Here is a 57671-nt window from a genome sequence, read left to right as displayed (position 1 = left end):
AGCGTACCGAGCATGAACAAACTCAGGCGTGTCAGTTTCATACCGATCAGCGTTTTTCGTACACCAGTACCCCACGTTCGTTATCCTGCGTATAGAACAGCCGCAGCCGGTTTTGGCTGGTCAGTTCGTAACGCGTAACCGCCTGAAGGCGATTGAAATAGGTCAGCTCGAACGCCAGCGCTTCGGGCGGTCCGGCGCGTTTGGTGCTGGAAACGGGACCTATCGTTATGTCGGCAGCAGCGGGGTCTTTGTACGTCAGAGTTGTCGTATACAGGTTGACTGACGACTCGCCCGACAGCCGGAATGCCTTGTCGGGTTCCCGTTCCCAGGTTTGCATGCCGCGCTCGATCAGGAGCGTTACCGGATAGTCGGCCTCAAGCAGCGTCCAGTTGCCGGTCAGCTGTTCCGCGTTGGCGGGGACTACGGTGTCTGTGTTGCGCTCACAGCCCGAAAATGACATGGTCAGAGCTGCGAGGCATACCAATACCAGCGCTTTCATGGCTATTGTGTTTTGTCAAACTCCAGCACGCCCGGCTGCGGAGTACCGAAGTACAGCCGGAGCCGGTTGGTGCTGGTGATGTCGAAACGAACTACGGACTTCAGGTTCTTGAAATACACGTCTTCAAACTGCATGGCATCGGTCGACCCCGCCATCTCGGTAGTACTCAGCCGCGTAACGATCATCATCCCGTCCAGCGCAGCCGACATCCGGCCCGAGTAGGTATTCACCGCCGACTTACCGCTCGTCAGAAAGGGCGTCACGTCGTCGGGTGGGTTGGCTGTATCGAGCGCCAGCTGTAACGTTACCGGATAGGGCGACGCCGGTTCGCGGAGTTGCCAGGTGCCTACCAGTTGGGCCACGTTCTCGGGCAGTACGTGTTCACCCCGTTGGCAGGCGCCGATCAGCAGCCAGGTTAACGACAGAAGGAGAAGCGATTTCATGCGGTATGCCCCCGGTTAGGGAGCCGTTTGGGTCGGGTCGGCTATTTTGCCGACGAAGAGTACGGTGCCGCTCGTTTTCTCGTGAATGACGAATACGAACGGCCGGTCGCAAAGATACGACAGGGGCGCAGACGTGACTGAGATGCCACCGGTCGTGACGGCTGCAGCTTCCGTGCCTTTTTCATCAACTGCCACAAACGTATTCTGTTTAACAAAGCTCAGCAGCAGCCCGCCGTTGGCGTTTATCTTCGTAAAGTCGGCCCGATCCGTAAAGGCGGTTGGCATACCCATCGCCGTCAAGACATCGTTCAGCTTGATTTCGTAGCTGAGGGTGAACTTGGGCAGGCCAATGTCGATAGTGCCGCTGGTCAGTTCGCTCTGGAGGCTGGTCCAGCTGGCGCCGTTCAGCGACTGAATCAGGGCATCGGCGGAGGTGTTCTGGCTGGGTAGCAAAACCGTCATGGCGTAATTGCCGGCGCCGTAGGGCAGCTCAAACGCCGTATAGGTTGGTTTGAAGGCCCGGCGCAGGGTGGTGTTAAGCCGCATCATCCGAACGGTACGCTGACCGCCCGATGTCAGCGTAAAGGGCGCATCGATGGTCTGGTCCGGCTTGAACTCCGTTTTCCAGTCGCCTTTGAAGTACAGCGCATTCATCAGAAACAGCACATCCTGATCCGAAATCTGGTCGATCACCTTCGGAATCCGGCCGTTGGTTTTCTGACTGGCCCAGCCGTTGATCTTGCCTACGGTAGCCGGACTGGTAAAGTCCTCGGCCTGTATCTCAGCCCTGAACGACTGCTTCAGCAGATTCTGGAACGAGGGTTCGACGGGAAACGTATTTCGGCTCCAGACCGAGTTGGCCAGCGCCAGCGTCACCCTAGGGTCAACGGTAGGCAGGTTTTCGATCAGGTTCTGGTAGGTAGCGTTGGCCTCGCTGAGCGTCTGCGCATCGAGGTTCAGCGTTTTCTGGATCTCCTGAGCCGTTTGTCCGTTGGCACCGTTCAGGATCATACCCAGGGCCATATGCAGGCTCAGGGGCGATACGAACGTATTCGTGGCGGCTCCTTCTTTCTGGCTTATGCGTTTGGCAAAATCGAAGGCAAAGCGGTTTGTTTGATCCGCAAAGGCGGCCGGTACTTTCAGCTGGCCCGTCTGATTCTGGGTATCGGGGGCCAGCGTTGAATCGGTACAGCCAATCCCCAGCAGCACAAAGCCAGCCATGGCCAGGGCAAGTGTTGAGAATGAGGTCGTTTTCATAGCTAACAGGGGTCAGGGGCAGGCATCCGATTGGGTACTGATCAACCCGATACCGGCCAGGTTCACACTTACGGACAGTCGCTGAAAGCCTCGCGTTGCTGCCGGAGGGCGTTGACCAGCGGCTCGAACCCCGGAATAGTCTTGCCAAACGGAAAGGTAACGCGATGGCGACTGTCGTTTTGTTGCAGCTCGATGTATTCGGCCCCACCGTCGGCACAATCGGGGCAGCCGATCACGTTCGGCTGTTTGCGAAACGCATCGAGGTCGGCCGCGGCTGCGCGCAGGGTAGTCCAGTCGGCCGCGCTGATGGTTCGTTCGCAGGTCTTGTCGGGCGTCTGGGTTTGCGTACGGGTACCACCCTGGGTAAGGGTAACGCTGGTGCCGTTGAAGACATAATCTTTACGGCAGCTGTTGCCTACGCACATGCCAAACGAGGTGCCTGTCCGGATCGTGATCGGGGCCGTATCGGTAAGCGGCTGCTCCGCTACGCTCGAACACTGACCGAACAGGAGCGCCGACATAAACGCGGTTATAAGTAGCTTGATCATGGCTCAGTTCAGAAATGATAATCGACACCAAACGTCATACCGGTCGAGGTTGGCCGGGTCTGTATGGGCGAGTCGACCGGCGTACCGGGACTCAGCGAGGGCTGATAAACCCCCGCTACCGAGGCCGACCAGCGCTGCGACGGGCGGTAGCGGAACCGGGCTCCCATCGTGGCCGCCAGCGACACGGGGCGGTATAGACCGTCTTTTGCTGTTATAACCAGTTCGTCGGCTACGGTGTTCCGGACAAAGATGTTAGTGAGCAGACCACCCAGCAGGGCCATACTCAGCCGCTTGCGCGGCCGGAGCTGGTAACCGACCTGCATCGGTACCTGAATGTACTGATAGTCGTTGGTAACGGCCTGGCTGTTGCGGATATCGTAGTTGTTCGGATCGGCCGCCCGGTTGGCGCTCATCAGGTTGTCGTAGGCGAACTGAGCGGTGCTGCCGTTTTTGGTGACCGAGGGCTGGCCCAGCTGGCTCCGCAGCAGATCGGTATAGAGCGAACTGGTACCGGCCACGGTGGCCGCACTGCTGGTATTGTTGACCATCTGCAAACTGTAGACGTTAGCCGGACGGGGGCTGTCGACCGTCGACCGGCCGGCCAGGTACCCGACGCCCGACTCCAGCGACCAGTGTTCGGTGAGCTGAACCCCGGCCGCAGCCTGGTAGGCTATCGAGAAGTTGGCCCGGCTCGATACCGTTGGCGAGGTCGCGCTGGCAGCCACGCCCGACATCCGCACGACCGATGGGATCTGCGTCGATACGGCCGGGTCGAAGGCGCCCGGCATCACACTGACCGACGCCCATAACGACCGCTCCGACCGTTTCGTGGTTTGCTCGAGCGGCATGTCGTCAGCCGGGTCGGCGGGCCGGAACCAGACAATCCGCTGAATCGCGCCCGGACCGCGAAGCTTCAGCCCCCGGCCTTCGAGCCGATCGTAGTTGGCCGAAGTCAGCTGGTCAGCCGTTGCGGAGTTGGCGGACAGGATGGTCGACTGACGGTCAAACGCGTTGGCGGGCATCGGACTCGCTGTCAGGGCCAGAGTCGGTGGGGTAGCGCCGGTAGCCACTGGACCTGCCGCCGACTCTGGATTAGTCGTTTCTGTAGCGGAAACGGCCGAGGCCGACCGGGCAGATTGAGTGGATCGCTGCGGTCTGTTCAACGCCAGCGTCGGCATCTGACGGGACAATCGACGACCGCTGACCGATCCCGTTGGGCTCGGTTCAGACGCGGCTGACAACGAAGGCTGCTCGGCCCCAACGGGCGAACTGGCGGGCGCGCTGGTCGATGCCATACCATCCGTTGCCGAACCGACAACAGACGGCTGACCTGGTTGCTGGCGGTCGGGCTGCGTAGTCGGGTTAGCCGGAGCCGCCGACTGCCGGGTGGCGACAGACTGGCGGCTTTGTTCGGTAGGCATGACCCACCAGCCCACTAGTAGCAGCGCCACGGCGGCTGCCAGGCCAGCGGCCCAGCCAAACGGCCGCGACAGGACCGGTCCTGCCCCCCAGAGCGGGACGATGCCGGTTTTGTCGGACTCGTCCAAACGCCGTTCGATAGCATCCCACACGCGGGGGGGGGGTGCGTCGTCGGCCTCGTCGAAGACCTTCCGCCACAGATCGTCCGGTATGTTTCGTTCGTCACTCATTATCTATGTTGTTGTTCATTCAGATTGGCCGGCCTTCGGCAGTTCGGCCATCCTGTTGTAGTTTCTGTTGAAGAAGGCTCCGGGCCCGGGCGTACTGTGATTTTGAGGTGCCCTCGGCAATGTCGAGCATGTCGGCAATTTCCGGATGGTTGTAACCCTCAATGGCATATAGATTAAATACCGCCCGGCAGCCCGGCGGTAATTCCTGAATCAGTTCCAGCAGGTATTTATAGTTCAGCGTCGGCAGACTCTGGTCGGCCTGGGGTAGAACAGGAGCCAGCTCCTGCACGTCGGCCGCATGCTCCCAGGGTTTTTGTTTCCGGATGTGCTTAAGCGCCGTATTGATAACGATCCGCTTCAGCCAGGCCTCCAGCGGACACTCGAACCGGAACGAGTCGATGTGCCGAAACACTTTCACGAACGCATCCTGCAACACGTCTTCGGCCTCGTCAGGGTCCTTAATGTACCGTTTGCATACGACAAAGAGCTTCCCGGCAAACCGCTCATAGAGCTGTCGCTGTACAATCCGGTCCTGCCGACGGCACCCTTCGACTAATGCATATTCATCCTGCATATCAACGCTGACAATTCCAAAGACCCGCTGCTTTAGCAAACGGTTGGAAGTCAGATAAAATTTTTTGTACACCTTTCAAAGCGGTAAGTTAGCCGCCCTGCTCTCTTATACAATTATCGCGCCTGAGGGCATTGTCTGGCTGTCAGGCAGATTGGCGGAACTACGTATATTTGATATCCCTTACCCTATATGATTTTTTCTTCATGAATCGTCGTGATGCGCTGCGTTATTCTCTGGGCCTTGGCGTAGCCGCGCTGGCCTGTCCTGCGCTGGCAACGACCAGCCGCTTCAACATTGGTGCCTGCGACTGGTCGATCGGTTCGGCAGGGGCTATCGACGCCTTCGCCGTGGCTCGTCAGATCGGTCTCGACGGCGTGCAGGTTAGCCTCAACACGGTCGCCGACCACGATCATCTCCGCAAACCCGAGGTTCTGCAAGCGTATAAAGAAGCCGCCCGGCAGGCCGGCGTTGGCTTCGGTGGGCTGGCCATTGGTCTACTGAACACCATTCCGTACAAGTCAGATCCCCGAACCGATGCCTGGGTGCAGGATAGTATCGACGTGGCCCGGGCGTTGGGGGTCAAAAACGTATTATTGGCTTTTTTTTCGAATAATGATCTGCGTAATGACAAAAAAGGTCAACAGGTAGTTATCGATAAACTGAAAGCAGTAGCTCCCAAAGCGGAGAAAGCCGGCGTAACGCTGGGCATCGAGTCGTGGCTATCGGCGCCGGATCATCGGGCGCTGATCGACGCTGTGGGGTCACCGGCGGTAAAAGTGTATTATGATGTCTGCAACGCAACGGTAGAGGGCTACGACATTTTCAGGGAGATGCGCGAGCTGGGTACCGACCTGATCTGCGAAGTACACCTGAAAGAGAACGGCTTCCTGCTGGGCAAAGGCAAAATCGATCTGGTGAAGGTTCGCCAGACACTCGACGAGATCGGCTACACGGGCTGGCTTCAGATCGAAGGAGCCATCCCGAAAGGGCAGCCGATCCTGGCCAGCTACATCGAAAACAACCGAACCGTCCGAACCCTGTTCGGCTAGCCGTAGAGACGCGACCGCACCGGCGCCCCGGCCTTCGCGTCTCTTGTCCGGATGGTATACCGGGGAAGGAATTGTTGCTGACGCGTATGAGACGCGATGGCCGGTGCGCCGGTGCGATCGCGTCTCTACCTGTCCGGATGGTATTGTGTTGCCTACCGGGGAAGGAATTGTTGCTGACGCGTATGAGACGCGATGGCCGGGGCGCCGGTGCGATCGCGTCTCTACCTATCCGGATGGTTACGTTGTCTGCGCGATGGTTTAGGGCGATGCGCCTGAGATGCGCCTGTCGGGCGGTCGCGGTTTTTTGATTTGAATCTTAACGTACGTATGAAAATAACGTTTTCCGAATCTCTTTTTCCGGTTGTGCTGGTCGCGGGTTTTCTGACCGTAGCGACGCCGGTTGTTCAGCCGAAATTGACAACGACTGTGGTTCCGTCGGCCGAACCCAGCCGGCAGCATAGCGTTGTGGTGGGCGACGATTCGAGCCGACTGTACCTGCCCGACGACCTCGAAGCGACGCTGTGGGCCGAATCGCCGATGTTTTACAATCCGACCAACATGGATATCGACGCCCGGGGCCGGGTGTGGGTTACCGAAGCGGTCAACTACCGGAAGTTTAACAACAAAGCCGACCAGCGCCTGAACCACCCCGAAGGTGAGCGCGTCATCATCCTGGAAGATACCAATGGCGACGGCAAGGCCGACGCGAGTAAGGTGTTCGTGACCGATCCGGACCTGGTATCGCCCCTCGGCATTGCGGTCATCGGCAATAAGGTTATTGTCTCCTGCGCGCCCAGCCTGGTGGTATACACCGACGAAAACGGCGACGATAAACCCGACCGCAAAGAGGTGCTGCTGACCGGCTTCGGCGGCCTCGACCATGACCATGCGCTCCACGCCCTGGTGGCCGGCCCCGATGGCAAGTATTACTTCAACACGGGAAATGCCGGACCGCACGTGGTCACCGACAAAGACGGCTGGACACTCCGCTCGGGAAGCCTCTACGTTGGTGGCACGCCTTATAACAAAATCAACCACGGCAATCAGGTTAGCGACGATGGTCGCGTCTGGGTGGGCGGGCTGGCCCTGCGCATCAACCCCGATGGCTCGGGCCTGAAGGTGATGGGGCACAACTTTCGCAACAACTACGAAACCGCCCTCGACTCGTACGGCAACATGTGGCAGAACGATAACGACGACCAGGTGGTGGCCTGCCGAACGAGCTGGCTGATGGAAGGAGGCAATGCCGGCTACTTCAGCAGCGACGGCACCCGCTACTGGCAGGGCGACCAGCGACCCGATCAGTCGATTCAGACCGCCCACTGGCACCAGGACGACCCCGGCGTGATGCCCGTGGGCGACATTACCGGCGCGGGCTCGCCCACGGGGGTAGTCGTGTACGAAGGCGACGAACTGGGCCCTGCCTACCGGGGCATGCTGCTAAGCGCCGAAGCGGGCCGGAATGTGATATTCAGCTACAAACCCGACGTCTGGGGAGCCGGGTACCGCCTGCCCCGCACCGACTTCATCAGCACCTTCCCGAAGGTAGATGAGAACTACAAATGGAACGATAAGACCAGCGATACCCGCAAGTGGTTCCGCCCCAGCGATATAGCTGTGGGTACCGACGGGGCTCTTTACATTGCCGACTGGTACGACCCCGTTGTGGGTGGTCATCAGATGCAGGACCAGCAGGGCTACGGGCGTATCTATCGGATAACTCCGCGCGGGCGTCGGCTGAGAGCGCCCCGGCTCGATTTACGCACCACCCAGGGGCAGATTGCCGCGCTACTCAGCCCGGCCGTGAACGTACGGATGCTCGGTTTCGAAGCGCTCAAACAACAGGGCGACGATGTAATCGAACCGGTAAAAGCCCTGCTGTCGTCGGGCAATCCGTACCATCGGGCGCGGGCTATTTTTATGATGGCGCACCTGGGCTCCGAAGGACAGTTTGAGGTCGAACGGCTTCTGAAAGCGGCCGATGCACCCATGCGGATAGCCGCCATCCGGGCCCTGCGCAGCATCACCCCCGAAAATTCCAGGTCCAATCCGGGCCTGACTACCTCGCAGCGGGCGTTGCTGCCGCTACTGGGTAACCTGGCGCTCGACCCCAGCGCGGCTGTTCGGCGCGAGGTGGCCATCGCCATCCGGGATGTGCCCTATACCGATTGCCGCTTCATACTCCTGAACCTGGTCAAAGGCTACGACGGGCAGGATCGTTACTACCTGCATGCCCTCGGTATAGCCGCTGGCGGAAAAGAAGAAGCCCTGTTTGCGGATCTCCGTCCGACCCTGCCCCAGGACCCTACACGGTGGGATCAGCGCGTAGCCAGCCTGGTCTGGGAGCTGCATCCGGCCTCGTCGGTCCCCCTGCTGAAAAAACGCGCCGAAGCCCAGACCCTTACCGCCGACTCCCGACGGCAGGCCATTACGGCACTCGGGTTCATTAACGACAAGTCGGCGGCCCTGACCATGGTTGAGCTGACCAAATCGCCGGAGAAAGACGTAGCCGACCAGGCCCGGTACTGGACGGGCTTCCGGCGCGGTAACGACTGGGCCTCGCTGCTGAACTGGGACGAGGTGATGCCGGTGAAACAATCGGCCGATGAGCAGAAGATGCTAGCGAAGCGGCAAATCCTGCTGGATGAGTACAAGAGCGATGCCGAAAAGCGGAAAGTAGCGATGGAAATGGCCCGTACGGCGGCCGGTGGGCAGATACTAGTCGGTCTGGCCGCTGACAAAAAACTGCCCGACAACCTGCGTACCTACGTAGCCGACGCCATCCTGAAAAACCCCGACCAGAGCGTACGAACCATGGCGAAGGAATACTTCAGCCGCCGGTCTGCGCCTAAACCAGCCGCCCCCGTAGAGACCGCCAGCCCGGTTTCGTCGGTAGCCAGTGCGCCGTCGGCCAGTCCGGCCAGTAGCGAATCGATTACGCAGATCGCCATGCTGACCGGCGACGCCAGATCCGGGCTGACGGTCTTCAAAAACAACTGCTCGACCTGCCATCGTTACAAACAGCAGGGCAACGATGTGGGCCCCGAACTTACCCAGATTCATCAGAAATTCGACAAAAACGCCCTGCTCGACGCCATTGTGAACCCCAGCGCCGGGATTGCGTTTGGCTACGAGCCCTGGCTCATCACGACCAAAAAAGGGCAGACTTACTACGGGTTCCTGGTCAGCGATGGGGAGCAGTCGGTCGTCGTGAAAGGGGTGACGGGACAAAAACATACGGTTCCAACCGATCAGGTCTACTCGCGCCGACAGTACAAGACAAGCCTCATGCCCGACCCAAAAGCGATGGGCCTTTCTAGCCAGCAACTGGCTGATCTGACGGCCTTTCTGCTCAGGCAATAGCCGTTGCAGTCCGGCCGGTCTGGCATGTCCGGACCGACCGGGCTGTACAGTCGGGCTGCCGCTTACTCAGGTACATTTCGGAATAGCGTATCGATTTTGAGTTGGGTGTTACCTTAATAGAGATTTTATCATAATATATTGCCCCAAGTTACTTTTTGGTGTAATATTTGGTGTAAATTCCTTTTACAGGTATTCGCTTTATTCAAAATGAAAAATTTTTTACAAGTTTGCAGCGGACTGTGGTTGCTGGTTGGGTTACTGTGTGTTACCACACAGGCTCATCCGGCGGCTTTGGCGCCCGGGCTGCAACGAGTAAACCTCTCGATACAAGCGATTGGCATGGTCAAACTCCCGACCATAGCTGTGCCACAGGACAGTCTTGTCAAGCCAGCTGCCGACACAACCGGCCTGTTAATCACCCAGCTATCGACCCAGGCGCTCTGCCCCGGCGGTTCCTTACAGATTTATTTCTCGGCCGAAAAACCGCTCTCGGCTACCGGCGTCGTTACGGCTGACCTCATCAACCGGGTTAGCGCGGCCGTTGTGAGCATTCCCGTAAGCGGCACCGCCAGCCCCCTCCGGCTAACCGTACCGGATACGCTGGTGCCGGGTTCGTACCGGCTGCGGCTACGGACGGCAGGCGCAGTCGGTACCTACGCTGGGGCCATCAACATCAACCCGGTACCGATTGTCAACCTGCGCGGGTCAACCACTATCCGCCGGGGCGAACCAGCCGTTGTTACGCTCGATGTAACCGGCATTGGCCCGATCTCCATCAACCTGAGCGATGGAAGTCAGGTCCCGACCGAGGGGCTGGAACGGACCATATTCCGATCGGTCAGCCTGTTTCCTGACACCACCACCACCTACCGGGTTACCGGACTGACGTCGGGCTGCGGCACGGCGGGGACCATCAGCGGCTCGGCGGTGGTTACGGTGCAGCCCAGTGTGCGGATCGACTCGCTGTCGAGCTACCGATTTTGCGGGGGCGATACCATCCGGGCGTATCTGTCGGTCGACTCGGCCGCGCTGGGGGCCAGTCCGGCGGCCTGGGCGTTTCTGATCGGACCACCCACCAGCGCCACCGGTAACCTGGGCTCGTATACCGGCTACGGTACGGTCCTCAGCATCCGAAACCGGGTGATGACGGTTGTGCTGCCCGGCCCCGGGCAGGGCGATATTTATTCGGGCGTTTATGCGGTGCAGGTTCGCTACCCCGACGGGGCCGAACAGGCGCAGTTTGGCGTCGTGCATAACCGGCTGGTTCATGTCGGTACGGTGCCCAGAGCCATCTTGCCGGCTAATTTCAGTACCGAGCTGGACAAACCTCAGGGCATTAACTTCCAGGTTACGGTAACGGGCGGGCGCGATTACGAGATTACCCTGTCTGACAGTACCACCCGACGCGTAAAAACCGACGAGGATTTCTACACCCAGGTGGCTCGCTTCGACCTGTTTGTCGACAAAACCACGACCTATACCGTTCGGTCTGTTCGCAACAGCTGTGGCGTCGGCACCACCGAGGGGCAGGTAACGATCAACGTTCGCCAGCCCGATGAGCGGGTGCTGTACCTGAAACGACCCGACAGCCTTTATTGCCCGGGTAGCCTGCTGCGGGTAAGTTTCGGTCTGTCGGGTACCTATACGGCCGCCAACCGGTTCCGGCTCGAACTGTCTGACGGTCTTGGTACATTCTACGGCAATTATGTCGATACGGTTCGTACGGCGGCCGATACGCTTCAGTTCCGGGTGCCGCAGGAGGCCAGTTTCTACAAGCTGCGGCTGGTGGCTACCGACTCGGGCGTGGTCAGCAACGAGACGGGCTTCTACGTATCCGAGTTTGCCCCGAAAGCAACCCTGGCCATCACCCCCGACGATCGACGGGCGGGCTATACCGACGGCGTTACGACCGTAGTCCTGCCGGGCGCGTCGGCCGAGCTGGTGCTTGGTTTTCAGGGGCAGCCGCCGTTCCGCTACGAACTCTCCGACGGCACAAAAGGCCAGACCAACGCCACCTTCGTATCGCTGAAGCGGTTTCCGCAGACATCGGCCACGTATTACCTCAAAAGTCTGACCGACGGCTGTAGCACGGCGCCAGCCAGTAATACCGTAGCTCTGACCGTACAGCCGTTCCTGATGCAGATTGGAACGGTAAACAGTCACGCCTGCCTTGGCAACGAGCTACCCGTCCCCATCGTAACGGCCGGGCGCGTTCCGGACAGCGCCACGCTGGTTGTACAGGCCGCTACCGACAGCGCCACCGGAACCTACCGCGACCTGCCAACCGCCGGGCTGCTGCCCAGCCTGCGGGTAACGGTAGATACGGCCATGATCGGGAAAAACCTGTTTCTGCGGGTGGTTGCCAGAACCAGCAGCCTGACCCTGACCAGCCTGCCTACGGCCAACCCGATAACCGTGCGAAGCGCGCCCAACGTTACCCTGACTACGCCCGACGGCCAGACCGCCGTTCAGCTGGAACCCAATCAGACCAGCGCTGAACTGAAGGTGGCCAGTAAAGCCCGCGATGTGTTTTCGGTGCGGCTGAGCGATAATCAGCTGCTCGACGGGTTTGCCAACGGGAGCCTGTTCGTGGCGCCCGCCAGCACCACGGCCGCCAGTATGTTTACTATTCAGCGCGTATACAACGTTTGCGGGTACGGTACGGCTTCGGGGCAGGTGCGGGTGAGCTACAAACCCGGGCTGCGCGGACTGACCGCTACCGACAGCCTGCTGTGCGCTGGTAGTTCCTGGACCGTTGGTTACGAGCGGGTGGGGGAGCTGGCGGCCGACAACCGATTTGTGTTCTCCCTGCGCGACAGTACCGGCCAGCTAACCCGGCTCACCGAAACAACGGCCGTTCAGGGCCAGCTGACTCTGCCGGTTCCGAAGGTGCAGAAAGCGGGCTCGTACTCCCTGCACGTCGAAGCGACGTCGCCGGCCCTGACGCTGGTCAACAGCGGCCCCAGGCTGGTAGTCCGGGCTCTGCCTACCGCATCGCTGACCGGCACGGCCAGTGTCATCAAGGGAGACTCGGCGGGGGTAAGCGTGGCCCTGACCGGCAGCGCCCCCTGGAGTTTTACGGTGAGCGGGCCGGGCGGCAGCCAGACCGTTACGACCGGCCAGTCGCCCTACCGCATTCGGATTCGGCCCGATACCACGGTTACGTACCGGCTGGCGGGGGTTTCGAACGGCCAGTGTGGTACGGGTATCGCCAGCGGCACGGCTGTCATTACGGTAACCATCCTGACCGCCAGCGAACCGGCGCTTCCGCTCTCGGTATCGGTCTACCCCAACCCAACCAGCAGCTACCTGCGCATCAGCGGCCAGTGGGAAGGCGGCCCGGCCGTAACGCTCCAGCTGATCGACGCGTCGGGACGACCAGTGCTGGATGAGTCGGCGGGGCGTTCGTTTGGGGCTTTCGCGCGCGAAGTCGATCTGAGCCCGTTCCCGACGGGGGTTTACCTGCTCCGGATTCGGGTGGGCGACCGGACGGAGGTTCGGCGGGTGGTAAAGCAGTAGGCAATTAAACCCTTTAGCTCGAAACGGTATCCTAGCTACACCGCGTGTGGAAATGTCCGCGTACCTTCATCTCATCGGGTACGAATCCCACAGGCCAACAAACTATGAACCGTTTCTTCACCGTATTGCTGTTGCTGAGCGCCTTATCGGCCACGGCCCAGAAAAATAGACCCGATCCGACCTTTGCCCAAGATTGGAAACAGGCCGATTCACTCCTGAAAAAAGGCCTGCCCAAATCGGCACTCGAGATCGTTAACCGGATTTATACCCGCGCCAGAGCCGACCGAAACCACCCGCAGGTGGTGAAAGCGGCCATGTACCGGCTGTCCCACCAGCCCTACTCGACCGAGGATGTCCATGCCGAACTGATCGAGTCGCTCCGGCGCGACGTGGCCGATTCGCCCGCGCCCGCCCGGAATGTGCTGCAATCGATTCTGGCCGAAACGTACTGGCAGTACTATGAGCGAAACCGCTGGAAGTTTCAGAACCGCCGAACCGACGATCAGGCGTCGGCCGACCCCCGCACCTGGGATCTGCGTCGGCTGGTGGCCGAATCCGTTACGGCCTACGAAGCGTCGCTGAAGCCGCTCGATCTGCTCCGGAAAACACCCGTTTCGGCTTTCGATCTGGTCATTGAGAAAGGCGATGCGGAGTCGCGGTTGCTGCGGCCAACGCTTTACGACTTTCTGGCGCATCGGGCGCTGGCCTTTTACCGGAACACAGAACCCGATATCATCCGGCCGGCCAACCGGTTCGCGCTGGACCAACCGGCCTATCTTGCCGATGCGGCCACGTTTCTGAAAACACCGCTCACCAGCTCCGATACGCTCTCGCTGCGATTCCGGGCCTTGCAGGGCTACCAGCGCCTGATGGCGTTTCATGAGGCCGATGCCAATCCGTTGCCGCTGGCGGTAGTCGATGCCGCCCGGCTGGCGTTCGTGCATCAGTACAGCACCCTACCCAACAAAGACCTTCGCTACCAGCAGGCGCTGGAGCAGCGGATCAAAACCATTCGTAACCAGCCGGCCGAGCCGTTCTACGGGCTGGCGCTGGTTACGTTATGGGGCGAGCTGAGCAACCAGCGCCCGACCGGTGGCTGGCGACGGCGGGCGGCCGAACTGTCGGCCGATCTGCTTAAACGATTCCCCCAGACTACGCCCGAAATTAATAACCTGCGGCTGCTGCTCGACCAGCTCAGAACCCCGCTGGTCAGTATGCAGGTCGAAGAAGGTAACGCGCCTAACCAACCCATCCGGGCGTCGGTGACGTACCAGAACGTGCCAACCCTCTATTATCGCCTGGTTCAAACCAGTGTCGATGATCAGAACCGGGTGGACCGCCGGCGCAATCCCGACGACGGCAAAGGGCTGGCGCGGCAGTACCTGAAACGGCCCGTTCTGCACCAGGGCTCGGTCAGCCTGCCCGACGATGGCGATCTGCAGTCGCACCGGACCGAAATAGCCCTGCCTGCCCTGTCGCTGGGGCATTATGTGGTGCTAGTTGCCAATAAACCCGATATGTCGGAGGCCAGTGAGCTGCTGACCTACACGCGGCTTCACGTAACCAATATCGGGTACCTGATCGGGTATCGGCCGGTGCCGTTCAAACCAAGCAGGTCGGGCCAGTTCGACGATGTCGACAATCATTACACGCGTGATCCCAAGCTGTACGTGCTGAACCGGCAAACGGGCCAGCCCCTGCCTAACGCGCGGGTCGAACTGTTCGAGCAGGTGTATGTCAACAATTACCAGGAGCATCGGCGGCTCAACACCATGCGTACCGACGCTATGGGCGGGCTGGTCATACCCGACAAGGTTGCAGCGGGCGACCGTAGTTACCGGTTCCGGATCGTTACCCGACTCGATACCATCGATACCGAACCCGTATACTGGCCCGGCTACCAGCGAACCGAATCGAACACCGACGAGGACGAGATCCGGGCGCTGCTCTTCACCGACCGGGCCATCTACCGACCCGGACAGCCGATCTTTTTCAAGGGCGTACTGTACAAAGGCAAAACCGATGACTATCGGGTAGCGGCAGGCACGCAGACACAGGCCACGCTGGTCGATGTAAATGGCGAAACGGTATCCTCACTGACGCTGACCAGCAACGCCTTCGGTACGGTAGACGGGCAGTTTACGGCACCAACCGGTCGGCTGACGGGCGACATGAGCATCCGGGTCGAAAACAGCCAGACCAGCGTTCGGGTCGAAGAATACAAACGCCCGACATTCGAGGTAAAAGCCGCCCCGCTCAAAGGCAGCTACAAACTGGGGCAGCCGGTAGCGGTAACGGCTACGGCTAAAACCTTTGCAGGAGCAGTCGTCGATGGCGCTTCGGTACGCTACCGGGTTACGCGGCAACTTAAACCGCGCTGGATCTGGTGGGAGTGGAGCAACTACCTGCCGGACGGCCGCCAGAGCCTGCCAGTCGGGCCTGAAACCGAAATTGCCAACGGTACGCTTACGACCGATGCCACTGGCGCGGTGTCGCTTACGTTCGTGGCCCAGCCCGACTCGCTCATCGGTCGACAGACCAACCCGACGTTCAACTTCGTCGTCACCATCGACGTCACCGACGCGACCGGCGAAACCCGTTCGACCCAGCAAAGGCTCTCGATTGGATACTCGGCCCTGACGGCTACGCTCAACCTGCCCCCGCAGCTCGACAACCGCGACCAGTCCGTATCGATCCGCGTGACCAACGCCGGGGGCGAGCGCGTACCCGTAAGCGGTCAGCTAACCCTGTCGCCCCTGACTCCGCCCCGGCAACCCCTGCGCAAACGCCTGTGGGAAGCCCCCGACCGATATGCGCTGAGTCGGGAGGCCTTCAAAAAACTGTTTCCGGCCGATGTCTATGCCGATGAGGACAAGCTGACCAACTGGCCCAAAGGCGCTGCGGTCGAAACGGTGTCGATCAACCAGACCGACATGCTGAAGCTGGCCCTGAGCCGCTACCCGGCCGGTATCTATGCCGCCGATCTCCGCGTAACCGATGCGGCTGGTGAGAGCGCCACCCTGACGCAGTACGTTACCATTACGACCGAGGCCCAGCCGTTCGTTATGGCCCGGCCCGACGGCTGGGTGAAGGCGCTGCACACCGAGAGCAAACCCGGCCAGTCAGTAGCTTTTCTGCTGGGGGGCGGCCCCGGCCCGGTGCTGATGCGGGTAGCAAACAGGGGGGTAATTCGGGAGGAGCGCTGGCTCAAACTGACCGACGAACCCACCCGGGTTGAGGTACCCATCACCAGCGACTACCAGAACGGAATTTCCGTATGGTTCACCAGGGTGCAGAACGGCCGCAAGCTGGATGTAGACAAATCCATCACCCTGTCGAAACCCGACCGAAGGCTGCGGATCGAAACCCTGACGTTCCGCGATTTGCTCAAACCCGGGCAGGCCGAGCAGTGGACGCTCCGGATCAGCGGGCCGGGTAACGAACAGGTGCTGTCAGAACTGGTGGCTACCCTGTATGATGCATCGCTGGATGCGTTCGTGCCGCTCGACTGGCCCAGCGGTCCGGAAAGCCCAATTCTGTTCCACGACGCCGGACTGTATTGGTTACCAGCTAATTTCAAAACTGTTGCCAGTAATCGGTTCTGGTACGACTATCGGAACCGACAGCCAAGCGGACGCCGGTACGACGCGCTGGCTGGCTTCGGCGTAGATGGGCTCTCGTCGTCGCGGGCGTTGCAGCAAAGTGTTTCTGTAGGATACGGCCGGGCAGTGGCACCCCGCAAGTCGTTAAGTGGAGCCGTGGCTAAGGTAGCGACGATGGAAGCGGCCAGTGATAATGTGGTGGAGTTACGCGAAGCGGTAGCCGCCGAAACGCCGAAATCGACCAACACCAGTCCGTCGGTTTCACCGCGCCGTAACTTCAGCGAAACGGCGTTCTTCTTCCCGAAACTACAGACCGATGCGCAGGGCCGGGTGCTGCTCAGCTTCACCATGCCCGAAGCCCTCACGCGCTGGCGGCTGCTGGCGTTTGCGCATACGCCCGACCTGAAAACCGGCTCGTTCGAGCGTACCGTCGTGACGCAGAAAGAACTGATGATCACGGGTAACCTGCCCCGCTTTCTGCGCGAGGGCGACACGCTCCGGCTAACCGCCCGCATCAACAACCTGTCCGACAAAGTGCTCAGCGGCACGGCCCGTATCGACGCCGTCGACCCCGTTACCGGCCAGTTGCTCACCACCGTCCTCTTCGGGCCGGGCCGGGTCTCGCCCGATCAGGCGTTTACGGCCGCCAAAGGACTGAGCGCAGCCGTAGCCTGGACGGTCATCGTGCCGCCGGGGCTGGAGAATATAACTTTTCGCGTATCGGCCTCGGCCGGCGACTTTACCGATGCCGAAGAGCGAACCGTTCCCGTGCTGCCCAACCGGATGCTCGTGCTAGACAGCCAGCCCTTCTACGTGAACGGAGGAGGTAAAAAAGAGGTGCGGCTGAATGCGCTGGCCAGTCACTCGCCCGAGTTGCCGCTGTCGGCCGAGCGGCTGACGGTCGAGCTGACCAGCAATCCGGTCTGGACCGCCCTGCAGAGTCTGCCGTACCTGAACGAGTTTCCCTACGAGTGTGCCGAGCAGCTGTTCAGCCGGTTCTACGCCAATGCGCTGGCCAGCCACATCGTCAGCGCCCGCCCCGACATCCGGGCCGTAGCCAACGCCTGGGCCAAAAAAGCACCGGCCAACCCGCTCGAAACGAACCCCGAGCTGAAAAGCGTCACCCTCGACGAAACCCCCTGGCGACGCGACGCCCGCGACCAGACCCGCCAACAGGCGCAGATCGGCCGGTTTTTGCAGGCAGATAATCTGCTGGCCGGGCAGGAACAGGCCCTGCGGAAACTCCAGCTGTTGCAGGCCACTAACGGCGGCTTCGTCTGGTTTGCGGGTATGCCCATCGACCGAACCGTTTCGCTGCATCTGCTGGCGGGTTTCGGTCACCTGGCCCGGTTGGGGGTTACCCTGCCCGAAAATCAGCAGCAGCTGGCTACCGACCTGCAAACGCGGGCCCTGCCCTTCGTCGACGAAACCGCCCGGCAGTGGGTGCAGATACACAAACAGCGGAAACAGGCTGGTTACGATACGTTCTGGGCTGTTCAGTACCTATATGCCCGGTCGTTCTACCCGGCTCAACCTATGGCCGACAAGGCCGTTCGGGAGTACATGCAGAACCACATCACGAAAAACTGGCAGACAATGGCTATTCAGGAGCAGGCCCTGACGGCGCTGGCGCTGCACCGGCTGGGCGATCGTCAAACCCCGGTAGCTATCCTGAAGTCGCTCGGCGAACGGGCTGCGCAGTCCGACGAGCTGGGTATGTACTGGCCCGCCAACAAACCGGGCTATGCCTGGCAGCAGGCACCCATCGAAACGCAGGCATTGCTGATCGAAGCGTTTCAGGAGATTCTGAACGATACCCAATCGGTGAATGCCATGAAACAATGGCTGCTGAGCCAGAAGCGGACGCAGGCCTGGCCAAGCACCAAAGCCACCACCGAGGCCATCTATGCCCTGCTGCTCAACGGTGACGACTGGCTGAACACCCAGGCCACAACGGAGCTGCGGGTGGGTGGCCGGCCGGTCGATGTGGCCGCAGCGGGGCCGGTGGGTTACCAGAAAGTAACGTACCAGCCTGCCGAGATCAAACCGGAGCTGGGCGTAATCACCGTGAGCAAAACCGGCAGCGGCCCGGCCTGGGGCGGTATCTATTACCAGCACTTCGAACCTCTCGACCGCGTAACGCCCTCGTCGGCCATTAAAGCCGCCATGGGCAACCTGACCGTAACGAAGCAGCTGTTTCTGGAACGCGACAGCCCGGCCGGCCCCGTCAGCACGCTCGTCACCGACAAAACCGCCCTAAAACCCGGCGATCGGCTACGGGTTCGGCTCGAAGTGCGTACCGATCGGGATATGCAGTATGTACACCTGAAAGACAGCCGCGCGTCGGGTTTCGAACCAGCCGCCGACGGCGCCAGGGCCGTTTTGTCGGGCTACCGGTATCAGAATGGACTGGGTTACTACGAAGCCCCCCGCGACGCCAGCACGGACTTCTACCTGGACCGCCTGCCAACCGGCACCCACGTGTTCGAATATGGCCTGCGGGTGGTACATACCGGCGATTATGCGAGTGGGGTTGCTACGATCCAGTGTTTCTACGCCCCCGAGTTCTCGGCCCGCTCGGTCGGTACGCGCGTGCATGTACCGGCTCCCGCCGGGCGTTGAGGAGTGGTGGCCTGAGCAGGCGGTTAACAGCGTTCAACGGCTGCTCAGGCCATTCTAGGGCGGATGTTGCCGGGCCTGGGGCGGGATTCTGCGCGGTAAAATTTGTAAATTTGTCGGATGCCTGCTCAACCCGAACAGCCCGCCATTCGCCGGATTATCCATATCGACATGGATGCCTTCTACGCGTCGGTCGAGCAGCGCGACAATCCCGAATTACGGGGCAAGCCGGTGGCGGTAGGAGGTTCGCGGGCGCGGGGCGTGGTGGCTGCGGCCAGTTACGAAGCCCGCGTATACGGGGTCAGATCGGCCATGGCGTCGGTGACGGCCATCCGGCAGTGTCCGGAGCTGATCTTCGTCAAACCCCGGTTCGATGTGTATAAGGCCGTATCGGCCCAGATCCGGGCCGTGTTTGCCGACTACACCCCCCTGATCGAACCGCTCTCGCTCGATGAAGCCTACCTCGACGTAACCGAAAATCGGGCTGGCCTGCCGTCGGCTACGGATATGGCCCGGCAGATCAAAGCAAAAATCCGCGAAGCCACCGGACTGACGGCCTCGGCTGGGGTGTCGTATAACAAGTTCCTGGCCAAGCTGGCATCCGATCATCAGAAACCCGACGGGCTGTTCGTGATCAAACCCGCCGATGGTCCCCGTTTTGTCGAGACCCTGCTGGTCGGGCAGTTTCACGGGATCGGTCGCGTGACGGCGCAAAAGATGAACGCGCTGGGGATCTTCACCGGGCTCGACCTCCGCCAGCAGTCGGTTGCGTTTTTGCAGCGCCACTTCGGCAAGGCGGGCCAGTACTACTACCATATTGCGCGCGGCATCGACGATCGGCCCGTCAACCCCGACCGCGTCCGGAAGTCGGTCGGGTCCGAGAATACCTTCGAGACCGATCTGCACGAGCTACCCGAGCTGCTGGACGGCCTGCACCCCCTGGCCGATGAGGTCTGGCAGTACTGCCAGGGCCGGGGTATCCGGGGGCGCACCGTAACCGTCAAGATCAAGTTTGCCGACTTCCGGCAGATTACCCGCAGCCGCACGCTGTTATCGGCCGTTCCGTCGCAGGCGGTGCTGGCGCAGGTGGCGGGTGAGCTGTTGCAGAGTGTTCTGCCCGTTAGCCAGGGAATTCGGTTGCTGGGCGTGTCGCTGTCGGGACTGAATACGGAAGAAACCACGGGCAGCGGTCAGCTAACCCTGTTCGGCGACTAGGGCCGCGGCAGATGACCGTTCGCTCAATGGTCCATTTCGGCTGTTAGCCCGGCCGGGGTAGTTGCGACTAAGGGTTCAGATTAACATATCTGAACTATGAAAACTATACTGACTACCGGGCTGGCGTTGCTGATGGCAGCGGGCCTGACCAACTGTGGCGACAAAGAAACGGTAAAGCCATCTGAACAGGCACTGACCAGCTTTATGAGTGCTGAGAGTACCCTGACCCCCAGCGTACGTACGTCCGGGCCGTGGGAGTTGGGCGTTGTATTCAGCTCGACGGTGGCGGGTAAGCTTACCCAGGTAGGTAGCAAAATGCCCGAGCCCGGCACGTACCGCGTCATCATCTGGGATTTTGACACCAAACAATCGGTACGGCAAAAGACTGTTGAACAAACCGCCCCCGACAAACTGACCATGGCCGATATCGAATCGCTGGCTCTGGTTGCCAACAAGAAGTATATAATCAGCATCAACAGCCAGTCGGGCGGGACGAATAAGAAATACGGAGCGGCTTACAAAACGGGGGGTGGCGAGTTCATGCCGTTTACAAAAGGCAGTATCTTGGTTTATAATGCCTGCTACCGGCTAACGGCCCCGGCTTTGTTTCCCGACGCTGTACAGAATGTGAAAAGCGAGCTGTACGGCTATCCGGAGTTTACGTTTATCCCCGACTGAGCCCGGTTCGTAAAAGCCGTCAGCCCGTAACCTCGCGGGCTACGCGTTCGCCGGAGCGTACGGCCCCCTCGATATAGCCGTTCCAGACATCGGACGTTTCGGTGCCGGCCCAGTGGATTCGCCCGACGGGTTGCCGCAGGGCCGGGCCCGCGCTGGTCCAGAAACCGGGCTGCGGCACGGCCGCGTAGCATCCTTTGCTCCAGGCTTCGTTCAGAAACGAATGGTCGAGGTACCGACGCGGGCGGGCGGCTTCCGGTCCGAAAAACGTCGCAAACGACTGCAGAGCCGATGCCCGCCGTTCGTTGTCCGACAGCCGCGAGAAGTCCCGGGCCTTACTGCCCAGTACAAACCCCATCAGAATACCCTGGCTGCCGTCTCTGGGCGAGTTATCAAAGGTAACGGTGATGGGTCCGTCGGGGGTAGCGGCCAGGCCGTTCAGGCCCTGGTCGCGCCAGAACGGCCGGTCGTAGATGGCGTAACATTTCCAGACGGCGCCCATCGGCAGCTGCGTCATCAGCTTCTGTCGATGGGGCGGCAGGGCGGGCTCGAACCGGATGTCGGCCTGTAACGCAGGCGGAATGGCAACGATAACCCGGCTGGCCGTATAGGCAGTCGTGTCGGTCGTAACCTCCACCTGCGCGTCGGTCTGAGTGATGGTTCGTACGGGGGCGTTGAACACGATCCGGTCGGCGAAGGTAGCGGCCATCCGGTCGGCAATGGTCTGCGCACCCCCCACAAACCGCTCGGCCTGCGCGCCGTTTTTTACGTTCATAAGCGTATCCAGATCCCGACCCGACCGGGTGTAGAACAGCGCATGTAGTAGCGAGAAGTCGGCCGGGTCGGCCGCCCAGATGGCGCCTACGGCAATGGTGAAGAACTGGCGGGCGGTTTCGTAGCTCATCTGCCCGTTCATCCAGTCGGCCAGCGTCAGGGTGTCGAGTTGCCGGGCGTTGGGCGTGTTCCAGGGTTCGGCGAGGTCAACCGTCTTTGAGAGTTTATTGATCCGCCTGATGGCCGCGTCCAGACTGAGCAGCGAAAACAGCGGCAGGGGTGGAATGAGGCCTTTGTACCGTTTTACCCGGCCCCGAAAATACTGGGTGCTTTTGCCGGTATCGTAAGTAGGGAACGTGTCGACGCCGAACGCGCGGGCCAGCGCATACAGCCGATCCTGCGTTGGACCAACCCAGGCCCCGCCCAGGTCAACATACGAACCATCGTCGAAGCGTTGTGTATGTACCCGGCCTCCCACCCGGTCGCGGGCTTCGAGCAGTAGCACGGTTCTGCCTGCTTTAATGAGTTCATAGGCAGCGGTCAGGCCCGCATAACCCGCTCCCACGACAAGTACGTCGTACGGCTTTTTATCATCGGTCATGGTTGGTTCAGGAATCGTACCCTAACCTACACAAAAACCATGACCCGGTAAAGAAATCGCGCTCAAGCCTTATCGGGGCTGGATGCGGGGCACATTGGTGCTGGCTGATAGAAAAATCGCCCCTGCCGGGCTTGGGTGCTGGCAGGGGCGATCAGGATAGTACGTGAATTGGCGTCGGCGGGATGACTGGTTGACAATCGACCCGCCGGTCGGTTTATACGATGGCGTCGATGAGGGCCGTAATGATGGAGACGACAATACTGAACAGCAACGCGGCTATGAAACCACTCACGGCAAAGCCCGGAACCAGGTAGGCTGTCAGATAAACCATCAGCACGTTCAGCACCAGCAGAAACAGGCCCAGCGTCAGAATCGTAATCGGAATGGTAAGAACCGTCAGAATCGGCTTGATAAAGGCGTTTAGGAAACCCAGTACAATGGCTACGATCAGATAAGTAACTGGCCCGCCCGATACGGTGATGCCCGGAATGAACATACTGGCGACGTAAACAGCTACGGCGCTGATGAGGATGCGAATGATGAGACCCATAGTGGAAAGTTTTCAGTGATCGATTATACGTTTCGGAAAGTCGAAACTGCAAATTCTAACCGACAACGGAAAACTATTGTTTAACGTGACGACTTTGCAGCACGGCAATGATATCGTCGAGGTCTATGTTTTTCTGCTCCAGCAGCACCAGAAAATGGAAGAGCAGATCGGCCGCTTCGCCCTTGAAGAGGTGGTCGTTGTTGTCTTTGGCTTCAATAACCAGTTCTACAGCCTCTTCGCCTACCTTCTGCGCAATCTTGTTGACGCCTTTTTTGAACAGCGAAGCCGTATACGACCCATCGGCCGGATTGACTTTCCGGTCATGGATGATCTGCTGCAGGTAATTGAGAAACTGGCCCTGCCCTTTGTTGACTTCGTCGAAGCAGGTATCGGCACCCGTGTGGCAGGTTGGCCCGGCGGGGTGAACTTTGATCAGGAGCGTATCGCCGTCGCAGTCGATCCGGATCTCCCGCACATGCAGAAAATTATTCGACGTTTCGCCTTTGGTCCAGAGCCGTTGTTTGCTGCGGCTGAAAAACGTAACGACCTGCTCGGCCCGGGTTTTTTCGTAAGCCTCGCGGTTCATGTAGCCCAGCATAAGTACGTTACCCGTATCGGCATCCTGAATCACGGCCGGAACCAGCCCATCGGTCGATTTGTCGAAGTTAATGTCGGAATTCATACTGCAAAGGTAGGGTCTTAGGATCGAATCGTCCCTACAAAGGCACGGATGCTCTCGGGTGAGGTGCCATGATCCTGTAGATGGCGAATAAAGGCACTCCCCACAATGGCGCCGTTGGCGTACTGGCAAGCTGTATCGAAGGTCTCGTGGTCGTTGATCCCGAATCCGATCAGGCGCGGGTTCCGCAGCTGCATGGCACGAATTCGGTCGAAATACGCCCGCATCGGCTCGCTGATGCCTTTGGTCGAGCCCGTAATGCTGGCCGAGGAAACCATATAGATAAACCCGTCAGATTCGGCGTCGATGTGCCGGATGCGCTCGTCCGAGGTCTGGGGCGTAATCAGGTTCACGTTCAGAATACCGTAGGCGCGGAAGATGTCGGCATACTCGGCCAGAAACAGGTCGAGCGGCAGGTCGGGCAGGATAACGCCATCGACGCCTACCGCGCGGCACTGCTGGCAGAAGTTCTCGACCCCGAACTGAAGCACCGGGTTAACGTAGCCCATGAGCAGAATCGGCACCGTAATTTCCTGGCGGCAGCTGGCCAGCTGCGCGAACAGCGTCTTGAGCGACATGCCGTTCTCAAGCGCTTTTCCGTTGCTCTGCTGGATGGTTTCGCCATCGGCGACGGGGTCGGAGTAGGGCATACCGATCTCAACCAGATCGACGCCGGCAGCCTGTAAGCCGCGCAACACAGTCAGGGTATCGTCGAGGTTGGGGAAGCCAGCGGTAAAATAAACGTTCAGCAGTCGGTCGCTTTTCTGGGCAAAGAGGTCGGTTATCCGGTTTTGGGTAATGGAACTGGTCATGGCAAGTCGTTAAACAGTCATCAGTAGCCGGGCTTTTCCCTGCCCGTGGTCGTAGACCCGGGCAGTGGTTTTCGCTCCGTTGTGGTAGTGGTTGTCGGCTCCCCGAACCACGGTCCGGGTCTGCGACCACGGACAGGGTTTGGGGAGCCGACAACCACTCACAAATATTTCGAGTAGGTGCTCAAGTCTTTGTCGCCCCGGCCCGACAGGCACACGACGACGACGTCGGTGGGGGTGAGGCCCATTTTGGGGAGGGCAGCCAGCGCGTGGGCGGTTTCGATGGCGGGAATGATGCCTTCGAGTTTGCTGAGGTTAAAGCCAGCCTGGATGGCGTCATCGTCGGTAATGGCGTAGAAATCGCCCCGGCCCGTGTCGAACAGGTGGGCGTGGAGCGGGCCGATACCGGGATAGTCGAGACCTGCCGAAATGGAATAGGGTTCGGTAACCTGACCGTCTTCGGTTTGCATCAGAATGGTCCGGCTCCCGTGCAGCACGCCCGGTTTACCAAGCGCCGTAGTAGCGGCCGAATGGCCCGACGATACGCCCAGCCCGGCGGCTTCGGTGGCTACCAGCCGTACGGAAGGTTCGTTCAGGAAGTGGTAGAACGCGCCGGCCGCATTGCTGCCGCCCCCTACGCAGGCCACTACGTAATCGGGATTCTCACGACCCGTTTTGGCAAAAAGCTGCTTCCGGATCTCCTCCGAGATAACTGACTGGAAACGCGCCACCATGTCGGGGTATGGATGCGGTCCAACGACCGAGCCGATGATGTAATGGGTATCGACGGGGTTGTTGATCCAGTGGCGCATGGCCTCGTTGGTCGCATCTTTGAGCGTCTGGCTCCCCGAGGTAGCAGGCCGTACTTCGGCGCCCAGCATCCGCATCCGGTCAACGTTCGGTTTTTGCCGCTCCATGTCGATGCTGCCCATGTAAACGATGCATTCCAGCCCCATCAGCGCGCAGACCGTTGCCGTTGCCACGCCATGCTGACCGGCTCCGGTTTCGGCCACGATCCGTTTTTTGCCGAGCCGCTGCGCCACCAGGATCTGCCCGATGGTATTGTTGATCTTGTGAGCACCCGTATGGCAAAGATCTTCGCGTTTGAGGTAGACCGTAGCGCCGACTTGTTCCGACAGCCGCCTGGCCAGGAACAGGGGCGTTGGGCGACCCACGTAATCTTCCAGTAACTGCTGAAACTCGGCCTGAAATGCAGGATCGGCCATGATCTGGAGGTAGCTCTGCCGCAGTTCTTCAACGTTCGGGTAGAGCATTTCCGGAATGAACGCCCCGCCGAAGCGGCCGTAAAAACCTTTATCAGTAACGGCAAACGAGGTTTGCGGTTCGAGGGTAGATTGCATCGTTGACTAAAATTAGCGGGCTCCTGCGGGTGAAGGCCGAGAGTCGACCACGTGGTCTAGGCGGTTCAGGAGGCCGTAAGTGGCTTATGTTCTCTTGCTGTTAGTTGCCTTTGCGGTTGCGAAGAATAACCGACAGGTCAGCGTCTTTCAAACTTTCCCGGGCCTGCTCCACCTTTTTGTCGACAAAGGCCTGTACGGTGGGGTGGCGTGTCAGTAATAGATCGGGTACCAGGTCAACCAACTTCTTATTTGTCTTACTTGCAGTTCTCATACTGATTGCGACTTTAGTTGAAAGGCAAATCCTGTATATAATTGATCGGGGACAAAACGCTCGTACTGGCCATCAGGTCGTTTACCATATATCCAAAACAGTTCCTGCGCCCGGTCCAGTTCTCTGCTGATCAAAATTCGGTAAAAGCGCGTACGGGCGGTATCTCGTCCCTGTATGTAGATGAGCTTTTCGGGGTAAGCGTCCCAGAATAGGAACATGGTTCGTACTACGGTAGCAATCACGGTCGGCATATCCTGGTTGTCACTGACAACGTCATCGGCTAACCGACCGTCCGGCATGACATCGACCAGAGCAAGGTTAACGACTTGCTCATCGATGGGATCGTAGAGAACCTGTTTGGCGATGATGCGAGCTGGGCTTACGCTCAGAAAGGCGAACGTTTGTCGGTCTGGGCTGCTTCGTAACGGATAAGCGGGTTCGTTCATGCCGGCAAATATACTTTTGTCGGCATTGTGTATCGCTAGACTTCTTCCTCAACCGGGCGTAGCCGGTCGATCAGCTCTTTTACCTGCGCCACGTCTTTGATACCGGGGGCAATTTCAACCTGGCTGTTGACATCAACGCCGTACAGTTTCATGCCTTTCAGCGCATCCAGCTGGTCGAGGTTGTGCAGGCCGATGCCTCCGCTGATGAAAAACGGCTTTTCGTTATCGTAGCGGCTCAGGATGCTCCAGTCGAAGGTATGTCCGTTGCCGCCGGGCTGATCGCCTTTGGCATCGAACAGAAAAAAGTCGCACTGGGCTTTGTAGTTGTTCAGCATCGAGAAGTTAAACGACCCATCGACCCGAAACGCTTTGATCAGGCTGATACCCCGGTTGCGCAGGCTCCGGCAGTACTCCGGCGTTTCGTTGCCGTGGAGCTGTACGTACTGGAAATCGTATTTCTTAACCGTTCGCAGAATGAAGTCCGGACTGGCGTTGACAAAGACGCCTACTTTCCGGATCGAGCGGGGCAGTTCTTTCACCACCGTCTCGTCCAGCGTATCGCCCACGAAGCGGGGCGACTGATCGTAGAAAATAAACCCGATAAAGTCGGGACCAAGGGCGGCAACCTCACGGAGATTGTCGGCATCACGCAGACCGCACACTTTGATTTTCATGGTAGAAACGAGTTAGATGGGTACAGCAGACGTTAACGTATATTGATGAATGAGTGTGGCCAGCGCAGCCGCCGGGTCCGTAGTTTTCATAAAAGCTTCGCCGATCAGGAATCCGTCGAACCCGGCCCGGAACAGTGTCCGCATGGTTTGGGCATCGTGCAGACCACTTTCGGTGATTTTGGCGAACGTATCCGGAATCCGCTCCACGAGCCGCAGCGAGGTTTCGACCGAGGTCTCGAAGGTTTTCAGGTTTCGGTTGTTGACGCCCACCAGATCGACGGTATGCGTCAGCGAACGGTCCAGCTCGTCTTCGTCGTGTACTTCCAGCAATACCTGTAAACCCAGATCCTGCGCCTGCATGCTGAGGGTGGATACCTCATCGGGGGTCAGGCAGGCCGCGATCAGCAGAACCAGGTCGGCTCCCCAGGCTTTGGCTTCGAGGAGCTGGTAGGTATCGACAATAAAGTCTTTGCGGAGAATGGGCGTACCGGGGTTGGCGGCCCGGGCGGCCTGCAGGTCGGCGGGCGTACCGCCAAAAAACGGCTCGTCGGTCAGTACGCTCAGTACCGCTGCGCCCGCCTGTACATAGCCCCGGGTGGTCGTGGCCACGTCGGCGGTGCCGTTGATGAGGCCTTTGGAAGGAGACCGGCGTTTGAACTCGGCAATGATGCCGGTTGATCGAAAGTCCTGTACCGCATCGCGTGCCGACAGCGTCGGGCGTTTGAAGTCAGGCATCTGTTCCAGCGCCGACCGGGGTGTTTCGGCCTGCCGCTGGGCTACTTCGATTCGTTTCTGGGCAATGATTTCGTCAAGAATTGTCATCTCATAAACAGGCAGACCTCCCGGTCTGTCCAGCCGCTAGGCTAAGTAATTCGTTCGTATCACTATTCTGGTTCTGCTATCGAAAACGATCTGGTCATCGTGGAAACCTCCCGGCTCCGCGCATCTATGCCTGGTGTCTATGCAATCAGCCGGTCAAACGCCTGCCGGGCCCGGCCACTCTCCAGCGATTCGCGGGCCATCAGGACGCCCTCCTCGCGGGAGCTGGCCTTACCGGCGGTGAGCAGTGCTATCGCCGAATTGGCCAGAACGGCCTGGTTCTGAGCCGCTGTTCCTTTGTTGTCGAGCACATCCAGAAAGATCTGCGCCGATGCATCGAGGGTTTGTCCGCCCGCCAGCGATTCCGGGGTTAAGGTGCTCATTCCCAGGTGTTCGGGCTCCAGTACCTGCTCGGCATGGTTACTTATCATCTTAAACGCTCCCGTCAGCGAAATCTCGTCGTACCCGTCGAGGGCGTGAAGGATCGTAAACTGCTTGCCCGATTGCTGATAAAGGTACGCATAAAGTCGAGCCAATTCAAGACTGAACACCCCTACGAGCTGTTTTTGGGGTTTGGCCGGGTTCACCATCGGACCGAGCACGTTGAAAAAGGTTTTTACGCCAAGATCTTTCCGGATGGGGCCTACGTTTTTCATGGCGGGGTGAAACAGCGGAGCGTGCAGGAAGCAGATACCGGCGGTTTCGATCTTCCGTTCCAGCTCCCCAACATCGTTGGTAAACCGGTAACCCAGCCGCTCCAATACGGTCGACGATCCGACCAGCGACGAAACGCCGTGGTTCCCGTGTTTGGCTACCCGCTGCCCGGCTCCGGCCACCACGAAAGCCGACAGGGTCGAGATGTTGAAGGTGTCCTTCCCGTCGCCCCCGGTGCCGCAGAGGTCCATGGGGTCATAGGCCGCCAGGTCGACCGGCAGACACAGTTCCAGCATGGCGTCGCGGAAGCCTTCGAGTTCTTCCACGCGCAGGCTTCGCATCATGTAAACCGTCAGAAAGGAGGCTATCTGGGCCGTATTGTAGTCGCCCCGGCTGATGCCGATCAGGGTTTGCCGGGCCTGATCCTTCGAGAGCGTTTTGTATTCGAACAGGTGATTAAGAATTGCTTTCATGAGGAATTTTTTTGTAGAGACGCGACCCATCGCGTCTCATTTGCGTCAGCCATGTTTAAGGTCCGATAAAACCATCCGGGGTCGCTGGTGCGATCGCGTTTTACCGCGTTAGCCAGTTCTGGATCATTTTTACGCCGTTCTCGGTCAGTACCGATTCGGGGTGGAACTGTAGACCCCGTACGTCGTAGCGTGTGTGAGCCAGAGCCATAACGCGCCCGTTTTCGTCAATGGCAGTGGTGCGGAGGTCGGCGGGCATCGACTCCGGAACGACCGTCCAGGAATGGTAGCGGCCAACGGTCAGCTCGGCGGGGATGCCGGTAAAGAGTCGTTCGGCGGTGTCGGTCACGGTGGCCCGGTGCGCCACGCCATGCAGCACATCGCCCAGGTTTTCGAGCGTGGCGCCATACACTTCACCGATGCCCTGGTGGCCCAGGCAGATGCCCAGTATGCTTTTCGTAGGGCCGTGTTCCCGAACCAGGTCCTGCATGATACCCGCTTCTGACGGAATACCCGGCCCCGGCGAGAGCATGATTTTGTCGTACTGGCCGGCATCCTCAACGGTCAGTTTGTCGTTCCTGACCACATCGGGCCGGTACCCCAGTTCCCGCAGGATGTAAACCAGGTTGTAGGTGAACGAGTCGTAATTATCCAGAACTAAGAGTTTCATAAGGATTTTGCCTGTTCGATGGCCATCCGGAGGGCAGCCAGTTTGTTGTGTACTTCCTGCACTTCGCTCTCTACGACCGACTTGGCCACCACACCGGCACCCGCCTGGTAATAGAGCGTGTTGTCTTTGCTCATGAACGTGCGGATCATGATGCAATGGTTGAACTCACCGTCGAAACCCATATAGCCGATGCTGCCCGAATAGAACGACCGGCTCAGGTTTTCGTAGCGGTCGATGAGCCGCATGGCCATGTGTTTCGGCGCGCCCGACAGCGTACCGGCGGGGAAGGTTTCGGCTACGATCTGTAGCGGATCGGCCGTTTCGGTCAGGTCGCCGACCACTTTCGAGACGAGGTGGATGACGTGGGAGTAGTACTGAACCTCCTTGAAGGTTTCGACTTTTACCACGTCGCAATTGCGGCTGAGGTCGTTGCGGGCCAGATCGACCAGCATCACGTGCTCGGCCGATTCTTTGGGGTCGTCGTAAAGTTTCTGGGCCAGCTCGGCATCGTGCGCATCGTCGCCGGTGCGCCGGAAGGTACCGGCAATGGGGTAAATCGTGGCTTTCCGGTCTTTCACCACAATCTGCGACTCGGGCGATGAGCCAAAGAGCTTATAGTTGCCGTAGTCGAAGTAGAACAGATACGGCGAGGGGTTGAGCGACCGCAGCGACCGGTACACGTTGAACTCGTCGCCCACGAACGGCATCTCGAACCGGCGCGACAGCACGATCTGGAACACGTCGCCCCGCTGGCAGTGGTCTTTCCCTTTCTGCACCACACCCCGAAACTCATCGTCCGTAAAGTTAGACTGTTCGGGACCGGCCGGGCTAAACGAATAGGTGGGGTAGTTGCGGCCCGTAATCAGGTCGCCGATGTCGTTCAGGGTAGAGGTTTCGGGTTCTGCTTCGCCAGCCTGCAGGTAGCTGTGCTCGAAAAGGTACAGCTCGTCTTTGAAGTGGTTGATGGCGATAACGTAGCGATACACCGCAAAAACGGCCGCCGGAATCTGGTTTTCGGCCGGAATGGGGGCCTGCAGCCGGATGTCTTCGAAACTTTGTACGGCCGGGTAGCCGAAGTAGCCGAACAGCCCGTTGGTGATGAATGAAAACGGCAGCTTCTCGTGCTGAAAGCTGTCTTTGAACTGCTGCAGGGCCGTGAGCATGTCGGCCGACTCGACCGTACGAACCTGCTCCGCCTGGCCGGGGAGCTGAACCGTCAGCTGCTGCCCTTCGTACGAGAACCGCGCTACCGGGTCGAAGGCGATGTAGGAGAAGGAGTTGTCGTTGCCGTGGTAGTCGGAGCTTTCGAGCAGAATGCTGTTCAGAAACCGATCGCGGATACGGAGGTAGATGCTGACGGGGGTAATGATGTCGGCCAGCATCCGCTTGTGTCGGGTCACTACACGGTAGGTGGTTACTGGCGGGGCGGAAAGGGTCATTGTAGCGTTGTTAAGAGTGATTCGTTAGCGATTAGGACAAAAAAATAAGGCTCACCGGGATGACGGTGAGCCTTGTGTATGTTCGTTTATGAACAGCATAGGGGCAACCCTCATCCCGGATAGGAAGAGTGCCACCACCAAATCATGCTTACAGATGCCTTGTTCATTGTGTTTTACTTTGTCGGGGTGGCGGGATTCGAACCCACGACCTCTACGTCCCGAACGTAGCGCGCTACCAGGCTGCGCTACACCCCGAATGGGCCACAAAGGTAAATACATTACCTACTCTTGCGGAAATTATTCGGCAACTTTTTTTGCGATAAAAGCCGCTAACTGGTCGGGTATTTCCCAGGGCAAGAGGTGGCCGGCCCCGTTGCAGCGGGTGATGGTGGCCCGCGGCAGGAACGGCTTCACCATGGTTTCCTGCACATCGGGCGGGAGCGCGCGGTCTTCCGACCCGACGATGATGGCGACCGGAACCGTGATGCGGCTCATCAGGTCCGTAATGTCTTCGTTGCTGCCGTGTTGCAGCCAGGCGTCCCAGGCGGGTTTGGCGGTGCGGAGGTCGTCGGTAATGATCTGCTCGCTCGCATCGCCCGAAACGGCTACTTCGGTAATGTTCTTGAGCGTTTTTTCGGCCGATGCCCGCTGGCCGTGTCCGGTCAGGAGTTTCTGCCGCTCGTCGTCAGGAATGGGTTCGGGGCTGGGGGGCGAGGGCGATACCAGTATCAGCTGACGCAGGCTGGCAGGCTGCCGGGCGGCTACGGCCAGGGCTACCTTACCACTCATCGAATGCCCAACCAGTGCGTAGGGCCCGATGCCCATGGTGCTGACCAGCTCCTCTACATCGTCGGCCATGTCGTCTACCGAATACCCCGTTTCGGGCGCGTCGGAGTGACCGTGGCCGCGCAGGTCGAGGGCTACGCAATGGTAGCGGTCGGCGAGCTGGTTCATGACCCGCTGCCACTCCATCGACGAGCCGCCGAAATAGTGCATGAACAGCAGGGTCAGGCTGCCCTGACCCTGCTCGCGAACGTTCAGGTAGATAGAATTGGCAGGATGGCGCATCAGACAGATACTTTTAAGCGGGCGGGCCGATCGGTCACCTCCAGAATCTCGCCGTAGGGAACGATGGTGATCTGGCCAAACTCTTTTAGCAGGCTCTTATAGGCTTCGGCAACGGGGCGGGGCTTCCGGTCAAGATCGAACAGGCCACACTCGTTGACGTGGTTGTTCAGCTCGCCCAGCTGCGAATCCCAGTCGATCTGATCGATGAGGCTGTACCAGGTAAAGCCGAGCACCGGAACCCCGTCGCGACGCATGCGCATGATGCTGACCCACTGTTTGTAAAGCCATATGGGCGCCTGATCCGCTTCGAATACGTTGGTTTCGGTATGCATCACGGGCATGTGGTATCGCTCGTAGTAGTCGCGGGTGATTTCGTACCAGCCCAGTACGTCCATCGACGTCTCGACCCGGCCGTCGGGCAGTTTAATGCGCTCGTTGCGGCCGTAGTAGTCGTTGCCCATGATCTGGTAGCCTGGCGGTTTGCCGGCCATGAACCAGTTATATTCCTCGCGGGTGAGGCCGTTGTCCATCATGTACATACCCACGGTGGTCGAGGGCGGATTGGCGTAGAGCAGATCCAGCGACAGGAACCGCAGTTCGTTATCCAGCTGCGTAGCGGCCGAGGGCGTGGCGCAGAGTTCGTGGATGTATTCGGCGCTTTCGCTCTGCACAATGACGCAGTCGTTTCGGCGCTTGGCAATCTGCTGGTTGCCCATGATGCTGGCGGCTACGCAGTGCTTCAGCGCCGTAACAAAGCCCCGGTCGGTTTTCAGCTGTTCGTTCCAGACACCGTCTTTACCGCTGATCCGGGCCGTTACGTAGATTTCATTGACGGGCGTATAGTAGCGTACCCAGGGGTAGCGTTCGGCAACGGCCGCGCAGAAATCGGAAAAATGAACCGGAAGCTCGGGATTCTGAAAATCGCCGATCCAGTCCGGAACGCCGAAGTGCATCAGGTCCAGAATCGGCGTGATACCGAGTCGCTTGATTTCGGCCATCGCCAGATCGGCAAACTCCCAGTCGAACTGGCCGGGGCCTTTGTGCATGCTATAGTAAGGCAGGCCGTAACGCAGTACGTTCAGCCCCATTTCTTTCACCAGCCCCAGGTCTTCTTTGTACCGGTCGTAGTGGCCGCACTCGCGCAGCTGGTCGCGCCGAACGGTGCCGTTTTGGATAGTCGGATACGAACATTCGATGCCGGTCGCGAACATGAAGTTGCCCGGGTTCCCGTCAGGAAGTCCGCTGCCATCGTGGCCACCCGCTCCGCCGAACTCATCACCGTCGTAGTTACCGTCGCCGAAGCGCTTTTTTATGTTATCCAGAAAATTCATAGGTACAAAGAATAAGAGAGCAGGCATCGACCGACCGATCAGGCCGTTCCTCGCTGGCTCGTTAAAAATTTATCGGCGGTGCGCAGGGCCAGCGACATAATCGTCAAAGCCGGGTTGACGCTGAGCGCGCTCGGGAATGTAGAATTATCGCTGATGTACAGATTCGGAATGTCGAACGACCGGCCGTCGGCATTTACCACGGCGGTATCGGGGTTGTTGCCCATCCGACAGGTGCCGATGATATGCGCATTGCGCGGAAATGTCCAGACGTTACGGGCGCCGGCCGCGTCCCAGATTTGCCGCATAAGCTGATCGGCATGGGCCGTCATGCGTTCTTCGCTCTCGCCGTTCGAGAAAAATATGCGCGGTTTGGGCAGGCCTCGGCTGTCGGTTTCGTCGGATAGCTCGAGGTAGTTGTGCTCGTACGGCAGGCAGTCGCCCAGGATGTTGATGCCCGCTACGTGGTTGTAGGCCGATGCCGCCTGTTTCAGCGCCGGTCCCCATAGCCCGCGTCCCCGCGCCATCTGGCTGAGGTAGGTCAGGGGCATGACACCGATCGACTGGAGGAGGTAGCCGCCCACGAAGTCGGCGTTGGTGGGGCGGTGGGTATCTTCGGAGATAATGGCGCCGGGAATACCTTTATAGGGCCGAATATCTTCGTCGAACTCGCCCCAGAGCTGCAGGGCGGTATGGGCCATCAGGTTGCGGCCAACCTGCCCGCTGCTGTTGCCGATGCCGTTGAGCAGCAACAGCCGGGGCGTCTCGATGGCACCGGCGCAGAGGAACACGTTATGGCACCGCTGCCGTTCTTCCTGCCCGTTCCGGATATAAACCACTTCGCTGATCCGGCCCGATGCGTTCCGGACAAGCTGGGTCACGAAACACTCCGGCCTTACCTCGGCCCCGTAGTGGATGGCCAGCGGAATATAGGTCACGTCCATACTCGCCTTGGCTCCAACCGTACAACCCGCCTGGCAGAAACCCCGGTTCGTACAGCCCGGCCGGTGCCCAACGCCCTCCTGGTAATAGCCGGCCGAAAGCGCTGCATTGGCCGCCGGCGAGGTTCGGATGCCCAGCGTCCGGCATCCCCGCTCCATCAGCTGACCGGCACCGTTGACGGGCAGTGGTCCGAGGGCGTAGCCCCGGTTGCGGGCGGGCCCCCACGGGTAAGGCGACGGGCCCGACACGCCCAGAAACTGTTCAACCTCTTCGTAATACGAGGCCAGGTCATCAAACTCGATGGGCCAGTCTTCGCCCACGCCAAACTCGGTCCGGATGCGGAGGTCGTCGGGCTGGGCGCGGGGGGTGTAGGCCGTATAATGCAGCGTTGAGCCGCCTACGCCGGTACCGGAGTTGTTATTACCAAACGCCAGCGCGTCCTGACCGGCACTCAGTCGCTCGTCGTTCCAGAAGAGCTTATCCTGCGCCCGCTCGTCGGTCGCAAAATCCAGTTTGGGATTCCAGTGACGACCCGCTTCGAGCGCAACGACGCGCAGGCCAGCTCTGGCGAGCCGGGCCAGCAACGGAGCGCCACCCGCCCCGGTTCCAATCACAACGGCGTCGACAATATCATGGGTAGTGGTCATGTAGTGGCTAGTGTGTTTCCTGCAGGGGTATGCGTTTGTGGTTGATTTACAGTTGTTTGAGCGGTGTCTCTTGGGTCATTGTTGCTATGGTCCGTGTCCTCACGGACAACTTATGCGACAGCAACTGACCCGCAAAAACCGATGGATGGCTGACGCGCGAGTGGTCCGTGAGGACACGGACCACGGTAACCGGGTCGCGGGTCGGTCAGGTCGGGGAATTGGCTTTCTTTTCGCGGTCTTCGAGGTTGTTGAGCCCGATCCGTTGCCAGCCGGGGGCGTCGGCCATACCGACATACCCGATCTCTTCCTGGGCCAGGGGATGGCTGTAGTAATTCTCGACGGCTTCGGCCAGCAACTCCTCGAAAAAATGATCGGCGGGCAGGATATCCCAGGTAGAGCCGGGAGCTTCCAGCGCCTGTACCGCGGCCAGCACCTCGTCCTGCTGTTCGGGCGAGAGATTCCGGAAGGGCTGCCCGAACCAGGCCTGCGCACTTTCGTCGAACCCGCGCAACCCCAGCCGATACGCTTCGCCGTCGGGCGGCATGTCGTCGTACCGCCAGCCGTTCGACTTGTTCTCGGACAACCGCAGGTCGATACCGCTGGCGATGTCGATGCGTTGCGACGGCTCCCGCCCCTCTTGCGGAACCAGTCGATCACATACGGCCTGCAGCAGGGCAAACTCGTCGGCGGAGAAAAACGTGGGTTGGCGCGGTGGTGCGTTCAACCGGCCGTTCAGTGCCTCTCGGGTTGGCGCAGTGACCAGGTCGGTTTGTAACAACGATCGAATGGTGTTGGCTGGGTGGAACATGGGAGCGTTTGGTTTTGAGTGGATTAGCCGAGCTTTCCGCCCGTAACTTCAACGATGCTGCCGGTCATGAACGAGCCATCCGACGAAGCCAGCAGCACATAGGCCGGTGCCAGCTCTTCGGGCTGACCGGGCCGGGCCAGGGCCACTTCGTGACCGAAATTGTTGACCTCCTCCACGGGCATCGTGCCCGGAATGTTGGGCGTCCAGACGGGGCCGGGGGCTACGCAGTTGACGCGGATACCCTGGTCGCCGAGTTGCAGCGCCAGTGATTTGGTAAACGCATGAATAGCGGCTTTCGTAGCGGTATAATCGACCAGGATTTTATTGCCGACGATGCCGACAATACTGCCGGTGTTGATGATCGCATCGCCCTTCTGGAGGTGCGGCAGGGCGGCCTGGGCCATGAAGAAATAGGCCAGAATATTGGTGTCGAACGTACGGCGGAGCTGCTCTTCGCTGATGTCGGTCAGTTTCTGCTGCGCCATCTGGTAGGCCGCGTTGTTGACCAGTACGTTCAGTTTGCCGAAGCGCTCGACCGTTTGCCGTACGGCATCTTCACAGGCGGCTTTCTGGCGCACGTCGGCCTGAATGACCAGGCAGGGGCGGCCTTTACTTTCGACCAGCCGCTGGGTGTACTTCGCGTCGTCGGTGTTTTCGTTGTAGACGATCGCCACGCTGGCGCCCTCCATCGCGAAAGCCAGGGCCACGGCCCGGCCAATGCCAGAGTCGGCACCCGTAATGAGGGCCACCTGATCGGTGAGTTTACCAGCGGGTTTGTAGTTTGACAGGTCGGAGTCGGGCGCCGGGTCCATGTCGGACTGACGAGCCGGATAGGGTAATTTTTGGCCTGGAATTTCCTCCGATGTGGGCCGGAATTCGGTTGTTTCCATAAGTCGTTGAGTAGAAATGCCGCTGTGGCACGGGTAAGTAACTGAATGTGCCAATATTTTGTTGAGCCAGTCAGACACAAAAAATAAGGCCCCTGCCGAACCGCGGGGTTCAGCAGGGGCCACAAACGAGCGGGCTTTATGAATTGGCAGAAATGCCTAGCGGGCAATCCCCTCGCTGCGGGCCCGGTCGCGGATGCGCTGGGCGCGGGCTTTGCTATCGGGGTGAGTCGACAGGAAGGCTGGACCTCCGCTGCCGCCCTGCTGGGCCAGCTTCTCGAACGACGAAGCCAGCGGCATGACGCTGTAGCCGTTTCGTTTCAAAAACGCGTAGCTGTAGTCGTCGGCTTCGGTTTCCTGTTTGCGGCTGAACGAAGCCCCGACAATGTAGTCAGTCATGCCGGCCAGCTGCGACCGCGAGAGCTGACCAATTACGCCCGACTGCGAAGCCCCTACGTTACGGATGGCCGAGCGTTTGAGCGCGGCTTTCATCGCATCGCGCGAGTCGCGGTTGGCGACGTGGCCAATTTCGTGACCGATAACGGCCAGCACCTCGTTGTCGGTCATCAGATCCATGAGCCCCTTAAAGACGCGCACGCTGCCGTCGGCCGTCGCAAACGCGTTGACATCGGCGGTTTTATAGACTTTATAGTTGATGGGCAGGTTGCCTACCTTCTGGTGCCGGGCCACGATGCGGTTCAGCCGTAGGGTGTACGGATCGTTAGCGGCTGCCACCGGATATTTGGCATCCATCTGCTGAACCGCCTGTTTGGCCACCGAGGCTACCTGGGCGTCGTTGAGGGTGTACGCACTGATCAGTTCCATACCTGCCTGTACCAGTGAAGAGTTGCCCTGAGCCAGTGTGGCTGCTGATACGCTACTCAAAGACAAGGTTATAAGCGCTATTCGTATCATGTGATTGTCTGTTTCGTTAGTCATCTGCCTGATCAACGATCGCTGGCAGTTAACCTATTGACTAGATAACCCTACAAAAGGTTTAGCGCCCTGTCGGGCTCCTACTGATCGGCTACATTTCCATAAGGCCCACCCGGATCTGTTTATTTTCGTTGAGATCGAACGCGCACTGGCCAAAGCTGGGCGGTCCCATCAGCATCGTCACGTTCGAAAATCCGAATGGCTCGGCGGGCATCTGGCCGTTGTAATCCATCTTTTCGTTGCCGTTGAGGTCCTGCATGAGCCGTACGGCGTAGCGCCCCGCCGGCAGGCCCGTCAGCGTGACCTGCACCTCGCCCGAAGCGGGTACGTTGACCACGGATGTCTTAAACGATTCGCCGTTGAAGGTAGCCTCACTGTTGGCCACGCCGACGCGGATGGTACCGCTGCGATGGGTTACGTTGGGAACGACTACCGTCACCGTGTAGGTCCTGGCGGTCGAGTCGGTGGTCTGAGCAAAAACGAACGGGCTGGTGAGTATCGATAGCATTAAAAAGAAAAGGGTAGCCAGGGTTTTCATCGCGGGAGCTGGTTTATCGTCGGGCCTTTGTTGGCCGACGATACAAACCTACAGCGCTGGCTGTCTGGTTACCAAACTAAAGGGACGAACCGCACCAGGCTGGGACGAATAGCAAAGAGAACCGGCCAAATAAGGCTGTTTGTGGCTGTTTATGTGGCGTGGGTGTGATTAGTAAGCCGGTTTGGTAATGCCTGCGGCCGTGGTCTTCACCGTGGTCCGTGCGGTCGGCGCTCCGATCCCCACGGACCACTTGTCCGGACGGTTTTGTCGGTAGCAGACAGTTGCTGACGCATGAGCGGTCCGACTACGCGTCCCGGTGAGGACACGGACCACGGTGACCGGGCGCGTCGTTTGGTGAAACGCGGACCTCGGTACGTCTGCGCGGGTCAGGAGTGACGGGCTGGCTGGGTTATTGACTTTTGAGCGTTAGGTTGCCGCTTTTGGTGTAGGCAATTTCTTCTTCGGCCAGCATCTGCCGGATGGTCTGGGCCAGGGTGTCGGCGTCGGTCTGGGCGAAATGGTGAGCCAGCTGTTTGGGCGAGATACCCGGTCCGTTGGCCAGTGCTACGTAGTCGCGGACCTGGTCACGGACGGCAGTGGTGGCGGGGTCGGCTTTCTTTTTCTTCCGGATGCAGTTGTCGCATATGCCGCAGGCGTCGCCGGTTTTTTCGCCGAAGTAGGCCTGCAGCAGGCGTGTGCGGCACTGGGTCGGGTGTTCGGCGTAGATCGTAGCGGCCTGTACTTTGCGGAGCGCCAGCTCTTTGCGCCGGTTCAGCTCGGGTACATTGACCGGCAGGTCGGGGGCGTGGTGGCGGGGCGTCAGGAATGTAAGCTGGGGCTTATCTTTCTGCTTCTCGTAAATAACTACCCCCCGCTGGTCGAGCTGGGTCAGCAGGGCCTCGATCTCGCGCTGGTCGATCAGGAAAGCGCGGGCCAGGGTTGTTTCCGAAATCGTGATGAAATCCGTAAACAGCTCGCCCCCATACAGCCGAAGCAGCAGTTTGATAAACGAATCGAACCGGGGATTCAGCACCTGAAACTCGTACAGCTGCCGGTTATCCAGCGACAGCGTTAGCCGCGACGGATGGAAATAGTTTTCGTTCAGCTGAATGAACCCTTCTAGCTGGAGCTGCTTAAGCGCATAATGGGTTTCCTGCGGGGGGAGGCTGAACGTGTTGGTAAAGGTAGCCAGGTCGAAATCGTAGCTGGCAAACTCGCCCCCGCCAACCGGCACGGCCGTATAATTGGCCAGCGCCTGATACACCCGGCGCAGCATCTCGACCGGCTGATACAGCTGTTCGGTACGAAAGCGCAGGCTTTCCAGATCGTTCTGGGTGTAGAGCATCAGCGCGTAGGCTTTTTGCCCATCGCGTCCGGCGCGACCCGCTTCCTGGTAGTAGGCTTCGAGCGAGTCGGGCACGTCGAGGTGAACCACCAGCCGAACGTTCGGTTTATCGATGCCCATCCCGAACGCGTTGGTCGCCACCATGACCCGGGTCCGGTCCTGAATCCAGGCATCCTGCCTGTCGGTCCGTTGCTGGGTGGTCAGCCCGGCATGGTAGAAATCGGCGGAGATGTTCTGGCGTTGCAGCAACTGCGCAATCTGCTGGGTTTGCCGCCGGCTTCTGACGTAGACGATGGCGCAGCCCGGCACCCGCTCCAGCACCCGAATTAGCCGGTCTTCCTTGTTTTCTTCAGACAGGGCCGAGTACGACAGGTTGGGCCGCGCAAAGGTTTGCCGAAACACGCGGGGCTCGCGCAGGGCGAGTTTCTCGACAATATCGGTCTGCACGTCGGGCGTAGCCGATGCCGTCAGGGCAATGATGGGCGTGTCGGGCAGCAGGTCGCGGAACTCGGCAATTTGCAGGTAGGGCGGCCGGAAGTCGTAGCCCCAGGCCGATATGCAGTGGGCTTCGTCGACCGCCAGCAGGCAGACCGTCATCTGTTTGGCGCGCTCGATCACGATCTCCGTCCGGAGCCGCTCGGGCGACAGGTATAAAAACTTGGTATTGCCGTAGATGCAGTTGTCCAGCACCGTATCGATCTCGCGGTAATGCATGCCCGAATAGATGGCCGCGGCCGGAATACCCCGTCGGCGCAACTGCTCGACCTGGTCTTTCATCAGCGCAATCAGGGGCGTGACCACAATACAAACGCCTTTCATAGCCAGCGTCGGCACCTGGAAACAGATCGATTTGCCACCCCCGGTCGGCATCAGGACCAGCGAGTCCTGCCGGGCCAGCACGGCGTCGACAACCTCTTCCTGCAACGGCCGGAAGGTGTCGTATCCCCAAAATTGCTGAAGTATCTGGCGGGTCGTCATGCGAGTGATGCCGCAAATTTACGACCGTATGAACACAAATCAGACCCCTTTCTGTTATTGGTTTGTACCCATAGTTCAACAAACGAGAGCAAACATGATCCAGAAAGTCATCAAGACCGACGACGAATGGCGGCAGCAACTGACGCCGGAGCAATACCGGGTTACCCGTACCAAAGGCACCGAACGTCCGTTTACGGGCGAGTACTGCGAAGCCCACGACCCCGGCCTGTATGCCTGCGTCTGCTGCGGCACGGAGTTGTTTGAGTCGACCACCAAGTTCGAGTCGGGCACGGGCTGGCCCAGCTTTACCGAGCCCATCGAGGCCGATCGCATCCGGCTGGAGAAAGACTTCAGCCACGGCATGATCCGGGTCGAAGTGCTTTGCAATGTGTGTGATGCGCACCTGGGACACGTCTTCAACGACGGGCCTCCGCCAACGGGCATGCGCTACTGCCTGAACTCGGTGGCGCTGGTACTGAAGCGCTCGGCCGAGGTGTCGTAAGATAAGGTAAACGGCGGAGTAGAGGGGCTGATGCCTGCTTTGCGGGATTTGTCCGCTATATTCAACCCGCTTTGTGCTCCCTCTACTCACGCTTATGTTCCATTGGAAACCAGCAACCGCGCTTGTCGGCGTTCTGTTGCTGATTGGTTTAGTCTGTCCGTTCCGGGCGTCGGCACAGCCGGTACGCGCTACTCCGCCCGATCCGTCGATCCCGTACCAGGCGTTTGTGCGGCAGCTGCGGACGTCGGGCGCCAGCGCGGTTCCAGGTCCCCGGGTGGTTTGTTACCTGTCGGGTCAGAACGGGTCTGGCTCGGTGCCGCCCCCCGAGGCTTTTCTCCGCACCCGCCAAGCGTCGAACGGTCGGCAGGCGGCTCCAACGGCGCAGTTTATCGTCGATTATCGAAATTTTACCCCCGAAGCCCAACGGGCGTTTCAGTACGCCGTCGACATCTGGGCTACGCAGATTGCCTCGCCCGTACCGATCCGGATTCAGGCCAGCTGGATCAGTCAGGAGCCGGGTGTGCTGGGCGCGGCCGGCCCATCCAGCTACCGGGCTGGTGCTGATGGGGTGCAGAAAGGATACGGCTATTACCCCGTGGCGCTGGCCGAAAAAGTGGCCCGCCGGGCGCTTAACAGTGATAGCGAACCCGATATCGTAGCGCAGTTCAACCGTAACAACGAGTGGTATTACGGTACCGACGGCAAAACACCCCCCAACCAGCCCGATCTCGTTACGGCTGCGCTGCACGAAATAGCGCATGGGCTGGGATTCATTGGTTTCTTCGACGTTGTTAACAGCGTAGGGTACTACTCGGCGGGTCTGCCTTCGGTCTACGATCACCTGATCATAAACGGGATCGACAATGGCCCGGCCGTACGACCGGTGGCCGACATGAGTTCGATGCCGGGCGGGTCGGTCGCGCTGGGTTCGTTTCTGACCAACAACAACCTATTTCTGAACGGACCGCTGCTGGTTCGTCAGTTTGGCCGTCGGCTGCCGCGGCTGTCGGCCCTGCGCCCGTTCGACCGCGCCGTCAGCCTGTACCATCTGAACGAAGACAGCTACAGCAGCGATAGCCTCAACCGGCTCATGCGGCCCCGGCTGAAGCTGGGCGAGGCTACCCACAGCCCGGGTCAGATTACCCTCACCACGCTGGCCGATCTGGAGTGGAAAACGACCTCGGTGCTGCACACTCCGCTCGAGAACAGCGAAGATCCTAAAGATCTGGTCTTCAGCGCCCGTATTGTCAGCGACACGGCCTACGCGCCCAATTCCGTACGGCTGTTCTACCGGAAATCCCAGCCGGCGACCGGCGACACGGCCGTTACAGCCGTACCCATGACGCAGGTTGGCACAACGGGCGAGTTCAGAGCCACGCTCCCGGCCGCCCAGGCCCAGGGCGAAGTCTGGTACTACCTCTCAGCGCAGGATGTGTCGGGCCGTACGTTTACCAATCCCGGCAAATTACCGGCGGGCGCGCAGGCCCTCTATCGGGTGCTGGCTGGTCCCGACCTGGTGCCACCCACCATCCGCTACAGCCCGGCTAAAAGCCTGATTCTGAATGTCGCCGTGGTCGATAGCCTGCCCATCAGCGCCCTGATTGCCGACGACCGCATTACGGGGGTCGAATCGGCATTTGTCGAGTATCAGATCAACGGCGTTTCGCAACCTAACCTGCCGCTGCCCCGTCAGCCAGCCACGATTAACGGTGTTAGATACGATAGCCTCTACATGAGCCGGATCAGCTTCCCGGCCAATTCGCTCAAAGCTGGTGACCGAATCACCTACCGGATTGTAGCCCGCGATGGCTCCCGCAACCGAAATCTGGCCTACAGTCCGGCCTCGGGTACGTATGAACTACGGGTAGTAGCTCCGCAGCCGGCTCGGGATCGGTACGTGACGTCTTTTCAGGAAGCGGCTACGGTAGCCAGCGATTTCGCCACGGCGGGCCTGAACCTGAACCAGCCTGCGGGTTTCAGCGATCCGGCGCTGCACTCCGATCACCCCTACCGCAACGGAGCCGATTACCTGGGCCGTACCCAGGCCGAAGCCACGCTGCTGGTTCCGATCCGCATTGCCGCCAACCCCGACAGTGCGGTGATCCGCTTCGATGAGATTGCGTTGATTCAGCCCGCTGAGTATGGCACCCGTTTTGGCGAACCGGGCTTTAACGACTACGGCATTGTTGAGGGCTCGAACGATAATGGTCGCAGCTGGCGGCCCCTGGTAGATGGCTATAACGCACTCGACCAGACCGACTGGCTGGCGGCTTATAACCGCAATCTGGTAGACGGCACCCAGATCGGCGAGCGAAACTCGAACACGGTCGGGTTGCCCGCGCTCTACAAACGCCGGACCATTCCGCTCATCGGGGCGGGCGGGTTCCGGGCGGGAGAAACGATCCTGATCCGGTTCAGGCTGTTTATCGATCGGATCAACTTCGGCTGGGGCTGGGCCATCGACAACCTGCGGATTCAGGTGCCGCCCCCGCCCATCGTGCTGGGGAACGAACCCGTCAGCGCGGCCTCGGTAACGGTTTTTCCGAACCCCCTCACCAGTGGCCTCCTCACTGTACGGGCCGATTATCACAAACCCATTGGCCGGGCCGAGCTGCGCGTCACCGACCTGACCGGCCGGCTGGTATGGCATACTACGCTGCCCGTATCCGGTACATCATTCAACCGACAGATCGACCTGAGCTCGCTGACGACCGGCCTTTACCGGCTACAGCTCAACCTGGGCGATGCGGTGCTGACCCGACAGATTCTGATTGCTCACTAACCCGGCCAGCTCGGTTACCATCTGCGTAGACCCCGCAAAAACGGGCGTACGGGCGTGCAGCGCGTCGGGCCGAACGTCGAGGATGGGCTGGCTGGTCGAAATGGCCTGCCCGTTCGCCTGTTCAGCCAGCCAGGCCATCGGGTAGGCTTCGTACAAAAGCCGGATTTTGCCGTCGGGCTGGGTACTGGTGCCGGGGTACAGATAAATACCACCCTTGAGCAGGTTGCGGTGAAAGTCGGCCACGAACGCGCCGATGTAACGCGCCGAGCAGCCCCGGTCCCGACATTGGTTCAGGTAAGCGCGTACCGACTCGTCGTAGGTCGAAAAATAGCCTTCGTTGCAGGAATAGATTCGTCCCTCGGCCGGGCACTGGATGAGGGGGTGCGACAGCATGAACTCGCCCAGCGACGGATCGTAGGTAAAGCCATTGACGCCGTTGCCGGTCGTGAATACCAGCATGGTAGAGGGGCCGTAAAGCACGTACCCGGCCGCTACCTGCCGCCGACCGCCCTGCAGGAAATCGGCTTCGGTGGGCTGGCTGCCAACGGGCGATACACGCCGGTAGACCGAAAAAATAGTACCGACCGATACATTGGTGTCGAAGTTCGAGGAGCCATCGAGCGGGTCGAGCGCCACCACGTATTTGCCGGTCGGGTACTCGGTATAGATGATCTCTTCCTCTTCTTCCGAAACAATGCCCGCCACTTCGCCCCCGTTGTTGAAGGCCCGTACGAACCGGATATGGGCCGCCAGGTCGAGCTTTTGCTGCATCTCACCCTGCACGTTGGTACTGCCTGCCGTACCGGCCAGCCCCGACAGCCCCGCCCGGTTTATTTCGCGGTTTACGATCTTGCTGGCCAGCGCAATGTCGCGCAGGAGTTGGGAGAGGTCGCCCACGGCCGATGGAAACTGGCTTTGCTGCCGTTTGATGAACCGGTCGAGGGTAATGCCAATGGGTAACCCAAACGCGGCTGTATCCGAGCCGTTAAGCGTGTGTTGAACCGTCATGTTAAGAATGGTTTATGCGTCTGTTACCAGGAAGGTTTCGTTACGGTCAACGGGGAAAGGGTATGAATGCCGGAACCAGGTTACTGATGGACATCGACTTGGCATCCCGACCGGTACGCCTGTACGAATCGGGCGGCAAGATCTTTTGATAGCCATCAGACAGTCGTAGGTGCGGTATGGATGCCGGGGCTGAGACGGCCACGGCATCCATACCGCGAACGGCTAGATTTCTTTCAGTTTCTCGGCGAAGGCATTGGCGAGTCGTCTGGCTGCGGCCGTGTACATGCCTTTGTACTGCCAGGTATCGATCGGGTTAAGCAGCTCCATCGGCACGCCGGGGCAGCGCTTGGGAATAGACAGGCCAAATTCGGCATGTTGACCGAACGGAACATCGTCGAGCGCGCCGGTCAGGGCTGCCTGGATCATGGCGCGGGTATGAGACAGGGCCATCCGTTTTCCAACGCCGAAGCCGCCCCCTTTCCAGCCCGTATTGACCAGCCAGACCTGCGTACCATACTGTTCGATGCGCTGCTTCAGGAGCGTTGCGTACTGCCGGGCGGGCAGGGGCAGAAAAGCGGCCCCAAAACAGGGTGAGAAGGTCGCCGTAGGGCTGCTGACGCCCTGTTCGGTACCGGCCACTTTCGCCGTATAGCCCAGCAGGAAGAAGTCGAGCGCCTGCTGGGGCGTTAACCGCGACAGCGGAGGCAACACCCCAAACGCGTCGGCCGACAGGAAGAATATATGCTTGGGGGCCGGTCCGACCGCGGGCTGCCGGGCGTTGCGGATGTGATCGATCGGGTATGAGCAGCGCGTATTCTCGGTAACCGAGCCGTCGGCGTAGTTAACGGTGTTAGTGCCGGGAACGAAGCGGATATTTTCCAGGATAGCCCCCGGCCCGATGGCGTCATAAATCTCGGGTTCGTTCTCGCGGGTCAGGTTAATGACCTTGGCGTAGCAGCCGCCTTCGAAGTTGAAAATGGCCGGTTCGTCTGGTCCGTTATCGGCCCAGCCGTGTTCATCGTCGCCGATGAGGTGGCGGGTGGGGTCGGCCGAGAGGGTTGTTTTTCCCGTTCCCGACAGGCCGAAGAACAGGGCCGTATCGCCATCTTTGCCAATGTTGGCCGCGCAGTGCATGGGCAGTACGCCGTGCTGGAGGGGCAGGCTGTAGTTGAGTGCCGAAAAAACGCTTTTCTTGATCTCGCCGGCATAGCCCGTACCGCCAATCAGGATAACCCCTTTCGACAGGTTCAGGATGGTGAAGTTGGCGTTGCGGGTGCCGTCGATAGCCGGGCTGGCCGTAAACGCCGGGTCCACAAGAATGGTGAAATCAACGGGGCCGTCGGTCGGTTCGCTGGCGTCTGGCCGCAGAAACATATTATAACTGAACAGATTGTGCCAGGCCAGTGTAGTAATGATGCGCAACCGAACACTGTAGTCGGGCAGGGCACCGGCCCGGGCATAGCGGGTGTACACCCTGCGGCCGCTCAGGCTGGCCAGCATCCGCTCCTCCAACTGATCGAAAGCATCGGCGCAGAACGGCTGATTCACGTCGCCCCAGTCGATGGTATCCGTTGTCTGCGCGTCGCGGACAATGTACCGATCTTTGGGGGTCCGGCCGGTAAAGCGGCCGGTCTGGCAAACCAGGGCGCCGGTGTCGGCCAGCTGCCCCTCGCCGTTGGCCAGAATTTCGGCAACCAGGTCATCAGGAGCAAGATCCTCGAGCAGGTGAACGTCGGTAGGTAAATGGAGCCATGAATGATCACTGGCAAACGCTACTGGGGGCACGAGTAAAGCTTCCATAGATGACTGGTTTTTGGTGATGTTTTGAGACAATGTGATGAAGTGTGTCAAATATATTTTGCGATAATATGTCAAACAAGCGATTTATCGCTAAATCTTGAAAACTTGCTATAAATCAGCAAATCCGTACCTTTATTCCTTCAACTTTTGAGCGAATGGACCTTAATTCCAGCAACATACGGTTGCTTTTCGGGCTGAAACTCCGGCAGATGCGGCTCGATAAATCGCTGACGCAGTTTGAATTGGCTGAGCGGGCAGGCGTATCTCAGTCGTATATCAACGAGATCGAAAAAGGGAAGAAATATCCCAAGACCGAGAAGATCATCGGGCTGGCCAAAGCGATGGATACGACCTATGAGTCGCTGGTATCGCTTCAGCTCAACAAAAAAATGGAGCCTATTTACCAGTTGCTCCGCTCCAATCTGCTGACCGAGCTACCCCTGAACATGTTCGGCATTGAGCCGGGCGATCTGCTGGAGCTGCTGTCGGAGGCCCCCGTCAAGCTGAGTGCCTTCATCAGCACCGTAGTCGAAATGGCCCGGAACTACAACGTAGACCTGCCCCATTTTTACTTCACCGTCATGCGGACCTACCAGGAGATGCATGATAATTACTTCGCCGACATCGAAGAAGCGGCCGATGCCTTTCTGCGCGAGAGCGGGTTGCCGACAGAGGTTATTGTGAGCGATACGTTCCTGAGCGACTACCTCAGCGATCACTACGGCTATCATATCGAGCTGTTCAACGAGAAAACCCAGCCCGCCCTGACGCGGCTCCGGTCGGTCTATATACCGCACGAAAAGCGGTTGCTGCTGAACCAGACCCTCACTACCGATCAGCGGGCGTTTACGCTGGGCCGCGAGCTGGCGTTTCAGTACATGAACCTGACCGCCCGCCCCCTCACGTCGACCTGGGTGGAGGTGAGCTCGTTTGAGCAGGTGCTGAACAACTTTCAGGCGTCGTACTTTGCCGGGGCCATTCTGATTCGGCGGGAGGCTCTGCGCGCCCGGCTGGATGAGTTACTCAATCTGTCGACCTGGAAGGAGGCTTCGGCGGCTCTGACGGCTATGCTCGACCAGTTTCAGGCCACGCCCGAAACGCTCCTGCTGCGGATGAGCAACCTGCTGCCGCATTACTTCGGGGTCGATCAGCTGGTGTTTCTGCGGTTCGAGCAGGAGACCAGCAGCCCCGTGGTGAACCTGACCCGCGAAATCCACCTGTCGCGGCTGCACAATCCGCACGGCACTACCGACGAGCATTATTGCCGGCGTTGGGTATCGCTGACGAGTCTGCACGAGCTGGAAGAGGTGCTGCGGGCCAGGGCCTACCAGACCCCGCTGGTACGGGCGCAGCTGTCAGATTACATCGACTCGCAGAATACGTACCTGATTATGTCGTTCACCCGGCCGCTGACTCCCATCCGGCACCTGAACCATAGCGTGGCGCTGGGTGTGCTGGTCGATGAAAGTTCGCGGGCGCGTATCCGGTTCCTGAACGACCCGGCCCTGAACCGGCGGGAGGTGAACGAATCCTGCGAGCGCTGCCGCCTGACCGACTGTCTGGAACGGGTAGCCCCGCCCAACGTGCTGCAGCGCCAGCAGCGGATTGCGGCCATCAAGCGAACCCTGCTCGACCTGGGGCTGGCGCAGCCGTAGGTTCGGGTCGTTATACGGTTTTCGGTGGCTACAAAGCCGTAAACTCAGGATAGCGGTTGCGGAGGGGGCGTACCGGCGGGCCTTGACTTGTCCTGGGGCAGCGGTACAAACTCGGCATTGTCGTTGGGAGGCAGCGCAATACGACCCGCCTGCCAGTCGGCTTTGGCCTGCTCGATCCGGTCGAGCCGCGACGAGACGAAGTTCCACCAGATGTAGCGCTCACCCAGCGGTTCGCCCCCCAGCAGCATGAGCGTGCAGGTTTCTTTAGCCACCAGAATCGGGTCGATGCCGCGGGTAAACACCAGCAGCTGCCCGGCGCTGTACGTATGGCCGTTTACCTCCACGCTTCCCTTCGCTACGTAAGCGCCCCGCTCAGGAAAACCCACCGGCAGGCCAAAACGCGCCCCCGGCTGCAGAACAACGTGGGCGTAAAACAGGGGCGAGTGGGTTTTGACGCCGTTTTTCAGCCCGAAGGCATCGCCCGCAATGAGCCGCAGCCAGACGCCCGTATCGGTAAAGACCGGCAGCTGGTCGGGCTGGTAGTTCTCGAACGTGGGCGCGCTTTCTTCGTCGGCTTCGGGCAGGGCCACCCAGGTCTGTATCATCTCGAGCGAGCCACCCGCCAGCGTGGCCGGGTCTTCGAACCGTTCGGAATGGGCAATGCCCCGGCCCGCCGTCATCCAGTTAACCTCGCCCGGCCGGATAATCTGCTGTACACCCAGACTGTCGCGGTGGGTAACCTGCCCGTCGAAGAGGTAGCTGACCGTCGACAAACCGATGTGCGGATGGGGCAGCACGTCCATGCTGGGTGCCTGCTCGGGGCTGAAGCTGACCGGCCCGCCATGATCCATGAAGATAAACGGGCCCAGCATACGGCGCAGGCGGTAGGGCAAAATGCGTTTTACGGTAAATCCATTTCCGAGCGAAGCGGGTCGGGCGTCAATGATCAGATCTAACATGGGCGTAAAAAGTAACGAACAGACAGTATACCCTCCTGCCGAATGAACTACAAACCCGGCGAAAGCATTACCCAGACAGGCTGAAAGTAACAGCTTATTTTCAATCTGTCGTATGCAGGTAGGTATAGATAGTTTTGCGGCCGCGTTTCAGCAGGCCGGTAACCGCCCCGTATCCAATGATTCGGAGGCTCTGAATCAGTTGATTGACCGAATCGAACAGGCCGATCAGGCTGGGCTGGACGTGTTCGGTATCGGCGAGCACCACCGGCCGGAGTTTCTCGACTCGGCGCCTACGCTCATCCTGGCGGCTGCGGCTGCCCGTACCCGCCAGATCCGGCTGACGAGCGCAGTAACGGTCCTGAGCGCAGCCGACCCGGTGCGGGTGTTTCAGCAGTTCGCTACCCTCGATCTGATCTCCCGAGGACGCGCCGAACTCGTTGTGGGGCGGGGTTCCTTTACCGAATCGTTTCCGCTCTTCGGCCTCAACCTGCACGACTACGACGCGCTCTTCTCCGAAAAACTCGACCTGCTGCTCACCATCCGCGACAACGAAGCCGTACACTGGTCGGGCCAGTACCGACCCGCCCTGACCGGACAGGGCATTTACCCCCGGCCGTTACAGAAGCCGCTCCCGATCTGGATCGGCGTGGGCGGCACACCCCAGTCGTTTGTTCGGGCGGGGGTGCTGGGCCTGCCGCTCATGGTAGCCGTTATTGGTGGCGAAACGCATCGGTTCCGGCCCCTGGTCGACCTGTACCGCGAAGCCGGACGGCGGGCGGGTCATGCGCCGGAGCAGTTGCAGGTGGGGCTCCATTCGATCGGGTACGTAGGCAACACGACCCAGGAAGCCATCGCCGACTTTTACCCGGGCTATGCCGAAACCTTTACCCGCATCGGCAAAGAGCGTGGCTGGCCACCCGTTACCCGTGCCCATTTCGACGCCATGAACAGCGAACGCGGGGCACTGCTGGTAGGCGGTCCGGAAGAGGTGGCGCAGAAGATTCTCCGGCACAGCGAAGCGCTGGGGGGTATCTCGCGGGTTACGTTCCAGATGGACAATGCCGGGCTGAGCCACCAGCAGCTCATGAACGCTATCGACCTGATCGGCACCCGCGTTTCTCCCTTGCTGCGGTAGCCGCCCCCGTAGGGTCAGCGCCCGGCCTTTTGCAGAAAAGCGGCCAGTTCCATACCCCAGGCAATGCCGATATGGATCAGCAGCCCCCCCCAGATGCTGCGGGTGCTCAGCGCCAGTACGCCCAGCAGGTAGCCCCCGAAGACGGACGAAACCGCTTCGCCCAGCGGCCGGCCGAAGTGAATGGCGCAGTACCAGACCACCATCGGCAGTACGGGCCCGCGCATGACCCGGCTCATGCCGATGACCAGAAACCCGCGGAACAACAACTCGGTCGGTACGAAGTCCCAGCCGTAGCAGAACTCGTACACGAGCGCCGTAACCCATTCCGGAACCCCGAAAAACGCGTTGGCGCCGGTGTCGTGGTAGGTTGGGTAGGAGGCCAGAAAGTCGGGCTGGAACGACGCCAGCGTGATTAGCGGTACCATCAGCGCCAGCAGCAGCGCGTACAGAGCCAGCCCTTTCCGCTTGGGCGCCATGCCGTAGAAAGCCGACGGGTTCAGGCGCTGGTCGACCAGCCGGTAAAAGACGTACAGCGGCAGCACGATGGTCAGCACCGATTGCAGGTTGTGCAGGCAGTAGTACAGAAAAACGAATACCTCGCCCCCGAACAGCTGCCGGCTCAGCGCCACGTGCCCGTAGAAACCCGAATAGATCGAGTAGCAGACCAGCGCTGTGCTGCTGCGTAGCCAGAAATCGCGGCTTCGCCAGAGGTCGGCGCGTTGGTGAAAATGGGTCCAGAGCCAAACACTGCCGTAATAGCAGAGCGCGTAGAGGCCAGCGTAGAGTACCGGCCAGATGGGTCGTCCCTGGTAGCTGTCGATGTACGAGTCTTCGAGATCGAGGGAGTAGTTGACGGCGAGCAGCAGCAGTAGCCAGGCCGCCGTAGCGCCGTACAGATCGGGCCGGTAGTCGGTGCGGAGGTAGTGGCGCAGGTCGTGCCAGAGGGCTTTCACAGGAGAGGAAAGAGGGGAGTTCGTTCCAAAAATACGCAGCAGATCAGCAGGTTGAGCCGATGCTACAGGTACATAACCATGACTCGTAAAAAAACACGTTTGGATTGGAAGACTGCCGTCATTACATTTGTATCGCAAACGATATAATCTTTAACGATATAAATTATGAACGCGTTGTATGAAACGAGCGTGAACGTATCCGGCGGGCGGAACGGGCACGTACAAAGTGAAGATGGCATTCTTGATCTGCAGGTTCGTACGCCAAAGGAATTGGGTGGCGCCGGTGGACATACCAACCCCGAGCAGCTGTTTGCGGCCGGCTACGCGGCCTGTTTCGACAGTGCCCTGAACCTGGTCATGGGGCAGGCTAAGGTGAAACCGGAGGCTCCGTCCAGCGTAAAGGCAACGGTGGGCCTGATTCCGAATGGTCAGGGTGGATACGGTTTACAGGTGGCGCTGGCCGTTACGATTCCGGGCATCGATAACGAGCAGGCCCGGCAACTGGTCGAAAAGACGCACCTGGTTTGCCCTTATTCGAACGCTACCCGGGGCAATATCGACGTTCAGTTGCAGGTCATCTAATCATAACCAGCGTCCCGTAGCTGATGCGGGACGCTTACTGCCTACCCCTACCACCATGAAAACAACGAAGACGAGTGCGCTGCAAAATGGCTTCCGAATCCTGCTGGGAGTTTTTATGTTGCTGGCCGGTATTGGTCATCTGACGTTTCAGCGGGCCGAGTTTCAGGCGCAGGTGCCCGACTGGCTCCCCTTCAGCAAAGACAGCGTCGTGCTGGTGTCGGGGCTGGTCGAACTGACGCTCGGCCTGGCGATGGTCTTCTGGACCCGACATAAGGTCAGTGTAGGTTTGGCGCTGGCGCTCTTCTACGTGCTAATTTTCCCGGGCAATATTGCCCAGTACGTGAACGGCACAAATGCGTTCAACCTCAACTCTGACCAGGCCCGGCTCATTCGGCTTTTCTTCCAGCCGGTGTTAATTTTATGGGCGCTGTGGTCAACGGGCGGCCTTACCTACTGGCGGCATCGGCAAACGCCAGCTGCGCAGTAACGGCGGTCCGCAGACCGAAGACAGTCCATGGCGGGAGATCAAACCAGATGGCCCGCCGGTAACAAACATAAATCCAGCGCTGTACCCATGACGATCAATGAATCGCTCAAACTGGAAAACCAGCTGTGTTTTCCCCTCTACGCGGCATCCCGGCTCGTGACCCAGTGCTACCAGCCGGTTCTGGACGAGCTGGGACTGACCTATCCGCAGTACCTGGTTCTGCTGATCCTGTGGGAAACGGACCGGGTCAATCTGAAGGTACTGTCAGAAAAACTGCATTTGCAGTCCAACACCTTAACCCCGCTGCTCAAGCGCATGCAGACCGTGGGCCTGATTGATCGGGTTCGCTCTCAGGAAGACGAACGGAGCGTAATTATTTCGCTTACGCCGAAAGGGCAACAACTGGCCACCGAAGCCCCCAAAGTGCTCAGCCGACTGACGAGCAACCTGGGTATTTCGCTGGAGGAAGCGCAGCAGCTACACCGGTTGTTGTATAAACTAATAGGCAGTATAGCCGTGTAGCACAGCAGCAGGCGCCCGTTTCGCGAATCTGTTTCTAAACACATACTGCGCTGAACTGGTCAACGGGTCTTGTATGGGCATGATTAGCAACGAAGTAGCGACCACAACCTAACCGGCAAAGGGCACCCGCCGGATCACCACGAACTAAGCGGGAGGTTTGATTACCTGCTCATCGACACACCCGGGGCGGTATCGGAGAAAGCCGTTACCGTTTTTTCGATGGAATATTTTACAGACGTATCCTGAGTTGGGGGCCGATGTGTAGGCCAACCACAGGGAAATCCGGTTCGATATAGCCCCCTGTTTTCAGGCCTATACCAACCCGTTGACTGATTATATAGTAGGCCTCCAGACTCACCGGAAGGGCCAGATCCGTAAAAGACGATTGTGCATAGTACGTGGCACCACCGGTGCTGTTGTTTACCCGATAAGGATACTCCAGTCGCTGATTGAAAAAGCCAATCCCGGCTCCTGCCTGTAGCGTAAACCCGCCCGTTCGGATAAGTGAATACTTAGCCATTCCATAGCCATACAGCTGATAACCCCGGGCATTGGTACCATCCTGGGGATTAAAAAGGCTCATCGGGTCATTGGAACGAATGTCGTCGAAGTAATCAAAACGACCTGTCATAAATCCAGACGATATCGTCCAGCGTCCGGCAAGGTGATAGTCAAAATCAGCCGCAAAGTATTCTCTCGCTTTATGCTGTTTAAAGCTAGGGCTCGTGTAGGCTCCGTAGCTTACTGCAACATCGTAGGTTTTTTCCTGAGCAAGACTCATCAGGGGCACTAAACACAGGCAGGCAAGAAGGCTTAGTTTCATAGCGTTGAGCCGGTAAACGGGTGTGTAAGAAAGCACCATAAACGCTGGGATAGACTTGTTTCTACACAAGCTTATGTACTTACGAATATATACATGTAAACATAATCTTATTACACTACTACTATATAAGTTAACGGGTCAGGCAATTTCCCGCTGACTGGTTGATAAACGGTTGATTGTTTTTTCCCTGCCAGCTGCCGGAAAAAGAAATAAGCCACTTTATGGTGGCTATTGGGGTGGTTTTCTCAAAAGTGGCAGGGATTGACCCATTTGTGACAGGGTGGGGGCGGGTGGGTGCCGACCTTTGATTCATCAAAACGGACACAAATCACCAACCCGCATAAACACTACCAGTCATGAAAACGCTCATCGCTTCCCTCGCCCTTGCCCTGTCTCTCACCGTTGCCAGCGTCGCTCCTGCCAGCGCCAACCCCATCACCCGCCCTGCCCGTTCGGCCAGCGTGGCCAGCTACCAGAGCGGGGTCTACACCACGGCCGAAGGCAAAGTGCAGATCGGTCTGGACAAGCAGCCGGGGGGCAAGGTCAGTATCCGGCTGGTCAACAGCCAGGGTCAGGAGGTCTACCAGGAGCAGGTAGGCAAGCGCCAGCAGCAGGTTCGTTTGCGGCTGGACGTAAGCGGTCTGCCCGACGGCTCATACACCTTGCTAATCAGCAACGGGGTAGAGACGACGACCCACGCTTTGACGATTGCCACGGCCCAGCCCTCGGAAAGCACCCGCCGGATCGCTATGAACTAAACAACAACCGCGGCTCCGCTTCTACCATCCACCTTCCTGAACATGGGGTCAGCCCCGGATATAGCCAACGCAACGGCTGTGTCTGGGGCTGATCTGTTTTATAAACTACCGCGCAGAAATCGGGAAAAGCCAACCGATTCGCTTTCTTTGCTGTTTAGTAGATAGAACTACTATTTCGATTTTAGTAACACAGGGTTCTACTCAATACCGCTTTGTCGTTTCCAGACTCAACGTTCCTATGCAACCAACAATCCGTAAGGGGCTCCTATGGTCTCTGCTTCTACTGGGTTTGATCAACTGTTCTGTACCCGAACCCGAGGCCGATCAGTCCCTCGTTCTTGCCACCGAACTGACCACCAAACCCGACACCCTGGCCCGGTTCGAGCGCCCCGACGTGACCCAGATTGCCGTCAACGGCCGCGGCCCGGCCAACAAACCCATTGCAGTAAGCCGCGGAACCCAGCCGACCCGGAAAACATTCACCTACGACGCGCAGGGGCGGCTGTTGGCCAGCCTGGAACCCACGGTCTTCGGCTATGAGTACTACCTGGGCGTATACCAGCAAAACCGGCTGGTTCAGGTCTATTGGGCCACCAATCAATCGGCTCTTAGCCCCGCCAGCTATTCGCAGAACGTGATCCGGTACCGCTACAACGGCGAGAACCAGATCGGTCAGGTGCTGCACTACCAGCGGCTGAAAGACGGCGAAGGCCAGTACCGGCTTGTACAGGTCGACGAATACCAGTACGATGCAGCGGGCAGCGTAGCGACCAATCGCCGGACAACCCTGGCCGACAGCAGCTATCAGATTACCACCTGGAGTCAGGGAAAACCAGCCAGCACCAAACGCTTCAGCCGGCAGGGCACGCTCGACGACGCTACCGAGTATACCTACGACGATAAGCGCAATCCCTACGCGGGGCTGTACTTTCCGGGTCTCGATCCGTCTAATATGGGCTATGCCAGTAACCTGATCGAAACCAAAGGGCAGTTTGGAGTTTACCGGCGTGAATACAAACTGGACTACGATGCCGCTGGCCGGATCGCTGCCCGCTCTATTCGCCTGACACCCAACGATCCCTGGACGGTAGAGTACCAGTTTTACTACGGTCAGTAACCCCCGGCCCGCCCGGTCTGTCATGTCTGCATCGGTACCTGTTTATCAACTCCAGTCGTTTCCGCGTCATGAGCCCGACACGCTCTTCTACATGACCCGGCTCGAAAAACTGGTTCAGGAGTTCAAAGGCATCGACAAGCCCCACTCGCATACGTTCTACCTGCTGATGTGGATCAGCCAGGGCAGCGGCACCCATACGATCGACTTCAAAACCTACCCCGTTACCGGACACCAGCTGTACTTCCTGACGCCGGGGCAGGTGCATAGCTGGCAGCTGTCGGCCGATATTCGGGGTTTCAACCTGTTTTTTGAGCCGGGCTTTTTCCGGGCCCGCTTCGGAAACCGGCTCTATCAGTACCCGTTTTATCACTCGCATCAGCACCTCCCTCTGCTGGAGGTCGGTCAGCAGGCGGCTCTGTTCAGTGATTTGTTTGCCTACGCCTATGAGGAATACGAACAGCGCCGGACCCATCAGGCCGAGGTGTTTCTGTCGTTTGTTCATATCCTGCTGGAGTCGGCCAACCGGCTCTACGGCCAGCAACTGAGCGGAACGGAAGGGCACCTCTACGACCGAATCCGGCAGTACGAAGAGCTGCTGGAAGCGCAGTTTGTCCGCACCCGCGCAGTCAGCGCCTATGCCGATCAGATGGGAGTTAGCCCCAATTACCTCAACCATATCTGTAAAAAGGTACTGAACAAAACGGCCAGCCAGCTGCTTCACGACCGCCTGCTGATCGAAGCCCAGCGTCTGCTGACGCATACGACCCGGTCGGTCAAGGAAATCGGGTACCAGCTCGGCTTCGACGATGGGTCGTATTTCGTCCGGTTCTTCCGGAAGCAGGCCGGACTGACCCCCGCCGAGTTCAGGCAGGCGGAACGCTAGTATCGTTGATTTGTACCATAGCCGGGCTAATTTGTCATGGCATCGGGCCAGGGGCGGGTGTACCTTTGTCTTATAAAATAGGGGTTGATTAAGAGCCCGTAACCGCTCTGCCAGCCTCGCTAACTACGCCAATAGCCATGTCTTCCGATAGCCGATTAACCAGTATTTTGTTCAACAAATGTCCGCGGTGCCATGAGGGCGATTTCTTCGTGACCAAGAGCGCCTTCAGCCGGCATTTTGACCAGATGCACGATCACTGTCCGCACTGCGGAACGAATTTCATGCCGGAGCCGGGGTTCTACTGGGCTTCCATGTTTGTGAGTTACGCGTTCTTCACGATCTGGACCCTGCTGACCTTTTTTATTGTCGTCATCGGGTTGAAGGTCGATCTGAACTACTACCTCGTCGGGCTGGTGCCTACGCTGATTATACTGACTCCTTATTTCTTCCGGATGGCGCGCCGGACCTGGCTGACCATCTTCATCAAGCCCCTGCCGCACCCGGCCCCGGGCAAACTAAGCTGAGATGACCCACCCGAAATGGGAAAAAGGCCTGTGCTTGTCAAAAGTGCAGGCCTTTTTTTGGCAGCAGCCATTGACTGAACCGTAGTCACATAGACGTAAAATGGCGGTAAAAAAACCGGCGAATCAACCCGAAACGGGCCTGTATGGTCTGCATTTCCCAAAAGTGGCAGGGATTGACCCATTTGTGACAGAGCGGGGGCGGGGTGGTGGCGACCTTTGATTCATCAAAACGGACACAAATCACCAACCCTCATAAACACCACTAGTCATGAAAACGCTTATCACCGCCTTCGTTGTTGCCCTGTCTCTCACCGTTGCCAGCGTGGCTCCTGCCAGCGCCAACCCCATCACCCGCCCTACCCGCCCCGCCAGCGTGGCCAGCTACCAGAGCGGGGTCTACACCACGGCCGAAGGCAAAGTGCAGATCGGTCTGGACAAGCAGCTGGGAGGCAAAGTCAGCATCCGGCTGGTCAAC

The 57671-nt window shown here is 59.3% G+C and carries 50 protein-coding genes and 1 tRNA gene (1 of these 51 running past the window's edge); 18 read left to right on the top strand and 33 right to left on the bottom strand.

Features of this window, described 5'->3' with window-relative positions; genetic code table 11:
- The 7 genes from B1C80_RS26330 to B1C80_RS26300 form a co-directional block, all read right to left on the bottom strand.
- A protein-coding gene (locus B1C80_RS26330) for a hypothetical protein (RefSeq protein WP_077924189.1) crosses the window boundary here: on the bottom strand, nucleotides 1-41 show its start. Its footprint begins 382 nt before the window's first position; the window shows 41 of its 423 coding nt (coding positions 1-41); it begins with the start codon at nucleotides 39-41; the stop codon falls past the left edge of the window.
- A 5-nt stretch (nucleotides 42-46) separates the two neighbouring features.
- Nucleotides 47-499 (bottom strand): META domain-containing protein, encoded by a 453-nt coding sequence (locus B1C80_RS26325; protein WP_077924188.1) that lies wholly within the window; start codon nucleotides 497-499, stop codon nucleotides 47-49.
- Nucleotides 500-501: 2 nt separating this feature from the next.
- On the bottom strand, nucleotides 502-942 hold the full coding sequence (locus tag B1C80_RS26320) for an META domain-containing protein (RefSeq protein WP_077924187.1): 441 nt from the start codon (nucleotides 940-942) through the stop codon (nucleotides 502-504).
- Between the two features lie 15 nt (nucleotides 943-957).
- A complete protein-coding gene (locus B1C80_RS26315; protein WP_077924186.1) occupies nucleotides 958-2199 on the bottom strand; it encodes a serpin family protein in 1242 nt (413 codons plus the stop codon).
- A gap of 68 nt (nucleotides 2200-2267) precedes the next feature.
- Entirely contained in the window at nucleotides 2268-2747 is a 480-nt protein-coding gene (locus B1C80_RS26310) for a hypothetical protein (protein ID WP_236648933.1), read from the bottom strand.
- A gap of 8 nt (nucleotides 2748-2755) precedes the next feature.
- The gene (locus B1C80_RS26305) at nucleotides 2756-4396 is read right to left on the bottom strand and encodes a hypothetical protein (protein WP_077924185.1); all 1641 of its coding nucleotides are present in this window, start codon (nucleotides 4394-4396) and stop codon (nucleotides 2756-2758) included.
- A gap of 19 nt (nucleotides 4397-4415) precedes the next feature.
- Nucleotides 4416-4970, bottom strand: a complete 555-nt coding sequence (locus B1C80_RS26300) for an RNA polymerase sigma factor (RefSeq protein WP_077924229.1) — start codon at nucleotides 4968-4970, stop codon at nucleotides 4416-4418.
- Between the two features lie 203 nt (nucleotides 4971-5173).
- On the opposite strand from B1C80_RS26300, the gene B1C80_RS26295 reads away from it, so the two are divergent.
- The 6 genes from B1C80_RS26295 to B1C80_RS26270 all read left to right on the top strand — a co-directional run bounded on the left by B1C80_RS26295 (nucleotide 5174) and on the right by B1C80_RS26270 (nucleotide 21015).
- Nucleotides 5174-6019, top strand: coding sequence for a sugar phosphate isomerase/epimerase (locus B1C80_RS26295; protein WP_077924184.1), 846 nt, complete (start codon nucleotides 5174-5176; stop codon nucleotides 6017-6019).
- Between the two features lie 327 nt (nucleotides 6020-6346).
- Nucleotides 6347-9382, top strand: a complete 3036-nt coding sequence (locus B1C80_RS26290) for a PVC-type heme-binding CxxCH protein (protein ID WP_077924183.1) — start codon at nucleotides 6347-6349, stop codon at nucleotides 9380-9382.
- 363 nt (nucleotides 9383-9745) lie between these two features.
- Nucleotides 9746-12901, top strand: coding sequence for a T9SS type A sorting domain-containing protein (locus B1C80_RS26285; RefSeq protein WP_161492823.1), 3156 nt, complete (start codon nucleotides 9746-9748; stop codon nucleotides 12899-12901).
- 104 nt (nucleotides 12902-13005) lie between these two features.
- The gene (locus B1C80_RS26280) at nucleotides 13006-19125 is read left to right on the top strand and encodes an alpha-2-macroglobulin (RefSeq protein WP_077924181.1); all 6120 of its coding nucleotides are present in this window, start codon (nucleotides 13006-13008) and stop codon (nucleotides 19123-19125) included.
- Between the two features lie 117 nt (nucleotides 19126-19242).
- Nucleotides 19243-20337: a DNA polymerase IV gene (dinB, locus tag B1C80_RS26275; protein ID WP_077924180.1), complete on the top strand. Its 1095-nt coding sequence runs from the start codon at nucleotides 19243-19245 to the stop codon at nucleotides 20335-20337.
- 96 nt (nucleotides 20338-20433) lie between these two features.
- Nucleotides 20434-21015 carry a DUF4082 domain-containing protein gene (locus tag B1C80_RS26270; RefSeq protein ID WP_077924179.1) on the top strand — a complete coding sequence of 194 codons (582 nt, stop codon included), beginning with the start codon at nucleotides 20434-20436 and terminating at the stop codon, nucleotides 21013-21015.
- Between the two features lie 19 nt (nucleotides 21016-21034).
- Here B1C80_RS26270 and B1C80_RS26265 read toward each other — a convergent pair whose 3' ends face one another.
- The 21 genes from B1C80_RS26265 to B1C80_RS26170 form a co-directional block, all read right to left on the bottom strand.
- Nucleotides 21035-22387: a flavin monoamine oxidase family protein gene (locus tag B1C80_RS26265; RefSeq protein ID WP_077924178.1), complete on the bottom strand. Its 1353-nt coding sequence runs from the start codon at nucleotides 22385-22387 to the stop codon at nucleotides 21035-21037.
- Between the two features lie 214 nt (nucleotides 22388-22601).
- Nucleotides 22602-22937: a phage holin family protein gene (locus B1C80_RS26260; protein ID WP_077924177.1), complete on the bottom strand. Its 336-nt coding sequence runs from the start codon at nucleotides 22935-22937 to the stop codon at nucleotides 22602-22604.
- Between the two features lie 73 nt (nucleotides 22938-23010).
- A complete protein-coding gene (hisIE, locus tag B1C80_RS26255; RefSeq protein ID WP_077924176.1) occupies nucleotides 23011-23619 on the bottom strand; it encodes a bifunctional phosphoribosyl-AMP cyclohydrolase/phosphoribosyl-ATP diphosphatase HisIE in 609 nt (202 codons plus the stop codon).
- Between the two features lie 17 nt (nucleotides 23620-23636).
- Nucleotides 23637-24428 carry a tryptophan synthase subunit alpha gene (gene trpA, locus B1C80_RS26250; RefSeq protein ID WP_077924175.1) on the bottom strand — a complete coding sequence of 264 codons (792 nt, stop codon included), beginning with the start codon at nucleotides 24426-24428 and terminating at the stop codon, nucleotides 23637-23639.
- Nucleotides 24429-24586: 158 nt separating this feature from the next.
- Entirely contained in the window at nucleotides 24587-25786 is a 1200-nt protein-coding gene (gene trpB / locus B1C80_RS26245) for a tryptophan synthase subunit beta (protein ID WP_077924174.1), read from the bottom strand.
- Between the two features lie 100 nt (nucleotides 25787-25886).
- Entirely contained in the window at nucleotides 25887-26057 is a 171-nt protein-coding gene (locus B1C80_RS28480; RefSeq protein ID WP_161492822.1) for a hypothetical protein, read from the bottom strand.
- Entirely contained in the window at nucleotides 26054-26503 is a 450-nt protein-coding gene (locus tag B1C80_RS26240) for a hypothetical protein (protein WP_077924173.1), read from the bottom strand. Before B1C80_RS26240 ends, B1C80_RS28480 begins: the two co-directional genes overlap by 4 nt.
- A 35-nt stretch (nucleotides 26504-26538) precedes the next feature.
- On the bottom strand, nucleotides 26539-27177 hold the full coding sequence (locus tag B1C80_RS26235) for a phosphoribosylanthranilate isomerase (protein WP_077924172.1): 639 nt from the start codon (nucleotides 27175-27177) through the stop codon (nucleotides 26539-26541).
- Nucleotides 27178-27189: 12 nt separating this feature from the next.
- The gene (trpC, locus tag B1C80_RS26230; RefSeq protein WP_077924171.1) at nucleotides 27190-27999 is read right to left on the bottom strand and encodes an indole-3-glycerol phosphate synthase TrpC; all 810 of its coding nucleotides are present in this window, start codon (nucleotides 27997-27999) and stop codon (nucleotides 27190-27192) included.
- 137 nt (nucleotides 28000-28136) lie between these two features.
- Complete coding sequence (trpD, locus tag B1C80_RS26225; protein WP_077924170.1) at nucleotides 28137-29123, bottom strand: anthranilate phosphoribosyltransferase; 987 nt, start codon at nucleotides 29121-29123, stop codon at nucleotides 28137-28139.
- Between the two features lie 100 nt (nucleotides 29124-29223).
- Nucleotides 29224-29790, bottom strand: coding sequence for an aminodeoxychorismate/anthranilate synthase component II (locus B1C80_RS26220; RefSeq protein WP_077924169.1), 567 nt, complete (start codon nucleotides 29788-29790; stop codon nucleotides 29224-29226).
- Complete coding sequence (locus tag B1C80_RS26215) at nucleotides 29787-31229, bottom strand: anthranilate synthase component I family protein (protein ID WP_077924168.1); 1443 nt, start codon at nucleotides 31227-31229, stop codon at nucleotides 29787-29789. Before B1C80_RS26215 ends, B1C80_RS26220 begins: the two co-directional genes overlap by 4 nt.
- Nucleotides 31230-31410: 181 nt before the next feature.
- Nucleotides 31411-31484, bottom strand: a tRNA-Pro gene (locus B1C80_RS26210).
- 42 nt (nucleotides 31485-31526) lie between these two features.
- Complete coding sequence (locus B1C80_RS26205; protein ID WP_077924167.1) at nucleotides 31527-32297, bottom strand: alpha/beta fold hydrolase; 771 nt, start codon at nucleotides 32295-32297, stop codon at nucleotides 31527-31529.
- A complete protein-coding gene (locus B1C80_RS26200) occupies nucleotides 32297-33628 on the bottom strand; it encodes a family 1 glycosylhydrolase (RefSeq protein ID WP_077924228.1) in 1332 nt (443 codons plus the stop codon). Before B1C80_RS26200 ends, B1C80_RS26205 begins: the two co-directional genes overlap by 1 nt.
- 38 nt (nucleotides 33629-33666) lie before the next feature.
- Nucleotides 33667-35214 (bottom strand): GMC family oxidoreductase, encoded by a 1548-nt coding sequence (locus B1C80_RS26195; RefSeq protein WP_077924166.1) that lies wholly within the window; start codon nucleotides 35212-35214, stop codon nucleotides 33667-33669.
- 205 nt (nucleotides 35215-35419) lie between these two features.
- A complete protein-coding gene (locus tag B1C80_RS26190; protein ID WP_077924165.1) occupies nucleotides 35420-36022 on the bottom strand; it encodes a gluconate 2-dehydrogenase subunit 3 family protein in 603 nt (200 codons plus the stop codon).
- Between the two features lie 23 nt (nucleotides 36023-36045).
- On the bottom strand, nucleotides 36046-36912 hold the full coding sequence (locus B1C80_RS26185) for an SDR family oxidoreductase (protein ID WP_077924164.1): 867 nt from the start codon (nucleotides 36910-36912) through the stop codon (nucleotides 36046-36048).
- Nucleotides 36913-37068: 156 nt separating this feature from the next.
- Nucleotides 37069-37794 carry a M48 family metallopeptidase gene (locus B1C80_RS26180; RefSeq protein WP_317126257.1) on the bottom strand — a complete coding sequence of 242 codons (726 nt, stop codon included), beginning with the start codon at nucleotides 37792-37794 and terminating at the stop codon, nucleotides 37069-37071.
- Nucleotides 37795-37936: 142 nt separating this feature from the next.
- The gene (locus B1C80_RS26175; protein WP_077924162.1) at nucleotides 37937-38383 is read right to left on the bottom strand and encodes a DUF2141 domain-containing protein; all 447 of its coding nucleotides are present in this window, start codon (nucleotides 38381-38383) and stop codon (nucleotides 37937-37939) included.
- A gap of 409 nt (nucleotides 38384-38792) precedes the next feature.
- Nucleotides 38793-40706, bottom strand: coding sequence for an ATP-dependent DNA helicase RecQ (locus B1C80_RS26170; RefSeq protein WP_077924161.1), 1914 nt, complete (start codon nucleotides 40704-40706; stop codon nucleotides 38793-38795).
- Nucleotides 40707-40800: 94 nt separating this feature from the next.
- Here B1C80_RS26170 and msrB point away from each other — a divergent pair, with 94 nt between their 5' ends.
- On the top strand, nucleotides 40801-41208 hold the full coding sequence (gene msrB, locus B1C80_RS26165; protein ID WP_077924160.1) for a peptide-methionine (R)-S-oxide reductase MsrB: 408 nt from the start codon (nucleotides 40801-40803) through the stop codon (nucleotides 41206-41208).
- A 94-nt stretch (nucleotides 41209-41302) separates the two neighbouring features.
- Nucleotides 41303-43990 carry a T9SS type A sorting domain-containing protein gene (locus B1C80_RS26160; RefSeq protein ID WP_139361750.1) on the top strand — a complete coding sequence of 896 codons (2688 nt, stop codon included), beginning with the start codon at nucleotides 41303-41305 and terminating at the stop codon, nucleotides 43988-43990.
- Here B1C80_RS26160 and fbp read toward each other — a convergent pair.
- Both fbp and pckA read right to left on the bottom strand, forming a co-directional pair.
- Complete coding sequence (fbp, locus tag B1C80_RS26155) at nucleotides 43934-44998, bottom strand: class 1 fructose-bisphosphatase (RefSeq protein WP_077924158.1); 1065 nt, start codon at nucleotides 44996-44998, stop codon at nucleotides 43934-43936. The genes B1C80_RS26160 and fbp overlap by 57 nt on opposite strands.
- 222 nt (nucleotides 44999-45220) lie before the next feature.
- Nucleotides 45221-46798 carry a phosphoenolpyruvate carboxykinase (ATP) gene (pckA, locus tag B1C80_RS26150; protein ID WP_077924157.1) on the bottom strand — a complete coding sequence of 526 codons (1578 nt, stop codon included), beginning with the start codon at nucleotides 46796-46798 and terminating at the stop codon, nucleotides 45221-45223.
- Between the two features lie 155 nt (nucleotides 46799-46953).
- Here pckA and B1C80_RS26145 point away from each other — a divergent pair, with 155 nt between their 5' ends.
- Nucleotides 46954-48453 (top strand): helix-turn-helix domain-containing protein, encoded by a 1500-nt coding sequence (locus B1C80_RS26145; RefSeq protein WP_077924156.1) that lies wholly within the window; start codon nucleotides 46954-46956, stop codon nucleotides 48451-48453.
- A gap of 44 nt (nucleotides 48454-48497) precedes the next feature.
- On the opposite strand, the gene B1C80_RS26140 is transcribed toward B1C80_RS26145, so the two are convergent.
- Nucleotides 48498-49412 (bottom strand): pirin family protein, encoded by a 915-nt coding sequence (locus B1C80_RS26140; RefSeq protein WP_077924155.1) that lies wholly within the window; start codon nucleotides 49410-49412, stop codon nucleotides 48498-48500.
- A gap of 112 nt (nucleotides 49413-49524) precedes the next feature.
- Between B1C80_RS26140 and B1C80_RS26135 the strand changes: the two genes are divergently transcribed.
- Nucleotides 49525-50547 carry an LLM class flavin-dependent oxidoreductase gene (locus tag B1C80_RS26135; RefSeq protein WP_077924154.1) on the top strand — a complete coding sequence of 341 codons (1023 nt, stop codon included), beginning with the start codon at nucleotides 49525-49527 and terminating at the stop codon, nucleotides 50545-50547.
- Nucleotides 50548-50561: 14 nt separating this feature from the next.
- Here the strand turns inward: B1C80_RS26135 and B1C80_RS26130 are convergent, their stop codons facing one another.
- Entirely contained in the window at nucleotides 50562-51500 is a 939-nt protein-coding gene (locus B1C80_RS26130) for a CPBP family intramembrane glutamic endopeptidase (RefSeq protein ID WP_077924153.1), read from the bottom strand.
- A 165-nt stretch (nucleotides 51501-51665) separates the two neighbouring features.
- Between B1C80_RS26130 and B1C80_RS26125 the strand changes: the two genes are divergently transcribed.
- The 3 genes from B1C80_RS26125 (at nucleotide 51666) to B1C80_RS26115 (ending at nucleotide 53091) form a co-directional block, all read left to right on the top strand.
- Complete coding sequence (locus B1C80_RS26125) at nucleotides 51666-52082, top strand: organic hydroperoxide resistance protein (RefSeq protein ID WP_077924152.1); 417 nt, start codon at nucleotides 51666-51668, stop codon at nucleotides 52080-52082.
- Between the two features lie 55 nt (nucleotides 52083-52137).
- Nucleotides 52138-52569, top strand: coding sequence for a hypothetical protein (locus B1C80_RS26120; RefSeq protein WP_077924151.1), 432 nt, complete (start codon nucleotides 52138-52140; stop codon nucleotides 52567-52569).
- Nucleotides 52570-52656: 87 nt separating this feature from the next.
- A complete protein-coding gene (locus B1C80_RS26115; protein ID WP_201723595.1) occupies nucleotides 52657-53091 on the top strand; it encodes a MarR family winged helix-turn-helix transcriptional regulator in 435 nt (144 codons plus the stop codon).
- A gap of 229 nt (nucleotides 53092-53320) precedes the next feature.
- Here the strand turns inward: B1C80_RS26115 and B1C80_RS26110 are convergent, their stop codons facing one another.
- Nucleotides 53321-53914 carry a hypothetical protein gene (locus B1C80_RS26110; RefSeq protein WP_077924226.1) on the bottom strand — a complete coding sequence of 198 codons (594 nt, stop codon included), beginning with the start codon at nucleotides 53912-53914 and terminating at the stop codon, nucleotides 53321-53323.
- Between the two features lie 356 nt (nucleotides 53915-54270).
- Between B1C80_RS26110 and B1C80_RS26105 the strand changes: the two genes are divergently transcribed.
- The 5 genes from B1C80_RS26105 to B1C80_RS26085 form a co-directional block, all read left to right on the top strand.
- A complete protein-coding gene (locus B1C80_RS26105; RefSeq protein ID WP_077924150.1) occupies nucleotides 54271-54672 on the top strand; it encodes a T9SS type A sorting domain-containing protein in 402 nt (133 codons plus the stop codon).
- Between the two features lie 238 nt (nucleotides 54673-54910).
- Nucleotides 54911-55789 carry a hypothetical protein gene (locus tag B1C80_RS26100; RefSeq protein ID WP_161492821.1) on the top strand — a complete coding sequence of 293 codons (879 nt, stop codon included), beginning with the start codon at nucleotides 54911-54913 and terminating at the stop codon, nucleotides 55787-55789.
- Nucleotides 55790-55811: 22 nt separating this feature from the next.
- Entirely contained in the window at nucleotides 55812-56672 is an 861-nt protein-coding gene (locus tag B1C80_RS26095; RefSeq protein WP_077924148.1) for an AraC family transcriptional regulator, read from the top strand.
- Nucleotides 56673-56809: 137 nt separating this feature from the next.
- A complete protein-coding gene (locus B1C80_RS26090; protein WP_077924147.1) occupies nucleotides 56810-57196 on the top strand; it encodes a DUF983 domain-containing protein in 387 nt (128 codons plus the stop codon).
- A 268-nt stretch (nucleotides 57197-57464) separates the two neighbouring features.
- On the top strand, nucleotides 57465-57671 hold a 207-nt coding region (locus tag B1C80_RS26085; RefSeq protein WP_369822744.1), incomplete at its 3' end, for a hypothetical protein.

It is taken from the genome of Spirosoma sp. 209 (assembly GCF_002006735.1).
In the GTDB taxonomy this organism is placed as follows: domain Bacteria; phylum Bacteroidota; class Bacteroidia; order Cytophagales; family Spirosomataceae; genus Spirosoma; species Spirosoma sordidisoli.
This window is presented reverse-complemented; position numbering and strand designations above follow the sequence as displayed.

What these genes read in the sequence shown, in the direction of transcription:
- B1C80_RS26325 (WP_077924188.1), bottom strand. Translation starts at nt 499, where the DNA reads ATGAAAGCGCTGGTATTGGTATGCCTCGCAGCTCTGACCATGTCATTT.
- B1C80_RS26320 (WP_077924187.1), bottom strand. Translation starts at nt 942, where the DNA reads ATGAAATCGCTTCTCCTTCTGTCGTTAACCTGGCTGCTGATCGGCGCC.
- B1C80_RS26315 (WP_077924186.1), bottom strand. Translation starts at nt 2,199, where the DNA reads ATGAAAACGACCTCATTCTCAACACTTGCCCTGGCCATGGCTGGCTTT.
- B1C80_RS26310 (WP_236648933.1), bottom strand. Translation starts at nt 2,747, where the DNA reads ATGATCAAGCTACTTATAACCGCGTTTATGTCGGCGCTCCTGTTCGGT.
- B1C80_RS26305 (WP_077924185.1), bottom strand. Translation starts at nt 4,396, where the DNA reads ATGAGTGACGAACGAAACATACCGGACGATCTGTGGCGGAAGGTCTTC.
- B1C80_RS26300 (WP_077924229.1), bottom strand. Translation starts at nt 4,970, where the DNA reads ATGCAGGATGAATATGCATTAGTCGAAGGGTGCCGTCGGCAGGACCGG.
- B1C80_RS26295 (WP_077924184.1), top strand. Translation starts at nt 5,174, where the DNA reads ATGAATCGTCGTGATGCGCTGCGTTATTCTCTGGGCCTTGGCGTAGCC.
- B1C80_RS26290 (WP_077924183.1), top strand. Translation starts at nt 6,347, where the DNA reads ATGAAAATAACGTTTTCCGAATCTCTTTTTCCGGTTGTGCTGGTCGCG.
- B1C80_RS26280 (WP_077924181.1), top strand. Translation starts at nt 13,006, where the DNA reads ATGAACCGTTTCTTCACCGTATTGCTGTTGCTGAGCGCCTTATCGGCC.
- dinB (WP_077924180.1), top strand. Translation starts at nt 19,243, where the DNA reads ATGCCTGCTCAACCCGAACAGCCCGCCATTCGCCGGATTATCCATATC.
- B1C80_RS26270 (WP_077924179.1), top strand. Translation starts at nt 20,434, where the DNA reads ATGAAAACTATACTGACTACCGGGCTGGCGTTGCTGATGGCAGCGGGC.
- B1C80_RS26265 (WP_077924178.1), bottom strand. Translation starts at nt 22,387, where the DNA reads ATGACCGATGATAAAAAGCCGTACGACGTACTTGTCGTGGGAGCGGGT.
- B1C80_RS26260 (WP_077924177.1), bottom strand. Translation starts at nt 22,937, where the DNA reads ATGGGTCTCATCATTCGCATCCTCATCAGCGCCGTAGCTGTTTACGTC.
- hisIE (WP_077924176.1), bottom strand. Translation starts at nt 23,619, where the DNA reads ATGAATTCCGACATTAACTTCGACAAATCGACCGATGGGCTGGTTCCG.
- trpA (WP_077924175.1), bottom strand. Translation starts at nt 24,428, where the DNA reads ATGACCAGTTCCATTACCCAAAACCGGATAACCGACCTCTTTGCCCAG.
- trpB (WP_077924174.1), bottom strand. Translation starts at nt 25,786, where the DNA reads ATGCAATCTACCCTCGAACCGCAAACCTCGTTTGCCGTTACTGATAAA.
- B1C80_RS28480 (WP_161492822.1), bottom strand. Translation starts at nt 26,057, where the DNA reads ATGAGAACTGCAAGTAAGACAAATAAGAAGTTGGTTGACCTGGTACCC.
- B1C80_RS26240 (WP_077924173.1), bottom strand. Translation starts at nt 26,503, where the DNA reads ATGAACGAACCCGCTTATCCGTTACGAAGCAGCCCAGACCGACAAACG.
- B1C80_RS26235 (WP_077924172.1), bottom strand. Translation starts at nt 27,177, where the DNA reads ATGAAAATCAAAGTGTGCGGTCTGCGTGATGCCGACAATCTCCGTGAG.
- trpC (WP_077924171.1), bottom strand. Translation starts at nt 27,999, where the DNA reads ATGACAATTCTTGACGAAATCATTGCCCAGAAACGAATCGAAGTAGCC.
- trpD (WP_077924170.1), bottom strand. Translation starts at nt 29,123, where the DNA reads ATGAAAGCAATTCTTAATCACCTGTTCGAATACAAAACGCTCTCGAAG.
- B1C80_RS26220 (WP_077924169.1), bottom strand. Translation starts at nt 29,790, where the DNA reads ATGAAACTCTTAGTTCTGGATAATTACGACTCGTTCACCTACAACCTG.
- B1C80_RS26215 (WP_077924168.1), bottom strand. Translation starts at nt 31,229, where the DNA reads ATGACCCTTTCCGCCCCGCCAGTAACCACCTACCGTGTAGTGACCCGA.
- B1C80_RS26205 (WP_077924167.1), bottom strand. Translation starts at nt 32,297, where the DNA reads ATGCGCCATCCTGCCAATTCTATCTACCTGAACGTTCGCGAGCAGGGT.
- B1C80_RS26200 (WP_077924228.1), bottom strand. Translation starts at nt 33,628, where the DNA reads ATGAATTTTCTGGATAACATAAAAAAGCGCTTCGGCGACGGTAACTAC.
- B1C80_RS26195 (WP_077924166.1), bottom strand. Translation starts at nt 35,214, where the DNA reads ATGACCACTACCCATGATATTGTCGACGCCGTTGTGATTGGAACCGGG.
- B1C80_RS26190 (WP_077924165.1), bottom strand. Translation starts at nt 36,022, where the DNA reads ATGTTCCACCCAGCCAACACCATTCGATCGTTGTTACAAACCGACCTG.
- B1C80_RS26185 (WP_077924164.1), bottom strand. Translation starts at nt 36,912, where the DNA reads ATGGAAACAACCGAATTCCGGCCCACATCGGAGGAAATTCCAGGCCAA.
- B1C80_RS26175 (WP_077924162.1), bottom strand. Translation starts at nt 38,383, where the DNA reads ATGAAAACCCTGGCTACCCTTTTCTTTTTAATGCTATCGATACTCACC.
- B1C80_RS26170 (WP_077924161.1), bottom strand. Translation starts at nt 40,706, where the DNA reads ATGACGACCCGCCAGATACTTCAGCAATTTTGGGGATACGACACCTTC.
- msrB (WP_077924160.1), top strand. Translation starts at nt 40,801, where the DNA reads ATGATCCAGAAAGTCATCAAGACCGACGACGAATGGCGGCAGCAACTG.
- B1C80_RS26160 (WP_139361750.1), top strand. Translation starts at nt 41,303, where the DNA reads ATGTTCCATTGGAAACCAGCAACCGCGCTTGTCGGCGTTCTGTTGCTG.
- fbp (WP_077924158.1), bottom strand. Translation starts at nt 44,998, where the DNA reads ATGACGGTTCAACACACGCTTAACGGCTCGGATACAGCCGCGTTTGGG.
- pckA (WP_077924157.1), bottom strand. Translation starts at nt 46,798, where the DNA reads ATGGAAGCTTTACTCGTGCCCCCAGTAGCGTTTGCCAGTGATCATTCA.
- B1C80_RS26145 (WP_077924156.1), top strand. Translation starts at nt 46,954, where the DNA reads ATGGACCTTAATTCCAGCAACATACGGTTGCTTTTCGGGCTGAAACTC.
- B1C80_RS26140 (WP_077924155.1), bottom strand. Translation starts at nt 49,412, where the DNA reads ATGTTAGATCTGATCATTGACGCCCGACCCGCTTCGCTCGGAAATGGA.
- B1C80_RS26135 (WP_077924154.1), top strand. Translation starts at nt 49,525, where the DNA reads ATGCAGGTAGGTATAGATAGTTTTGCGGCCGCGTTTCAGCAGGCCGGT.
- B1C80_RS26125 (WP_077924152.1), top strand. Translation starts at nt 51,666, where the DNA reads ATGAACGCGTTGTATGAAACGAGCGTGAACGTATCCGGCGGGCGGAAC.
- B1C80_RS26120 (WP_077924151.1), top strand. Translation starts at nt 52,138, where the DNA reads ATGAAAACAACGAAGACGAGTGCGCTGCAAAATGGCTTCCGAATCCTG.
- B1C80_RS26115 (WP_201723595.1), top strand. Translation starts at nt 52,657, where the DNA reads ATGACGATCAATGAATCGCTCAAACTGGAAAACCAGCTGTGTTTTCCC.
- B1C80_RS26110 (WP_077924226.1), bottom strand. Translation starts at nt 53,914, where the DNA reads ATGAAACTAAGCCTTCTTGCCTGCCTGTGTTTAGTGCCCCTGATGAGT.
- B1C80_RS26105 (WP_077924150.1), top strand. Translation starts at nt 54,271, where the DNA reads ATGAAAACGCTCATCGCTTCCCTCGCCCTTGCCCTGTCTCTCACCGTT.
- B1C80_RS26100 (WP_161492821.1), top strand. Translation starts at nt 54,911, where the DNA reads ATGCAACCAACAATCCGTAAGGGGCTCCTATGGTCTCTGCTTCTACTG.
- B1C80_RS26095 (WP_077924148.1), top strand. Translation starts at nt 55,812, where the DNA reads ATGTCTGCATCGGTACCTGTTTATCAACTCCAGTCGTTTCCGCGTCAT.
- B1C80_RS26090 (WP_077924147.1), top strand. Translation starts at nt 56,810, where the DNA reads ATGTCTTCCGATAGCCGATTAACCAGTATTTTGTTCAACAAATGTCCG.